This window comes from SAR86 cluster bacterium (assembly GCA_023703575.1).
Classification (GTDB): domain Bacteria; phylum Pseudomonadota; class Gammaproteobacteria; order Magnimaribacterales; family Magnimaribacteraceae; genus Magnimaribacter.
Window position 1 is genome coordinate 922,741 of record CP097969.1, and the last position, 57,671, is coordinate 980,411.

Below are 57,671 nucleotides of genomic sequence, written 5' to 3' on the forward strand. Positions count from 1 at the left end.
TTAATTCTTCTGCTCTTTTTTTTCTCGAGGTGAGTGTCATGAAAAATTCTGACTCGAGCGTTGGATCAAAACAATTTGAATTAATTTGATCGATAGTTACATCTAGATCTTTTCCAATTCGGATATTATTTAAAAGTTCACAAAACCTTTGATCTTCTTCCTGTCTAAAAGATTCCGTAAGTTCAAAATAACTTATTTTTTTCATGTCTTTATATGAATGCGCATCAAAGAAATAAATAGAATTATACTTCTCATAAATTATCCTCTCTTCACTCTCTTTAATTATGGGTGGTAGTTGAAATAGGTCACCGCAAGCCAGCACATGAATGCCACCAAACGGCTCTTCAGAGTTTCTATGTATCTGAAGAGATTGAGATATCGCATCAAGCATTGGTGCTCGAACCATAGAAACTTCATCAATTATCAATAATTCTAAATTCCTGAGTAGTTTCCCAAATCTAGGATCTTTAGATTTTGTAATCAAAGGAATAGTCTCAAAACCAATCCTAAAGGCGGAATTAATTGTTGTACCACCTATGTTTAAAGCAGCAATCCCAGTAGGAGCTACAACCATTTTTTTTAATGACAATTGATTTTTTACTCTTTCAAGAAGAGTTGTTTTTCCAGTTCCAGCGGCACCTGTTAAAAAAATAAATTGTTGTTCAGAGTCATCTGAAAGCAAATCTATTATTTCATCCTGAACTTTATCAAATGACATATTGACCCTATGAATCTAATTTATCCATACTGTCGATTGCCCTTTCCATTTGCCTTTCACGTGTTGAATATTCATTTACAGATTTCTGCAACGCATCGACTTTCTTCATAAGATCTTCGGTAGAACCGCTAAACTTTTCAAATTCTTTTTTCAGTTTTCCAAACTCATTCATGATTTCTCCAGCTCTCTCATTAAGGGCTAAGGTTCTAAAACCCATATGCACACTTATAAGATAAGCCGCAAGAGAATTAGGTCCCATTACAAGGACTCTGTAATCTCGAAAAATTATCTCCCTTATATTATCCAAAGAATCTATGGTTTGCATTAGACTCTCGCTGGGAATATACATAACACCAAGATCAACAGTAATACCCGATTGAACATACTTTTCTTTTATATCTGAAGCATCTTTAAGTACATGTCTTCGAATATCATCTCTGGTTTTTTTAACTTGTTTCTCATCACCTGAATCGCTAGCATTGAGAAAGTTATCAAATAGAGCTGAGGGGAATTTGGCGTCTATAGGGAGAACAAGGCCTTCAGGTAGCTTTATGATAAATTCAACGCGTTTTCCACTACCAGGAATGACCTCAGCATTACTCTCATACTGATTAGAATGGAAAATATCTTTGATGATTGATTCTAAAGACCATTCTCCAAATTTTCCCGCTAAGGTTCCACCAGATAAATAACGATTTAATTTACTAAGTGGTTCATTGAAAGACTGAATATCTTTAGAGAGTTCACCAATCGTGGTTCTCTGGGTTTCTATTGAGTGGTCTATTCCTTTGAGAAAGTCATCAGACTGATTAGTGTCATTACTATTTTTAAAAGTGTTAAAAAAGATTAAACCAATTACGATTATTAATAAAATGACAATTAAGATATCCATGCATATACAGCCTAAAAGTTACGATCTAAAAAATCAATTAGCTCAACAGTTCTTAATAGACCAGAATAAAAATTTTTTTGAATCTAATATCATAATTTTACATTCCCGGTTTCATAGCCAAGGTCTTGAAGGTTATCTTCATGGATAGATTTATTAATTCTATATTTTGAAATAAAGAACAAAGAAATAGGAGCGATAACAAAGAGTAAAGAAGTTGAAAAGATTGCAAGAGAGGTTACTGCTTCTCTCTTATCTTCAATAGAGGTCTCCTCTCCAAAGCCAGCCAATGATAGGAGTACTCCTGATAGTAAAATACCGACTCCTCCAAGAATTTTACCTGACAGACCATTAACAGAAATGATTAATCCCTCGGATCTAGCATGAGTATTTTTTTGATGATCCTCTACTACATCTGAAAACATAGAACTAAAAACAATACCATTTATTACCCGCACACCTGCCATGAAGGCTGAATGCGTGGCATATAGATAAAAAAGTAAACCAAGCAGTGGTAAGGCAAGTCCTGCTTCTGGAAGTATATTGGTTCCAAATTCAATATCGATTATTCTTAAGATGGTCAAGGAAGGTCCTATTGTTATCATGATACAAGTAAGCACAAGGACCGTTCTCTTCTTATCCTTATTTTTTAGGAGTTTGTTTGCGCTTAATGCAGCTATGAATGCCCCAGGAATAGTCAAAGCTAAAATTAAAGTAAACACGTCCGGTTTCCACAACCAAAAGAAATTAATCATATAAATACTAAAGACACTTGATAAAGATCCTACTATTCCGAATAAAGATGTACCGATAATTAAATTACGCCAAGAATCATTTTTCCAAAGGGAAATGAGTCCTTTTATAACCCCTATATTTCTTGTTTCGTCATTTAATGTAGTCTTTTCAAACTGAGATTCGATATTTCGTAATCTAAAAACGGAATATAGGCTTGTTACCAAAAAAAGAGTGATGACGATCAAAGATACGGCTTTATAACCATTCTCTTGATTCCAATTGTCTCCAAATATAGTAGCAATGGAGGAGTAAAATATGACAGTACCTAAAATGCCAAAGTTATTATCTCTGGCATGAAGTAAATTTCTTTGCTCATAGCCCTTTATCATTTCTATTCCTAAAGATGCTCTTGGAATAAAAAACATAGTACTGCTAATTCTAGTTATGATTATGAATAGTAAAAGTTGAGAAAACAAAGCAAATTGACTGCTTCCCAGCCGGACATTAAAGAGAAGGAATATACCTAGAGCAAAACCAAATAACCCAAATGCCATATAAGGGATTCTTCTACCAAAACGAGTAGCACTTCTATCAGATATTCCTCCAATCATGGGGTCTGTAAAAGCATCTACAAATAATGATAGAGCTATCCCTAAGCCACATAAAAAAGGATCTAAACCTAAAACTTGATTATAAAAATAAAGCAGAAACATTGATAAGAAGGCCTCTGAAGCTGCACCGCCTGCAGAACTCACAGCAAATGTATTAAGGTACTTCTTTTGAAGGTCTTGCAATTTATTAAGCGTATATGCCTTTTAGATAATTGATAAAAACTAAAAATAATGGAGCGAGATACGAGAATTGAACTCGTCTCTCAACCTTGGCAAGGTTGCGTAATACCACTATACCAATCTCGCTTGACGAATCTCTGTTTAACAGGAAGTGAAGTATACACGAAAGATTTTTTGATTTTCTAGGTTCTTTAAAAAGACATTAATCAGATTTATAAACTTCCTTTATTCCTAATCTCGCTTTGACCTCTTCCGCTTTTTCATTTGCATTCATAAACTCATGTATTAAGTGATCAAGGGTCTCTTCATTTTTCTTATAATCTTGACGGAAGGCAAGCCCTAAACCTCCAAATAAAAATGTCAAAAAGCCTAGGCCATAAGTAAATTCGTTTTGAGCATTATTCAATAAAACCAAGATAAAAAATAATAATAGGATAGTGAATAAAATAGGTATAACGATGATATTTTTTTTGCTATTGCTCTGGACTCTATTAACTTCATAAAATCTGTCATTCACAGATTTTAAATTTATTATGGATTCGATATCCTCTCTGACTTGATCGGAAGAGTACCCTCCCACATTGTTCATATGATCTAAAATAGATTTTATTATTTGATTATATTCAGTTGAGTCTAAAGATTGTGTTAAGGGATTAATGCCCTTTTTTTCAAGCTGTTTTATTAGAGAATTTCTCTGTTTTTTATCACTTTTATTCATGTCTTTCCCTGATTATATTTATCTCTTAAAAAATTTTTTTGAACTTTTCCCATGGCATTTCTTGGCAGTTCGTTGCTAAAGAAAATTTGTTTTGGGACCTTGTATCCTGCCATCTGTAGTTTCATATCACTAATGATATTTTCTTCTATCACTTTTGAGTTTTCATCCTTAACAATCACTGCAACGACACGCTCACCAAAATCAGCATCTTCTAGACCGATAACTGCAGACTCATAAACTCCTTCTATCTTATCAATAAATGATTCAATCTCTTTGGGATAAACATTCAATCCTCCGCTAATAATCATATCTTTATTTCTTCCAACAATAATTAAATACCCATCTTCATCAAAATAACCTTGATCTCCAGTATTGAAATAATTATCTAAACTAAAATCTTCCTTAGATTTTTGAGCAAGTTTCCAATAACCTTTAAATACATTTGGCCCTTTTACTTGAATATTTCCAATTTCGTCCGCTCCAACTGGTTCACCGTCATTATTAATTATTCTAACCTGCTGCCCTTCAAGAGGTAATCCAACAGTTCCAGATTTTCTTTTACCGCTTATAGGATTAGAGCTAATAATGTTTGTTTCAGTCATTCCATATCTTTCAAGAATTTTATGGCCAGTTATAGAGTAAAAGTCCATAAATGTTTCTTCTAAAAGTGGAGCAGAACCTGAAATAAAGATCCTCAAATTTTGGGTTACTTTTGAAGTAAGACCTTTATTATTAATTAATCTAGTGTAGTAAGTTGGAACACCCATCATTACCGTGCACTTAGGCAATTGATTTAAAACCTCATTCACTTCAAAGTTATCTAACCATAACATCTTAGAACCTGATAGAAATACACAACCAAGAGCAACAAACAAACCATGTACATGATAAATGGGAAGAGCATGAAGTAAGCAATCATTTGCTGTAAATTCCCAAGCTTCTTTCAGCGACATGGCATTTGTACCTATATTTCCGTGAGTCAACATAATGCCTTTAGGCCTTCCAGTTGTTCCAGAAGAATAAAGTAAAGCAGCTGTATCCTCTTCCGAACAATCTACAACTTCGTGAATGCCTGCTAATTTTATCGCTTGTATAGAATCTTTATGTTGAATTTGAATATTAAAAATGTGACTAGGTGGATGCTTTAGATTGAGAGAATCAATTTTTTCATAGACCTCTTTTTCGCAAATGAATAAAGTGGGATCAGCGTCCTCTAATAGGAAGGAAAGCTCATGATCTTTGTAGGCAGTGTTAAGGGGATGGAAGATTATGTTAGAACGCAAACATGCAAGATATATATATAGAACCTCAGGTGATTTATTAACTTGTACTGATACTCTATCGCCAGGTTTTAAACCTAAATTTGAAAATCCGTTTGCATATTGGGAAGACTGATCTTCTAACTCTTTATAAGAAATAATTGAACCGTCCTTGAGCTCGATACAAGGAGTGCTCAAATCTTTCGGAAAGCCTTCTCTATATCTTAAGTAGAGATTCTCCATGGCAATTTTTAACGAGCAGTCTGTCCATCATCAATTTTTATGCAAGTTCCCGTAACGCACTCAGATGATGGAGATACTAAGAACAATAATGTAGAGTCCATTTGCTCAGGAACACATATCCTTTTTCTGGGGAGACCCTTACTGACATCTCCTATTCTTTCCAACATTTTATCAGCCATCTCTGAATGAAATATACCTGGGGCTATGGCGTTAACATTTATATGATGTTTAGCCCACTCAACAGCTAAAGATTCGGTCATTCTGACAATAGCCGACTTTGTAGTTGAATAAAGAACGGCTGCAGAATTAGGACCGGTATTAAAAGCCGCCATAGAGGAGATATTTACCATCCTGCCTGGTTTTTCACTTTTTATAAGTCTTCTTGCAACTTCATTTGATAGGAGATAAGGGCCCACTAAATTTGTATCTATGACTCCATCAATCAAAGCTTCATCCTGTTTGATCGCCCATTGAGCATCAACCATACCGGCATTGTTTATAAGCGTATTAATCAAGCCAAGTTGATTCTCAACTATATCTATACAGTTACGGATACTGTCACGATCCATTACATCCAAAGGAACTACAGCGCATTCTCCACCTGCATTTCTTATTTCTCTCTCTAGTGCTTCTAATTTCTCAACTCTTCTTGCAGCTAGAGCTACCTTTGCTCCACAGCCCGCTAAAACTTTAGAAAAACGATATCCTAAGCCTGAGGAAGCTCCAGTGACTAAAGCAACTTGACCGCTAAGATCTACAGAAAAGTTTGGTGTTGAAAATTTACTCATATTTGTCCCCTTATTCTTTCTATATAGAAAATTTATGCGCACTAAATTATGCAAAATCTCTACTTTTAGGTACTATGTTGACTATTCCCGCCTTACTAAACAACGAAAATACCTAAATTATGAGTATACAAAATAAAATTGAGCAGGCAACTACAGTTATAAAACCTAGCAGAGAAGAAGCTGAAGAAGCCGTTAGAACCCTGATATGTTGGACTGGAGATGATCCTGACAGAGAGGGTCTCATTGAAACTCCCAAGAGAGTTGTAAAAGCATACGAAGAATTCTTTGAAGGCTACGATATGGATCCTGAAGAGGTATTGCAAAAAACTTTTGAGGAAGTTCAAGGTTATGATGATGCGGTTATTGTCAGAAATATAAGAGTTGAGTCACACTGTGAACACCACATCGTTCCCATCATTGGCGTAGCTCATGTTGGTTACATACCAAATAATCGTGTTGTTGGAATAAGTAAACTTGCGAGAGTTATTGAAATTTTTGGCAAACGCCTACAGACACAAGAAACAATGACAGCACAGATAGCGGATACAATCCAAAAAGTACTAGAACCGAAGGGTGTTGCAGTAGTTGTTGATGCAAGTCACCAATGCATGACCACTAGGGGTATTCATAAAACTGAATCTAGCACCATTACTAGCAGAATGCTTGGTGCTTTTAGGGATAATCCCGAAACTAGGTCTGAATTTATGAATCTAATTAACAGTCCCAAGGACTTTTAAGATTAAAAAAATATATATATTTTTTTAACCATTTTTTTGGATGATTTCGACATAAATTTGCATTAAGATTTAATCAAGGGGGATTTAATGGCTATTAATACAGAGAGTTTTGATTTTGATCCTGATTATCTCAGGAAGAAGTACAGAGAAGAGAGAGATAAGCGTCTTAGACAAGACGGTAATGAGCAGTATCAAGAAGTTTCTGGAGAATTTTCTTACTTCGTTGAAGATCCCTACATTGATGATGCAATAGAAAGAGAGGCCATCAAAGATGAAATTGAGGTCGTTGTTATTGGTGGTGGTTTTGGAGGAATGCTAGCAGGTGCGAGACTAAGAGAAGCTGGCATAGATGATTTCAAAATCATAGAGAAAGGTGGCGACTTTGGCGGAACTTGGTATTGGAACAGATATCCCGGCGCCTCTTGTGATATCGAGTCATACATCTACTTTCCATTACTAGAAGAAACAGGATTCGTTCCAAGGCAGAAATATACTAATGCACCTGAAACCCTAGAATATTGCAGAGTTATTTGTGAAAAGTTCAAACTTTATGAAAATGCGCTTTTACAAACCGAGGTGATTTCAACAAATTGGGATGAAGAATCATTAAGATGGATTATTAAGACTAACAAAGGTGATGAATTAAAAGCCAGGTTCGTGGTTCATTCAAATGGCCCTCTTAACAGGCCTAAACTCCCAGCCATTAAAGGTATAAATGACTATAAAGGACATACATTCCATACTAGTAGATGGGACTATCAATATACTGGAGGATCTTCGCATGGAGATCTAACAGAGCTTAAAGATAAAAAAGTAGCAATAATCGGAACTGGGGCTACTGCAGTTCAATGTGTACCTCATCTTGGTGCAGCAGCTGAAAAACTATATGTATTTCAAAGAACTCCGTCTTCTATTGATGTAAGAAATAATCAACCAACAGACCCCGAATGGATTTCCACACAAAAACCTGGATGGCATGATGAAAGGAGAAAAAACTTTGAAACTCTTCTCACTGGTGGAATGGTCAAAGAAGACTTAGTTTCTGATGGATGGACAGAGGCATTTAGACTTCTTTTTGGCAATCTTAGACAGCAAGCACCTTCCAAATTAAAGATGGTTGGATTTGCATTATCGGGTATTTTTTCTTCAAAAATGTATAAAGTCGGCTTCAAATCTTATATGACTGGAAAAGTTACAGAAGCTATGGACTTAAGAAATGCTATGCAAATGGCTGACTTTCAGAAAATGGAAAAGGTTAGAGCTAGAGCCGATGCAGTGGTGGAAGATAAAGAAACCGCCGAATCACTGAAACCCTACTACAATCAATTCTGTAAGCGTCCCTGCTTTCATGACGAATATCTCAACACTTTCAATAACCCCAATGTTGAATTGGTGGATACTGATGGAAAAGGTCTCGAAGAAATATCCGAAAACGGCATAATATTCGAAGGTAAAGAATATGAGGTTGATTGCATAATTTTTGCTACCGGATTTGAAGTTGGAACTGACTATAGTAGAAGAGCAGGTTATCAGATACATGGAATAGATGGAATGACTGTATCTAAGAAGTGGGAAAATGGTCTCGCTACTTTTCACGGTATGCACAGTAGAGGTTTTCCAAATTCTTTCTTTTTCGGACCAGCCCAATCAGGTTTCACAGCTACCTATACATATTCTCTCGATGAGCAAAGTATTCATTTAGCTCACATTCTGAAAATTGCAAAAGATAAAGGTGTAACCAGAATTGAAGCTTCTCAAGAAGCAGAGGAAAATTGGATTAATACCATAATCGAAAAAGCTAGACTGACAGCTGACTTTCAGGAGAACTGTACTCCTGGCTACTACAATAATGAAGGTAAAGTAAATCAAACCCCTCAAAATAATACCTACGGAGGCGGTCCCATAGAGTTCTTCGCTCTCATGGAAAAATGGAGATCTAAAGGAAATCTAGAAGGCCTAGAACTGAGCTAATTATTGTACAAACTAGAAATACTCCATCATCCATACAACCCAACTGATTTAGAGGAAATATTTGCTATCAATCAAGCTAATATCCCTGAAGTTGGTAATATTGATCATATCGACAGACTTAAACGTTTAATCGATTGGAGCTGTCATTTAATTGTTGTAAGAGACAAGGAAATAGCAGGATTTATCATCTTGATGAGAGAAAATCAAAGTTACGAATCTCTTAATTATGAATTTTTTAATTCTCAAGGATATCCTTTTCTGTACGTTGATAGAATTGCAATTAAGGAGGAACATCGACGTAAAGGATTGGGACACATGATTTACTCAAAAACTATTGAGATAGCCGAAGAGTTAAACTTACCGACATGTTGTGAAGTTAATACCCTGCCAAAAAATGAACCTTCCTTAGCTTTCCATGATTCGTTTGGCTTTGAAGATGTTGGTACTAAGGACTATGAAGACCATAGCGTAGTTTTCCTCAGGAAATCTCCTAGTTGAGGTCGTCCTTGAAAAAATTAATCAAGCCCACACCTGTAATTATTAGAAGGCACCCAACTAGCATTGTGTAAGTTATTGCCTCATCTAAAAAGAGATTGGCCCACAACATTCCAGATACAGGGACAATAAGCACAACTGTCGAAGCTTTAACCGGCCCTACTCTCTTTATCAAAATAACATAACCCATGTAAGCCAAGCCGGTACATAAAAAGCCCAAAAGAAAAACACTTAAAAGAACTTCATTTGAATGATTGAAATGTAATCCACTTTCTAAAAAAGTAAAAGGAAAAACCAGAAAAGTAGCTACCAATAAAGTCATAGAAGCTAAATAAGTTGCATCTATTTCTTTAGTTGTGAATATATAATTTGAACTGAATGCATAAAAGAAAGATGCCATGAGACATAGCGATAGTGCTATTAATGAAAATTCTAATGATTCATATCCAACAAATATAAATAAACCTACCATGCCTATAATTATCCCGAGTAATTGAGTGAGATTAGAACGCAATTTCAACCAAAGGCTAGCAATAATGAAAGCAAATAAAGGGGTTGTACCATTCAGAACAGACATAGTGCCAGCATTCAAATCAATAGCTGCTCTAGAAAAAAGATAAAAAGGAACAGATGCATTGATACAAGCTAGAAGGAGAATAGAAGGAAAATTTTCTCTTATCTTTCTAAGATGCTCTCTAGTGATAAAAAATGGACTTAGTATCAATGAGGCTATTAATAATCTTGAGAAAACTAAGGTTATGGGCCCTACTTCTGGCGCAGAAACCTTTATAAAAAGAAAGGATGACCCCCATGCTATGCCAATTGCAATAATTAATGCCCAGTCAATAACTGCACTTTTATTCATTTATATAATTAATTTATCTTACTAAAGGATCCTAGTAAGGCCGATCCCCAATGATAGTTACTCTTTCAACCTTTCTGACATTTGGCCAATAATCAGAATTTGCATAATGTTGACATGCTCGATTATCCCAAAAAGCTATTGAATTATCTTCCCAGGCAAATCGACATTGGTACTCAGGCACAGAAGCTCTGGAATATAAGAAATTTAACATCTGTTGAGATTCCTCAGGATCCCAATCTTTAATGTATTGTGTAAAGGCCGCATTGACGTAGATGACCTTCTTTTTTGTATCCGGATGAGTTCTTATTACTGGATGTTCTGGCATTGGATATTGCTTGTTAAATGCTTCTATCTCCTCATCAGATTTACCCTCTTTAATGAGCCTATCTCTAAAATTTGCAAAATCATGAATCGCTATAGCACCTTCAAGTTTTTCTTTAACTTCTTCACTAAGATTGTCATAAGCTGCATACATATCTGCAAACAATGTATCTCCTCCATGTTCTGGCTTTTCTATCATTCTTAATACTGAACCTAAAGACGGTTCCATTCTCCAAGTAACATCAGAGTGCCAGGTATTCTCTCTACCTCTGCTCTTTTCATTGTGCGTTATAACCAATACCTCTGGAAAATTTTCTTTTTTTGGAGCAAAAGGATGAATTTCTAATTCCCCAAAATTTTTAGAAAAGTTTATATGCTGTTCTGTTGAGATGTCCTGATCTCTAAAAAAAATAACCTTATAAACTAATAGTGCCTCGTAAATTAGGGCTTTTGTCTCTTCCTGCATAGGTTTGGATAAATCAATACCAAGGATCTCACCTCCTATTGTTGGACTCAACCTATTCACTAAAAATGGTAGGTTTTTTTGTTCAAATGCATCTGGATTAAAGTCAATCATAGTTATCTCCCTACATAATAATCAACAAGCTTTCTCAACTTGTCAATCTGAAGTTTATATTGGTCATCAGGATAAGGAAGTATATTCTGGTATGTCCTAACCTGACCTGTGCATGCTTTGAAAAATTCATCAATAAAACTTAAATCAAGACAGCTAGCCTACAGAGAAGCTATCTTGCTCAGTCTAGGATCTAATTGAAAGTTCAAGTGTAACTAAGAAACATTTCTTTCTTTGCCTTCCCAATAAGGAGCTCTCAAATCTTTTCTAAGAATTTTACCAGAGGGATTTCTCGGCAATTCAGAAATATGCTCTACCGTTTTAGGGCATTTGTAACCAGCTATTTGAGTTCTAACAAATGAAATTACTTCTGCCTCATCAAGAGGATCTCCTTCAGTTTGAACAATAAATGCTTTAGTTGCTTCACCCCATTTATCGTCAGGTATTCCAATAACAGCTGCATCTGCAATTTGCGGATGACTGAGTAGTGCGTTTTCAACTTCAGCTGGATAGATATTTTCTCCACCGGAAACAATCATATCTTTGACCCTATCGTGAATATATAAGAAACCTTCTTCATCAAAATAACCTACATCTCCAGAATAAAACCAACCATCTTTTATAGCTTCAGCAGTTGCTTCTGGTCTATTCCAATAACCTTTCATGTTTAAGTCAGATTTGATAATTACTTCCCCTACCTCACCGACTGGCACATCATTGTCATCAGAATCAACAACCCTCAAACCGACACCCTTTGCAGCCTTACCGCAAGATCTTAACTTTCCTCTGGAGATTTCATGATCTTCTGGATATAAAAAGGTTATTGCTCCATTGGTCTCAGTAAGTCCATATACTTGCCAGAAGTTACATTTCATTAATTCCATAGCTTTTAGAAGCGTATCATCAGTTATTGGGGACGCACCGTAAATTACAGTTTCTAGAGACGAAAAATCAGTATGGGCTGATTCAGGATGTTGAATTAAAAAGAGTATTACTGCCGGCACAAAGATAGTATGTTGTATCTTCTCTTGTTCAATAAGCTTGAGAATCAAACCTGGATCAACCTCAGGGATAATGATACTTTTAGCCCCAGTGACCATACCAGCTATACCCATATTAGTGCCGGCTACATGGAAAATAGGCATGCATACAAGGTTTACACCACCCTCTTCTATGTCTCTATACATAGCTTCTTCATTGACAATAAAACAAGCACTAAAATTATCATTTGTTAATTGAACTCCCTTAGGATGTCCAGTGGTGCCTGAGGTATAAAGCTGAATAACATCATCATTGCCATCACTCTCCAACATTGGATCTTTATCCTCAAATGAATCTCTCCAACTAGCGAAATCCTGCCACTCATCATGATTTCCCCCCACTGTAATAATCTTCTTGACCGTCTGAATTTCATCTTTTATTTCCTCAATTAATCCAAAAAACTCTGGCCCTACAAATAGAACTTCGCTTTGAGAATCATTCAGGATAAAGGCAACTTCAGGAGGAGCTAGTCTCCAATTAACTCCAACTGTAACGGTTCTTGATTTGAATGTTCCGTACATAAATTCAAAAAAAATGTCAGAGTTTTTACCTAAGTAAGCGACTCTTGAATCAGGTTTACAACCCTCTTTTATCAATCCTTGAGCAACTCTGTTAGAGAAACTATCTAATTCCTTAAAAGTTGTTTCTTTATCTTCAAATTTATGAGCTATTTGCTCGCCAGACCTTTCGACTCTCCATCGAAAAATTTCAACCATGGTTTTTTCATACGGTATTTCCACTTTTCTCTCCTATATCCAACCTAACGGTTTAAGCTTATCATTTACGAAACTCTCAGGAACCTCTTCTAAAGCTGTACCTAGAGTATCATTCCATCTATTCAAAAATCCAAATAAAGAAATCACAGAAACAATATCAACAATCTCCTTTTTAGAGTAGTACTTACTTAAGTTATCAAAATGCTCTTGATTAGAGTTATTCGGCACCTTCCCTGCTGCAAAGGCTAAATCGAGTACAGCTTTTTCTGAGTTGCTAAATTTCTCACTTTCTGAGTAGTTAAGAATATCAGCAATTTTCGTTTCTTCAATACCAGCCCTTCCCGCGCCATGTGAGGTGTGTGCTTGACAGTATTTACACCCAGCTGACAAGCTTGATGCTAAAGCAATTAATTGTTTTGTGCCTGCATCAAGACCATCAGATTGAAAAACCACACCTGCTAAAGCTGAAAAGGACTTAAGTAACTCTGGTCTTTCAGACATAATTAAATGAGCATTTGGTAGATATCCCATGAAAGATTCTACTATTTTGAAAAGCTCCTCAAATTCTTTCAGGTCCTCTCTGTATGTATCGCCTATAAATGTAGTAGGTATTTTTTCCATATTGCTTTTGCGATCTAAATTATTGCTTTAGTTTGAATTCTGGATTAACTCTAATTCCCTAAATTCATGTTCTATAGATAAGTCTATCAATTTCCTCCATAAAGGTTCTGCTATGGAAGAACTTAGTCCACAAGATTCTCCAAAATTAGTTACTTTGGATATTACATCTTCAATTCTTTCTTTATCAATTATCAAATTTTGATCATTTTTCACTAAAGCAGCCATTTCAATACACTTTTGTCTTCTAGCGAGGAGTAAAACCAGTTCTTTGTCGAGAAGATCTATTTCCTCTCTTATATCTTTCATAGTGATGGTCATAATTTTTTGTTTTTATTAATAATAGATTATATTACTTATTTGTTAGGCTAAAGAATATATGAATATTGAGTTAATTTATGAAAATAATTAAAGAATTAGAAGACTTGCAGCCCGAGATGGAGAATTGGAGAAGAGATATACATGCTCATCCAGAAATAGCGTTTGAAGAACACAGAACCGCAAAAATTGTTGCTGATAAATTAGAGAGTTTTGGTATAGAAGTTGAGACAGGAATAGCTGGTACAGGGGTTGTAGGAACTCTAAAAAAAGGCAAAGGTAATAGATCTATTGGTTTGAGAGCTGATCTGGATGCTCTTTTGATCCATGAAACTAATGATTTTGAACACAAGTCCAAAATACCCGGAAAGATGCATGCCTGCGGTCATGATGGACATACAACGATGCTTCTGGGCGCGGCTAAATATTTAGCAGAAAAAGGTAATTTTGACGGAACTATAAATTTTATTTTTCAACCAGCTGAAGAGAATGAAGGTGGTGGGAAAGTTATGGTAGAAGATGGGCTTTTTGAGAAGTATCCTGTAGAGGCTGTTTTTGGCATGCATAATATTCCAGGTATGCCAGTAGGTTCGTTTGCCGTAAAGTCTGGACCTTTCATGGCTTCCTTTGATATCTTTAACTTAAAAATTATAGGTAAAGGTGGTCATGCAGCAATGCCTCAAACAACAATCGATCCGATCATAATTGGTACTAAAATTGTTGATGCTTATCAATCTATTGTCAGTAGGTATATAGATCCTCAGGAACCAGTTGTTCTGAGTGTGACTCAATTCCATGGAGGAGATGCATATAATGTAATTCCAAATGAAATTGAGATTAAAGGAACTGTTAGATGTTTCTCAACTAAAGTTCAAGCTTCCATAGAGAAACAAATGGAAAATCTAACGTCATCAATTTGCTCTGCTTATGGCGCTACATACGAATTTGAATATCAGCATAGGTATCCTCCAACAATAAACAGCGCTGATGAAGTCGAAACTTCTTTAAAAGTGATGAATGAAATCTCTGATGAGAGCATGATCAATACATCTCCTTCTCCAAGTATGGGATCTGAAGATTTTGCCTTTATGCTTCAAGAGAAGCCAGGTAGCTATATTTGGATCGGAAATGGAGATAAAGAAGGATCTTGCATGCTTCATAATCCGGGTTATGACTTTAATGATGAAATTTTACCTATTGGAGCGACGTACTGGGTAAATATAGCAGAAGAGATTTTATCTCCTATAAATTAATTCTCGTTTTCTTTAGTTAAAGGGTTCTGACCATAGACATTCTTGGGCCCTCCTGCTTCGCACATAAAATAAATATATGCAAAGAGAGTGAAAATTGAAAAGAAAGCTAAAGCTTGAGGAAGAAAAATTGGTATTATTTGAAGAGCAAAATACCACCAACCGGACTTGCCGATATCATGAAATCTCCTGATTGATAAAGATATCTGTGGGATAGCTGTCCCCAGGATGGCATAACCAATTGAAGAGTTGAAAAAGACCTGAAAGATATTTCCTTCATTGAGTGAAGATAATTCACTCTCTAAATTTTCAGCAGTGAAATTTAATACAAGAAGACATAGCATTATAGAAAATAGAAAGAACCACCAAAATTCTGATCGGGAAGATCTTCCTTTAAAGTCAAAACACCTCAAGTAGCCTGAAATAACTGAATCGAAAAAACTCATTAGATTAAATATAAATAAGAAGGTTGGTAGCCCGTAGGAGAATCGAACTCCTGTTGCCTGGATGAAAACCAGATGTCCTAACCACTAGACGAACGGGCCGAAAGATCGCATTGTATGGAGGGTAAGCTTCAAGGTCAATTGTACTATTATTCTACCGTATAATCATTATTTGTTGAGCGAGTATAAACAATCCCGAATACTAATAATGCACTAACAATTATTCCTATCCAAAACTCTGGAGTAGAAAAAAGAAGATAAATGTCAGGTACATCTACAACTCTAATCTCTTCATATTTCTTAGGAAAACTTTCCGATCTGGACCAAAAACCGATTCTTTCAACGATGAATTCCAAAATATAATTAGTTTTAAAGATGATGCCTTCAAGAACTACAGTTGCTACGAGGGGTACTACTGCTCCTAAAACAGGTTTCCTAGAATAAGTTCCGGCTAACATTAGCCAAGTAAAGATGGGAAGGGTCCATAATGCTTGAGCCCAGAGGCTGAAAATTACTCTAAACCAATCAGTTATTATGTAGCTATTCCATAGGTAACCAAAGGATACAATATCATTTGAAACAAAATAAATAGAAGCACTCATCACAGCTACAAACTGTAATAGGATTATATTTGGAAGTATCATTAAAGGTACCACCAATATAACAAACAATATTTTTGAAACTACAGTTGTAAGGTCAGAGACTGGAAGAGATCTCCAAAATATTAAACTGCGGTCTTTACGCTCATCGGCAAAAGTTGAAAGATTATAAGCAAGAAGTCCGAAGCCGACGGTGATTAGTACTGGAAGTGCTAATACTGTCAATCCTGCCCTGATAACTCTTGCTTTTGCTTCTGGAGAAGCTTGTAACATTGCCTCTTGATAATCTTCATCATAAATCTCTGTCGAAAAGTTGAATTCAGCCGTTTGTATATCAGTAATTCCGAAATAGACTGAAACAATCACAAAACATAGAACAATTGTTACTATAAAAGGGGCATATATAAAAGCCACCTTATGTTCCTGAACCTCTCTTCTTAACATTGCGAAGAAAATAGTTGTCATGACTCAGTTCCCCTTTTCGTTTTATCCATTATTGCCATGAATAAATCAGCTATAAAAGGTGGTCTTACTTCACCTAATTCAGATAGTTTTTCTTCATCTATATCTTCAAATAGTAATACTTCTCTACCTAGTTCTATTCTTTGATGGATAGGCTTTAAGGATCTCCCTTTTTCTATTGTGTCAATATTGGGGCGTAACTCCAGGAACTTTTTATTAATTGATTCAATTGAATCATGCATAACAACCCGTCCTTGGTTCATAAATAACGCATCAGAGAGAACACCTTCAATCTCCTCTACCTGATGTGTGCTTATAAGTATTGTTCTATCTCCATCATAGTAGTCTTCGATGAGCTGTGAATAAAATTCTTTTCGATATACAAGATCTAGTCCAAGAGTGGGTTCGTCTAAAACCAATAATTTCGCATCAATTGCCATGACTATTGATAGATGAAGCTGTACTACTAAACCACGAGAAAGAATTTTTATTTTAGAACTTCTCTTTATGTCTGTTTTAGAAAGTATTGATAGGCATTTTTTTAAATCAAATTTTGGATGAACACCATCAACATATTGCAAAACCTGATCAACTGTCATCCATTTTGGAAGTACAGCAACATCTGTAATTGAGCATACCTCTTTGAGCAGTTGATGCCGATCCTTTCTAGGATCCATCCCTAGTACTTCTAGATTCCCCTCAGTCTGAATCAGTCCAAGTATAGATTGTAAGAATGTTGATTTACCAGCTCCATTAGGTCCAATAAGGCCTAATATTTGCCCAGATAAAACCTCGATATCAATACCATCAAGAGCATAGCTAGCATCATAGTTCTTTTTGATAGATTCAGCTTTAATAATAATTTCACTCATCTTAATTCTGGTTAATAAGTTTGCTAAGATCTATACCCAAGCTTGATGCTTTTTTTAATGTATTTGGCCATTCGTTTTCTAAAAACTTAGATTTCTCTAGTTTTAGCAATTCTTTTTTAGCATCTTCAGTAATAAACATACCCAGTCCTCTTCTTTTTTCGACAATGTGAAGATCAACAAGTTCTTGATAAGCTTTTGATACAGTAAGCGGATTCACCCCACCTTCAACTGCCATTTGCCGAACTGAAGGTATGGGATCACCTGACTTCAGAACACCATCGATTATTAATGAGACGACATGGTCTCTAACTTGTTGGTATATCGGTTGATCGTTTGTCCACTGCATGATGCAATTCTCGAAATAAGTGTATTACTTTACTAATACACATACAAGAGCATCACTTTAACTTCTTTTGAATTGTTGAAAATAATCCTCTAAAGATATTTGCTTCCATAACATCAATTCTGCTTCTTTTAAAGAATCTTCTGACTCTAAGTAAGAGTTTTCTTGGATTATCAATGTCATAAAATTCAACTTCTTGCATTAATTCGTCCATGTGTGCGATTAATCGTTCTGTCTGTTCATTGTTTGCAAGTTCAACATCCCAATTATCTTGGTTTTCCTGTTGCTCTAATAAACAAACTCTTATTTCATATGTCAGAATTTGAACTGCTTGTGAGAGATTTAAAGAAGAATACTCTGGATCAGAGGGAATATGTACATGTAGATTGCAAAGGCCCAGCTCTTCATTGGTTAGACCTCTATCCTCTCTTCCAAATACAATGGCTATTTGATGATGCAGAACACTTTTTGCAACCTCTTCCGCTGATTCTTTTGGATTTAAAACGGGCCATGGAACCTTCCTATCTCGAGCGCTTGTACCTATAACCAATTCACAATCAGCGATAGCATCTTTTAAGTCTTCAAAAACTTGTGCATTTTCTAAAACATCCTTAGCAGCTTTAGACCGAAAAGTTGCTGCATCACTTGGAAACTCTTTAGGGGTTACTAAAGCAAGATTGAGTAAACCCATATTTTTCATAGCTCTAGCAGATGCACCAATATTTCCCGGATGAGTTGTACCAACTAAAACAACTTTTATTGAGCTGAATAAATCCTTTGAATCATCTTTATTCTCTACCATTCACATATTCTATCAGGGGATCGAGTGCAATATGTTACGATGCGCATTTAATTATGGAACCAAAAGTAAATATTGCTTTAGAAGCTGCTCGTGCAGGCTGTAAGGAACTATTGAGTTATGCCTATAGACTTGATCAACTCGAAATTAAAGAGAAAGGGCCTTCAAATTTTGTGACTCAATTGGACAGAAAAGTTGAATCGATAATCATTGATTCACTAAAATCAATTTATCCTAAACACACTTATGTATCCGAAGAAGTTGGAAGAATTGAGGGTTCAGGAAAAGATATTGAATCCATGTGGGTTATTGACCCTCTGGATGGAACAACAAACTTTATTCATGGATTTCCTTATTATGCTATTTCAATTGCTTATGTAGAAAAAGGTAAAACTTTGCATGCTTTAATTATCGATGTTCCAAAACAAGATGAATTTACCGCTAGTTTTGGTAGAGGAGCCTATCTTAACAATCGAAGAATTCGAGTAAGTAAAGCAAAAGGTTTGTCTGGAACTCTCTTGAGCAATTCATCTCATGATACTGATAAGGGCAAAGTAAGACATGATAATATGTCGACCTTCAGATCACTTTACTCAAATGGATTAACAATAAGAAGAACTGGCTCCGCAGCTCTAGATATGGCAAATGTTGCGGCGGGGAGATTAGATGGATTTTGGGGCAGCGGACTAGGCATGTGGGATATAGCTGCAGGTGGACTTTTAGTAAGAGAAGCAGGAGGCTTGGTAAGTGATTATTTTGGCAATCCAGACTACCTAGCTGGCGATAATATAATTTGCTCAACAAATAAATGTTTCAAACCAATGCTTCAATCAATCAAACCCTATACTTCAATAGTTGAGTCCTAGGGCAAAGGATTATCATCGGCATTTTCAGGTTCTTCTACTCTTAGGTGTTCTTTATTTAACCCCATAATAACTAATGCATTTGCGGCTATATATATGGATGAATATGTACCGATCACAACACCAAAAATTAAAGCCAAAGCAAAGTTTTTAATAAGCTCCCCACCAAGAAAATACAGCGAAAATAATACCAACAGAGTTGTTAAGGAGGTGATTAAAGTTCTTCCTAATGTTTGATTTAATGATAGGTTTATTATATCTTCGGTACTTTCTAATTCAGCAGATCTTAAATTTTCTCTAATTCTGTCTGATACAACAATAGTATCATTCAGTGAATAGCCAATTACCGCCAATAAAGCAGCTAAAACAGTTAAATCAAACTCGATTTGAATAAGAGAAAATATACCAACTACAATAATGACATCATGCACAAGAGCCACTACAGCGGCACCAGCAAACATAGATTGAAACCGAAACGCTATATAAAGCATCATGAAGGCTAACGCTATAAGCATAGCAGTCCCGCCATCATCTCTAAGTTCACTTCCAATCTGTGGCCCTACATATTCAATTCTTCGCAAATCAATAGCTTGATCAGAGTTATTAGTGCTTAATAAGGAGACTATTTCAGAACCAAGGCTGTCACTTACTGTACCTGGTAGCTTTATAAGAACTTCTGTACTAGATCCAAAATTAGCGACTTGAGCTCCATTAAACCCGCCATCAACTAATGTCTCCCGTATATTGGTTATATTTGCTTCTTCAGGATAACTTAATTCAACTAAAGTTCCTCCCGTAAAATCCAAACCATAATTGAGTTCTTTTACCAGCAATGATCCTATAGATAAGACTAAGAAAATAGAGGAAAAAATGATCGCAATCTTTCTCCATGCTAAGAAGTCAATATTAAAAGTCATATTGATAGTCCCTCAAGATTCTTCTTTGAACCATAAATAAGGTTTACAAAGGCTCTTGTTCCCATGATTGCGGTAAACATAGAAGTGATGATTCCAATTGATAAAGTTATTGCAAATCCCTTAACAGGTCCTGTTCCATAGGATAATAAAATAACTGCAACAATAAGTGTGGTGACATTTGCATCCCATATAGTTAGGAAAGCTCTATTATAACCAGCATCAATTGCATCTAAGGGCGCCCTACCTCTGTTCAACTCTTCTCGTATTCTTGAAAAAATCAATACATTTGCATCTACTGCCATACCCACCGTTAGAACTATTCCAGCAATTCCAGGCAGAGTTAAGGTGGCTGAAAGAGTCGACATAATTGCGACCAACAAGACAATATTGAAAGTCAAAGCCAAGCTAGCGGCAACTCCAAATATCCTGTAATAAAAAAGTATAAAACTTAAAACAAGAAACAAGCCTAATTGCATAGAAAAAACACCAGCTTTTATATTATCTGCTCCTAAGCTTGGACCTACTGTTCTTTCTTCAACAAATGTCATTGGTGCAGCTAGAGCACCAGCCCTGAGCAAGAGAGCAAGTTCAGAAGACTCACTGGGACTATCTAGCCCGGTAATTCTAAAAGTTGTTCCTAATGCAGCTCTTATTGTAGCGAGGCTAATAATTTCCTTAACTTCATATGATTGTTGAACAGGTACTTGTTGTCCGCTCTCATCTTTTTCATAAATTGTTTTAGTTTTTTGTTCTACAAACAACACTCCAAGTCTTTTACCGATATTTCCTCTAGTTGCTCTATGCATCTTTGATCCACCCTCACCATCTAAAGTTATATTTACTTGCGGTAAGCCATTTTCATCGAAAGAAGCTTGAGCAGTCGCTACTTGATCTCCTCCTAAAATAATAGAATCTTGCAAGAAAGCAGGAGCACTTATTCCATTTCTGTAAGGATAGGAAGTTTTTCTTGATCTCGGTGTATCCATTTGAGCTTCCAAATGAAATTCAAGAGTTGCCGTCTTACCCAAAATATTTTTTGCTGCCGCTGTATCTTGTATGCCTGGTAATTGAACAACTATTCTTTTTTTACCTTGTCTTTGCACGATTGGCTCAGAGACCCCAAGTTCATTGACTCGATTTCTTAAAGTAGTAAGATTTTGATCTATTGCATCAGATTCAATCTGATCTATTTCAGCATCAGATAAGTAAAGTTGTATTATATTTTCACCATTTGAAGTTAAAGGAAAGTTAAATTGAGCATAGTTATCAATGATAAATTCCTCAGCTTTCTCTTTTGCTTGCAAGTTGTTGAATTTAAGAAATATTGAAGAGTCTTCTTCAACTGAAGCCTGATTATATCTAATGTTCTCTTCTCTAAATCTTATTCTTAAATCCTGCAGAGTTCCATCCTGCCTATTCCTTAAAGCAGTTTCGGTATCAACCTGCATCAAGAAGTGTACACCTCCTCTTAGATCTAAACCAAGTTTCATTGGGTTTGCACCAATGTCGACAAGCCATTTCGGAGTAGTCGGAGCTAAGTTTAAAGCTATGACCACATCATTTATAAGCTTACTAGAGAGTAATTCCTTAATTTTAAGTTGATTCTGATAGGTATCAGTCCTAACTAAAACATAATCATTATCTAGTTGAATTTTTGCATCAAAACCTTCATTTTTGATGATATCGGCAACTCTTTCAGATAAGAATTCGTCTGCTGTTTGAGAGCTGCTTGTATAAGATATTTGAACAGCAGGATCAGGTGCATACAGATTTGGTAATGAATAAATTATACCCAGCCCTAAAACAAACAGGATGAGCAAGTACCTCCAAAGGCCATATCGTTTCATATCTATATAGATTTGAGTGTTCCTTTAGGAAGAATCGCAGAAATAGAGTTTTTTTGTACTTTTATTTTTGTATTATCAGAAATTGAAAGTTCAATATATTGTTCAGAGATTTTTGTTACTTTTCCAAGAATACCTCCAGCCGTAACAATTTCCTCTCCGGTGTCCAAACTTGCAAGCATCTCTTGATGAGTTTTTCTTCTTTTATTTTCTGGGCGTATCATCAAAAAATAAATCAAGATAATAAATCCAAACAGTAAAAATAAAGTTGGATCAAAAAAAGTTGGTGATTGTTCCATGTTTCTCCTCTAGATATTTATATTGGGGTTGTCTGAATTATTCCAAGTTTCTTCAAATCTTTTAATAAAGGATTGCAATTTACCTTTTTCGATTGATACTCGCAAACTTCTCATCAAGTTAATGTAAAAAGTAAGGTTGTGTATAGTTTGCAGAGAAGAGCCTAGCATTTCATTGGTCTTGTCTAAATGATGTAAATAGCTTCTTGAAAAGTTTCGACAAGTATAGCAATCGCATTCCTTATCAATAGGCTCGACCGAATGTTTGTTGGCTGCATTTCTGATTTTAACTACTCCTTCTGAAGTATAAAGATAACCATTTCTAGCATGTCGCGTAGGAATTACACAATCAAACATATCTACACCACTTTCGACGGCTTTAATGATATCAAGGGGTGTGCCTACACCCATCAAATAGCGGGGTTTATCTGCTGGCATTTTAGGGGCAATTAGATTAGTTATTTGACGTAAATCTTCTTTAGGCTCTCCCACAGATAATCCTCCTATGGCATATCCCTCAAAATCCATTCTTTTTAGCCCTTCTAAAGACTGCTCTCTGAGATCACCATAAACACCACCTTGTATTATTCCAAACAAACTTGATTTATTGCTATCAAAGGAGTTTCTAGATCTTTCTGCCCATCTTAATGACAATTGCATGGATTTCTCTGCTACCGATCTCTCCGCTGGATAAGGTGTACATTCATCAAGGACCATGGCTATATCAACTCCATATGACTGCTGAAGTTCCATGCATTTTTCTGGATTTAGGAATAATTTATTTCCATTCAAAGCTGAGTTAAATTCCACCCCCTCTTCAGTAATCTTCCTCTTTTTTGCAAGACTAAAAACTTGGTAGCCTCCTGAGTCAGTTAAAATTGGTTTGTCCCATGACATAAAATTATGCAATCCTCCATTCAATTTAATAATATCAACACCGGGTCGCTCCATGAGATGATAGGTATTAGATAAAATTATCTCTGCATTTATTGAATGTAAGATTTCAGGGCTTATAGACTTTACAGCACCATAGGTGCCAACAGGCATAAAAGCAGGTGTCTGAAATGTTCCGTGTTCTGTAAACACTTCCCCTCTTCGGGCTTCTCCATCTTTTGCGATGAGTTTATACATATATCAAGAATTAGATTCCCTATTAAGTAACATCGCATCGCCATAGCTAAAAAACATATATTTTTGTTTTATTGCATGCTTATAAGCTTTTTTTAAATTATCTTTTCCAGCGAAAGCGCTTACTAATAAAAGCAACGTTGTTTTTGGTAAATGAAAATTTGTAATTAAGGTATCTACAACATTAAATTTAAAACCGGGATATATGAAAATGTCAGTTTCTCCTTCAAATGGTTTAATTTCGCCAAATTTTCCGTGAACAGCTTCGAGACATCTGAGACTAGTTGTACCTACACTTATAATTTTAGATTTAGATTGAATTGTATTATTGATCATTTCAGAGGTTTCAGTGGAAAGGTAAATCTTTTCTGAATGCATTTTATGTTTATGAATATCATTAACAGTGATTGGTTTAAAAGTACCCAGCCCAATATCTAGGGTAATAGAAGCAATATTGATCCCCTTGTCTTTGATTTCATTTATAAGAGAATCTTCAAAATGTAATCCTGCAGTAGGTGCTGCGGTTGATCTATTATTTTCTTCTTTTGCATAGATGGTCTGATATCTATCATAGTCCTCCTCATTTGGTTCTCTGTTTAAGTATGGGGGTAAAGGTAAAGATCCATATGCATCTATAATCTCCTCTGTAGGCCTAGAAAATTTTATCTTGCACAAATAATCTTTTTTTTGAATAACTTCAGCTATAACTTCAGAATCGGTGATTAAAAGTTTATCATTTTCTTTCAGTGGTCTATTAGACTTAGTCATAGCCAAAACATGAAAATTATCTAACTTTCTTTCTATGAGAATCTCAACCTTCCCACCAGATAACTTAAATGCTTCGAGTCTAGCATTAAATACTTTTGTATCATTGACCACCAAAAGGTCTCCTTTGTTTAAATAATCAAGAACATCTGGGAAGTTTCTATCAGTTAGCGATTCGTCAACAACTAAAAGCCTGCTAGAAGTTCTTTCTTTCGAGGGTTCTTTAGCTATTAGTTCTTGAGGAAGATAGAAATTGTAATCTGTTAAATTCAAGTCAATGTTAATGGTGCCGAAGGAGAGACTCGAACTCTCACACCCAAAGGGCGGGGGATTTTGAATCCCCTGCGTCTACCAATTCCGCCACTTCGGCAAATCTTAATCATAAAGTTGCAACAAATTTTACTATGAAAAGGTAAACTCATATCAGATAACTTTTTAATATTGAAAAATATGAACTTCTATACAAATAGTTTTATTTTTAAGCTATTGAGCTTTTTCGTAAGGAATTTAAGTTCTTCTTCTTTAAAAAAAGAAGAACTTAAAATAATTCATTCTAAAAAAAATATAGTCTATGCTCTTCCTACTGAATCATTAATTGATTTAGCCGCGTTAAATGAGATTTGTAAACAAAATAATGTGCCTCTCCCAGTAGAGAATATCCAAGATACAAAAGTAAAAAGGTTTATATGCTTACAGAGTCCTAAGTACTTAATCCCCGAACAAAAATTTAAAAGACAAAAAACTCATAACTTAGAAGAGCTTTTAAAGCTTGATCATGAGATATCAATAATTCCGGTATCCGTATCTTGGGGAAATAGACCTGATAAAAAACAGTCATTATTCAAAATCATCTTCTCACCATCTTGGAGGCCTGCCGGTACTTTGAAAAGGATTTTTAAGTTAATAGTTCATGGTAGAAATTTAAAATTACAACTTGAAAGAGCCTTTTACATTAAAGAAGAAATAGAGCAAAAGAATGGAATTAAAAAAAATGCATTAATCCTAAGCAGATATTTAAGGGCAGTATTTAGAAAATCAAAACAAGCGATGTTGGGTCCAGATATTTCTCACAGGAGAACTCTAGTCAAATCTCTTGTAAGAAACAGATATGTAAGAGAGGAAGTCAAGAAACTAGCAGATGGAAATAAATCAAGAAAAAAAAGGCTCACAAAAAAGGCATACAAGTACGCAAATGAAATTTGCTCTGATACAAATTATTCAATCTTAAGCCTATTAGACTCGGGTTTTACTTGGTTTTGGAATACAAGATATGAGGGATTACATACAAACAACCTAGAAAAAATTAAAGAGCTTTCTAAAGATAATTCTTTAATTTATCTTCCGTGTCACAGAAGTCATATTGACTATTGTGCATTAACATATCTGCTCTATGAAAATGGCTTAATGATTCCTCAAGTAGCTGCAGGAAATAATCTAAATGTACCAATTGTGGGTAGTATCCTAAGAGGAGCAGGTGCAGTCTTTATGAGGAGAACATTTATGAGTAATTCCCTGTATAGTACTGTTTTCTTTGAACATATTAGGGCTCTTATGACAAGAGGTAACTCTATAGAGTTCTTTCCTGAGGGAGGAAGAAGTAGAACTGGTCTAAGTCTTCCATCTAGGCCGGGATTGCTTTCTTTGATAATTAGAAGTTTTGCCTCTTTAAAAGACCAAAATGTAAAAATTGTTCCAGTTTATATAGGTTATGAAAAAATACTCGAAGGTCAAAGTTATTTATCCGAACTTACAGGTGGAAAAAAGAAAAAAGAAAGTTTGATGGATCCAATAAAGGTTTTTAAAGACTTCAGAAATTATCTAGGAAATTCATATATTAATTTTGCTGACCCTATTGATCTTGATACTTTCCTTAAAGCTAATGTGAATGATGAATACTCTATATCCACTCCTCGGGAAAAACCGGAATGGCTAACAGATGTGACAGTTAAATTAGGACAATCTGTTATTAGAGCTATCAATAATTCAGTTGCAGTGACTTCTACAAGTTTATTTTCCGTCGCCTTATTATCTTCCTCAACTCAAACTATGGACGAAGAAGACTTAGAGGAAAGAATAAATTTCTTTATTTCCCTTATCGAGAAGTCTTCCGACTATAAAGATGTGTGGATTACGCAGCGAGAAGTCAAGAACATACTCTCAAAGACAAAAAAATTGGGTTTTATTAAACCTATTAAGATTGCCTCTAAAAAAGTTTATAGGCCGACATCAGACCAAGTGGCAACATTATCATTTTATAAAAATAATATAGTCCATCTCTTTATTCTCTATTCTTTAATATGCGAATCTTTAAAATTTATAAAGAAAGCTCAAAAAGAAGAAATCATAAAACTCATCGAGATGATATATCCAATCTTCGCAAAAGATTTTCATTTGAAAAATGAAATAATTGATAAAGAATTAATTTCAAATGCTATCAAGATACTTCAAATCAAAGGAATTCTTGTAGAAGATAAAGCTGGAAATATCAAACCTCCATCAGAAAATAGTGTAGTTTTTCAGCATTACATTGCCTTATCCAATCTTTGTGAGCCAAGTTTGAAACGGTTCTACATAGTTATGAGTACAATATGGAAAAGTGAATCTATCTTAAAAGAAGATTTAAATATCAAATGTAAAAAATTGGCTGAAGATCTTGAAGAAATTGAGGGTTGGCCTTACCCAGAATTCTCGGATAAAGCAAAATTCGATAATTTCGTATATATGATGAAACAAACTAAATTTTTTAAAGAAGATTGTGAAGGTAAATTATCAGCCTCTAAAATTACTAAGAAGGCAAAAAACCTTTATGAACAATTCTTTGATAAGGATTTTTTGGAATTTATAGAAAGGCAATCTAACTAGTATAGTAAATATCGTATCTCACTACCTTACCTTTTACTGATCTATTTGGAATTATTCCCTCAAGATATTCCATGTTCTTATGTCTCTTAACAATTACTCTATGGTTTGCAATTTTTAAGCTTGTCTTAAGAAATTGTTTTTGAATTACTGCAGTGGATAGATCTCTAAGTGCTTGCATATGTTTTTTTGCTTTAGATTTTTGGACTCCCAAAAACATAGGATCGATATAGACTAGATCGAAAGTCTCATTTTTTGATTCTAAGAACTCAAGACCATCCATATTGAATACTTTAAATTTTTTTAAAAGATCATGCGCCCTGCTGCAAGAGGTATTTTTTATACCATCTACTAAAAGCTCAAATACCCAAGCCTCCTTTTCCACTAAAATCAGGGATTTACAATTTGTAATTTTAGATATTTCCAGAGCATCTTTTCCAAATCCCGCTGTGAGATCTAGGCAAGAGAAATTTTTTGGCAATCCTTTAGTTGAATTCTTGAGCAAGTTGTCATCATAATTTTTTGTCCAATCATCGAAGTCCGAAAAAATTGGCTTCGAATTATGCCGCAGTCCTTTTTTAAGAAATAATCTGTCTTTTGAGCAGGTAAAGAAATAATCTTCTGAAAAATCTTTTATCTTTTGTCGTGAAGGTCTTTTAAAAATTTCAATATTAAGCTTTTTCGATAACATTAAAGCTTTTGCTTTAGATTGAGGATCATCAAAGGTAAGATAAAATCTCACGAGAGTATCAAAGCAAATATTACAATACCCAAAACAATACGATAAAGAACGAAAGGCAAGAATCCAATTTTATTAATAAACCTTATAAAAAAATCTATAGTTGCATAAGCAACTACGAAAGAGACAATCAGGCCTAAAAGATTAATTTGAAAGTATCTAATTAAGAACTCGAGGTCTGTTGATAAAAGCTGATATAAAGCTATGGCACCAATCGTTGGTATAGCTATTAAGAAACTAAACTTAGAAGCTGTTTTATTATCTAGTCCTAACAAAAGTCCAGCTGATATGGTTATTCCAGATCTGGAGGTTCCAGGAATAAGGGCAAATGATTGAGCGAATCCAATTATTAAAGCATCCCTCAAAGTAATTTCTTCAATATGTGTCTTATGAGATTTACTGAATGTTGCCAGAAATAAAACAAATCCAAAAAAGATAGTAGTGCTAGCTATCATGGTGCTAGTTCGAAGATAACCATCTATCAAATCAACTAAAATGAAACCTAGCAAAAGAGTAGGAATACATGAAATAAAAAGTTGTCTCAATAATAGGTTATTTAATAAAGACTTATATTTAATAACTGAATTAATAATTTCAATTAAATCTGTGCGGAAATAAATGCATACAGCTATTAATGTTCCCAAATGTAAAGAGACATCGTAGAAAAGGTTCTGGTTTGAGCCCATAAACTCAGATAAGAGGATTAAGTGAGCTGAACTGGATATAGGCAAAAATTCAGTTAATCCCTGTATGACTGCAAGTGCTATGCCCTCCAAATAAGTCATTTTATTTTCTTCCAACTGCTTTCATCATTTAAATAGATAGGAATTATTTCATCTGGTTCTATCAAATCACCTTGATCCAATTTTTTTAGCGCAAACTTGAGTAAATATGTTGCTCTTGGATGAGCACCCGGGAGTTGATTTGTAATATCAAAATATGAGCAGCCCTCTCCAACGAAACAACTCTCCTCAGGAAATGCTTCTCGCTTGAAAGCTTCCTGTGGAATGAGACTGTAATTAGATTTCATATTTCCTTCCGAAAAAATAGATTTAGAGATATATACTTTGCCCATATTAGGTTCAGATATTGCAACTACAGGGTTTGAAGATGTCTCTTCATGAGCTTGTATGGATAATAGCTCGATACTTGGTAAGGTTATTCCTTTAAGTTTCTGAGAGAAGGCTATCCCTTGGGCTACAGCACAAGATAATCTCACTCCAGTGTAGGAGCCTGGTCCAATACCTACAGCCAGAGCACTCAAATCTTCATAAGAAAGTTCACTTTCTTCAAATAGGTTATTTATTACACTTAAAAGCTTTTCTGTGTGTTGCTTAGGTATATTTTCATGATAACTAAAGACTTCTTGACAATTTCCTATTGAAACCGAACATGTGTCAGTTGAAGTTTCTATTGCAAGGATATTATCCAATTAAATCTCTAAGTCTTTTAATATCTGTTGTGTTACGTTACTTGGAGTTGCAGTTCCTGAAACTTTTATATACTTAAGTTGACTAGAAGTAGATAAATTTGAGTAAAAGACTACTAAAGGAGATGTCTGATCAGCATATATTTTTAATCTATCTTTTACCGTTTCAGGTTTATCATCTTCTCTTAGAATCAGATCTTCACCAGTAATATCATCTTTACCTTCATTTTTAGGCGGATTGAAAATGATGTGATAATTTCTTCCCGAAGCAGGATGCATTCTTCTACCTGACATCCGATCAATTATATCTTGGTCAGGAACAGCTATCTCTACAACAGCATCAATATTTATATCTCTTTCAATAAGCGCCTCGGCTTGTGGAATAGTTCTTGGAAAACCATCAAACAAAAAACCTTCAGAACAATCATCTGACGAGATTCTCTCTTCAACCAAACCTACAATTACATCATCAGAAACTAAGATGCCTGCGTCCATAAGTGATTTAGCTTCTAAACCTAGTTTTGTTCCTGCTTCTACCGCTTCTCTAAGCATATTTCCTGTGGATATATGTGGAATTCCATAATTTCCACAAATCGACTCTGCTTGAGTCCCTTTGCCAGCTCCTGGAGGCCCTAAAAGTATTATTTTCATATTTATTCTCCTATGACAAATGCCGTGGATAAATTGCTAGTATCTGTAATTGATACATAAATATTCTGAATATCTAATTTATTACTAATTTTTTTTGTATTACCACTCAAGTTTACATAAGGCTTGCCTTTAGGATCTCTTAGTATTTGTATTTCTTTAAAAGAGACGCCACTGGCAAGACCAAGTCCAAGCGCCTTAGAAAGAGCCTCCTTACATGCGAAGTTGTTTGACAGATATCTTGCTTTCTGAAGTTGATTTGATTTAATTTCAATTTCCTTTTTTTCCTCTGGGCCAAGGATTTTATCTTGGAATCTGTATCCATATTTACTTAGAATTCTAAAGATCCTATCTTGCTCTATGGAGTCTATACCTATGCCTTTAATCATTTTAGTTCTTGGTTAAATATTTTCTAATGTTTAGAGTCTTACTTCCCAGATGAAAGTCTAATGCCATTCTCATTATAATCTTTGAGGAATCTCTTGTTTCCTTTTTTTCAAAATTACCTTTTTTAAAATTGATAATATCAAGTCCAGAAAATGACTTTTGAGAAGCTATATTAGCCTTATCAATAGCAAATCCTTTATCAGGATAGAATCTATAAAAAAATCCTTCTTCTATTTTCTTGTTTGTCTCTGCATCTCTACTCAAATCTATGCCGTAACCCATTTCTTGAAGTAGATTGAGTTCGAAATTCCTCAGATTTTGTTCGAAATCAACTTGATCAGATTGATTTGAAAGTTTCTTTAATAAAATTTCATAATCATCAAATATAACCACATGAGGATCTTCTTTTTCAGTTGCTTTAATAATTAACTCATTTACATAGATAATAGAATTGAATGCGACTCCGTTATTTAATTCAAAGTGATCAATTATTTCTACTGAGGATAAAGTTTTTAATTCGCTCTTTCCGGATAGGCTAACTGACAACTTAGAAGCAGGAGTCAAAACACTTCGTAAACGGCTCTTGGGTCTTTTTGCCCCCTTAGCAATGGCGTTTAACCTTCCGTAAGATCTTGTAAAAAAATCAACTAGGATGCTTGTTTCTTGATATGGCCTTGTATGCAAGACAAATGCAGGCTCTAGAGAAACTTTATTTATCAAGATCATATCCCATGGAGGGTAGCAATGATTCGTTATCAGACCAGCCACTTTTTACTTTAACCCAAGTCTTTAACATAACCTTAGTATCCAATACTTTTTCCAATTCTTTTCTAGAAGCTGTTCCAATTGCTTTAAGTTGTGAACCAGATTTACCTATCAACATTCCTTTTTGACTTTGTTTTTCTACAAAGATAGTAGAGTCAATATGAGTGATTTTTTCTAATTCAGAGAACCTCTCAATTGAAACACTTATTCTATAGGGGAGTTCATCTCCTAACCGGTTTATGCATTTTTCTCTTATTATTTCACTTGCTAAAAACTTTTCGGATATATCCGTAACCTGATCCACAGGAAACATATGAACTCCTTCTGGTAAATTTTTGCATATAGAGGTCAATAAATTTTCAATCCCCAAACCCTTCAATGCGGATATAGGAATGATATGACCAAAAATATCATCTTGACTACGTGCTTCAATAAAGGGTAAGAGAAGATTTTTATCTTTAATTTTATCAACCTTATTAATGACTAAGATAATAATAGTTTCTCCAGAAATAGACTGAACTCTACTGACATCATCATCTCCCCATTTCAGGCTATCAACTACGTATAGAACAATGTCTACACCTCTCATAGCATTAGCAGCTACTTTGTTCATATACCTATTGAGTGCTCTCTTTTGGCCAGAGTGAAAACCAGGTGTGTCTACGAATATGATTTGATTCTTTTTCTCTGTCTTGATTCCTAAAAATCTATGTCTTGTGGTTTGGGGTTTTCTTGAAGTGATTGCAATCTTTTGGCCAAGAATCTTATTCAAAAGGGTAGATTTTCCAGCATTGGTTTTGCCAACTATGGAAACATAACCTGACTTGCTATTAGGAATCATTATCTTCCAACATCTTAAGCATAATTGCAGCTGCCTCTAGCTCAGCTCCTTTCCTTGTCTTAGCAGTACCATTTGATCTAAGTTTGGCTTCATCTACATAACATGTAGCTTCAAATCTGATTTTGTAACTTGATGTAGTGTTCTCTTTGGACGAATATCTTGGAAGTGATTTGTATTTTTTTTGTATAAGCTCCTGCAGACAGGATTTAGGGTCTTTCAGTTCGTCAATTCTGTTGAGTTCTTTAAAATTATGACTAAACAAATTATCTAGTACTTGCTTTGTCTCATTAAAGTTTGAGTCGAGAAAAACTGCTCCTATTAAAGCCTCAAGAGTGTTGCCTAAAATTGAGTTTCCTTCCAGTTTTTCTCCTTTTCCTAACTTAATTCCTTCTCCAATTTCTAGATTAAGTGCAACTAAATTTAAATTATCTCTGCTTACAATGCTTGCCTTAAATCGAGTTAATTTGCCTTCATTCAGATCTTCATAAGAAGCATAAAGCTTTTCGGAAACATAAAGATTCAGTATTGCATCTCCAAGAAATTCTAACCGTTCATTATTTTCTAAAGAGAAACTTTTGTGAGTAAGGGCTAATTCGATTAACCTTTTATTTCTAAAGACGTAGCCGAGATTAGAAGAAATATTATCCATCATCGAATCTGCTGATTACGTGATAGACTTGGAAGAGAAGAGAACGAGGCCCAATGCATCCAGATGAAATCTGCTCTTCCTACCAAATAATCTTCTGAAAAATAACCCCATGCTCTGCTATCTAAGCTATTGTCTCTATTATCTCCAATAGCCAAATAGCTCCCTTCAGGCACTGTCCATTTATGCTGGGCATAGTCACTTAATCCTAAAGTTCGAATGATATGTACCCCTTCGTCAATAGTCTCTTCAATGAGGTTTTCTTCCGAGCTTGAAGTTAAGAGTTTCTGATCTACTTTATTTCCATTAATTAAAATTTCGTAGCCCTTAATTTCAACCATATCTCCTGGAATTCCTATCACTCTCTTGACAAATTTAACACCCTGAGAGGTACATCTATTTTTCTGGAGATTAGTAAATTTATTTAAGAATAACTGGCTTTCTGCTGTTGACAGTTTTGATAAATCAGGACGAGCATCTGTTGGAGTCGTATCACATAAAGTATGTGGAGGTATAAAAACTGCAACATCATTTCTTTTGGGAGGACTCAAATCGGTTAAAAGAACATTGGTGCCAGGGAATTTTAGTCCATATGCATGTTTATTTACTAATACAAAGTCTCCAACTTGCAATCCTGGAACCATAGATCTGCTAGGTATTTGATAGGGCTCATAAGCAAATGACCTGATACAAGTTATAGCTAATAGTATTAAAAAATAAGATCTTCCCTCTACTTGTAATTCTTTTAATGATATTACTTTTCCAAACAACCAAGAAACTGCTGCAAATAAAGTTGCAAAGGATAAAACTAAACCAAAATCTAGATTTAATTTAAATACTTGGTAAAGAATCACTAAAGCGACCAAAAACATCATGCCGCTAATCAAGTCTTTGGATTTCTTCTTATCTTTCTTAGCGAAAGACACCCATAAAAAGAATAAAACTAATTCAGTCAAAATAAGAAGTGATAGAGCTGCATTCATAATATCAATCTTGTACTTTCAGAACAGATAGAAAAGCATCCTGAGGAACTTCAACCCTCCCTATATTTTTCATTCTCTTTTTTCCTTCTTTTTGTTTTTTTTGCAACTTCATCTTTCTTGTCACATCACCACCGTAAAGTTTTGCAGTTACATCTTTCCGATAGGCTTTGACAGTCTGCCTAGATACAATTTTTGCTCCTATTGCTGCCTGGATTGCAACATCGAACTGTTGTCTTGGAATCACTTCTTTCAAAGCCTCTGTAAATTGTTTACCCTTAAGATTAGCTACAGTCCTGTGAGCCATATATGCGAGGGCATCTACTTTATCGCCATTAAGCAATATATCTAACTTTATAACATCAGACTCCTCATATCTATCAAGACTGTAATCTAGGGAAGCATAACCTCTACTTACAGACTTTAATCTATCAAAAAAATCAACAACAATTTCGCTTAAAGGTAGATCATAAACTAGCTCCACTTGACCGCCTACATACCTCATATTAATTTGTTTTCCACGCCTATCATTACAAAGCTTCATAACAGAGCCAATGTAAGTATCGGGAACAAGGATATTTGCTCTAGCAATAGGTTCTAATATTGTTTTGATTTTTGAGGTCTCTGGTAATGCACTCGGATTTTCAACACGTCTTACTTGCTGATCTGTAGTAACTACTTCATAAGCGACAGTTGGTGCTGTAGCTATGAGGTCCATTCCGTACTCCCGATTGAGTCTCTCCGAGATAATCTCCATATGTAGAGTCCCCAAAAATCCGCATCTAAAGCCAGCACCCAAAGCTTCAGAGTGTTCTGGTTCGTATTGAAGTGATGCATCGTTTAAACATAACTTTTCTAAAGCCTCTCTAAAAGCTTCAAAATCGTCAGAGTCTTGCGGGAACAAAGCTGCATAAACTTGAGGATTAACTTCCTGAAAGCCTTCTAAATTAGCCGTTCCTGAATTGGCCTTTATAATTGTATCGCCAACTGGAGCACCTCTTATCTCTTTAATGCTTGCGCATATAAATCCTACTTGACCAGAGTTTAACTCTTGCAGATCAGTTATCTTGGGAGTAAAAACTCCAATTTTGTCTACTGTGTGTGTTTCCTTTCTAGAAAAAATCTCGATTTTCTCACCCTTTTCTATTTTTCCTTTAACAACCCTCACTAGAGAAACAACTCCTAGATAGTTATCAAACCAAGAATCGATAATTGAGGCCTGTAACGGCTCTTCGATTAATACCTCTGGTGCGGGAACTAATTTGACGACTTGCTCTAGGACATCTCTAATACCAGTACCGTTCTTAGCACTTATTGCTGGTGCATCAGATGCATCAACACCAATAATTTCCTCTAATTCCTTTTTAATTTTCTCGGGATCTGACTGCGCCAGATCAATTTTATTTAATACAGGAATAATTGTTAAGCCTTCCTCTACCGCGTTATAACATGTGGAAAGAGTTTGAGCTTCAACTCCTTGTGAGGCATCAACTAGAAGTATTGCACCTTCGCAGGCTGATAATGATCTTGAAACTTCGTAGGCAAAATCAACATGTCCAGGGGTATCAATGAGGTTGAACTGGTAAATCTCACCATCTTCAGCAGTGTATTGAAGATTTACAGTTTGGGATTTTATTGTGATGCCTCTTTCCTGTTCTAATTCAAGGGTATCAAGCACTTGAGAGGTCATTTCTCTTTGAGACAAACCACCACATAACTCTATTATTCTATCTGCTAAGGTAGATTTCCCATGATCGATATGGGCGATTATTGAGAAATTTCTAATATTCATCGGTAATAGCTTAACTATAATTTAGCTAAAGCTACTATTTTGACAAATTTAAACTGAGAATTCTCTTATTTCCGTTTCTTGAAACACCAATTGTTGTACTTCGATCTATGTCAAGATCAGACAGGACATCTTTGAATTCGTTAACATTCTTGATTTTTATCCTGGCTAGGGAATAAATAATATCCCCTTTTCTTATACCTGAAATGTAAGCTACACCCTCTGGATCAACATTTGTCACCAGAACACCTTCGATAAATGATCTTTGGCCTTCATTAACTTGATTTTCTACAACCAACCCAAGAGTATTTTGTTCAGTCTCATTAAATGCTATCGATGGATCTTTAGGAAGCTCACCCACAGTGACCTTAATAGTTTTCTTCTTACCATCTCTTAAGACCATGGCATTTACTTCCGTATCGGGTCTTATTGCACCGACAGTTAAGGGTAAATCTGAAGAATAAAATATTTCCTCTCCATCAAAGAATAGAATTACATCCTCTTCTTTTAAGCCTGATTTTTCAGCAGGACTATCTTCAATTATTTGCGAAACCAAGGCTCCTTTTGGCACTTTCATATCTAAAGCCTCTGCAAGCTCGCTGGTGATCTCTTGAATGCTTACTCCGAGCCAACCTCTTGCCACATAACCTTTCTCTTTTAATTGGTCAGCCACATCCATTGCGTAGTCGATTGGTATTGCGAAAGATACCCCCATGTAGCCTCCTGACCTAGTATAGATTTGTGAGTTTATTCCAACCACTTCTCCTTCTAAGTTAAATAATGGACCTCCCGAATTTCCTGGATTAATTGCAACATCTGTTTGGATAAAAGGAACGTATGTAGAGTCTGACCCATTGGGTATGCTTCTTCCTTTTGCACTAACAATGCCTGAAGTCACAGAAAACCTTAATTGAAAAGGCGAACCTATTGCAACCACCCATTCACCTACTTTGAGTTCTTTTGATTTGCCAATCTCTAAAATCGGAAGATTTTCAGCATCTATTTTAAGAAGTGCTACATCTGATCGTTCATCAGCTCCTATAACCTCTGCCTTATATTCTCTTCTATCTCCAAGACTAACCGTAATTACATCTGCATCTTCAACGACATGATTGTTAGTAAGTAAGTATCCATCTTCCGATATTATGAATCCCGATCCAGTAGATACTACCGGTCTTGCATTTTCTCTAGGCATAGAAGGTCTAGGCTGTTGACCAAAAAACCTTTCAAAAAACTCGTCATATCTGGGATCTCCAAATCCACGTCCATAAGTATTTCTCTCTTTGACCGTCCTCGAGCTTGTTATGTTGACCACGGCAGGGGATGCTTTCTCTGCCAAATTTGAAAAATTCGGTAATTCTTTTGATTCTAGTACTACAAAAAAAGATACGAGAATAGATACCAAAAATAATCTGTATTTTGTCATATTTAATTAATTTATTTTCTCAGCAAAAAAATTTGCATTCTGTAGAATTTGATTCTTCTTTTCTGTAGAAATGTTCCCACTTACAGAAACTACATAAATTCCATTCTTAGATTTGATATAAGAGATTCTAGTAGCTTCACCTGCGCCTATTTTATTGACTTCTTTAATTGGATACAAACTTACTTTGAAGGTTTTATCTGAATTAGGAACCCTGTAATTTGCCAAAGCTCCTTTTTGATTTGACTTGTAGTCTTGCAAAATACCCAACCCAGAAACAGAATTATTCAGAACTTCTATTGCTTGAGGGCTTTCAATTGCATCCACTATTCTTTGTGAAGCTGTGTCAGAGAAGGATTCAACAGAGGGTGGGGTTAAGGAATAGATAATCACTGCACAAAATCCGAAGATTGACGCGGCTATATAGCTTGCATGAGGGTATTTATGTTTTTTAATCTGTTCTGGGAATTTAGGTTGAAGCTTGTCCAACTCAAAAGAAACCTTATCGGAAATATCGATATCTAAGAATTCTGATTCTTCATTCTTTAGAGCTTCTTTGCCTTGATGAATATTTTTCCAGAATTCTCTATATTCAGGATTAGATGATATTTCAGATAATATTCTTCTTGTTTCGAAATCAGACAGTTCACCATCTGCTAATGCAGAAATTTTTTCTTTCATAATTTTATTTTCAATCATGAGTTTATCTCCGCATGTGTGGGCTGATGACCATTTCTATATTCTTTAATTGCATCATCGATAACCTCTCTACCTCTAAAGATTCTAGACCTAACCGTCCCCACAGGGCAATTCACTACTTCAGCAATTTGCTCATAACTTAAGCCATCAAATTCTCTTAAGGTTAGCGCCGTTTTAGTGTCCTCACCCAGCCGATTAAGGCTTTCAATAATTATTTTATGCAGCTGATTAGCATAAAAAAAATCTTCTGGTGTGTCTTTATCTATTGGTTCTATGACATGATTTTCTTCTTTAGAGATATCAGTTTGCAAAAGTTCATCTTTTCTCTTTTTAGAGACTAAATAGTTTTTTGACGTGTTAACGGTAATCCTATAAATCCAAGTATAAAATGTACTATCTTCCCTAAAAGAACCAATGGATTTGAAAGATTTGATGAATGAATCTTGAACGAGATCTTCAGCAATTTGCAGATCTTTAACGAACTTAAAGGCAGTAGATATTAATCTAGATTGATATTTCAAAACCAACAAATCAAAGGCCTGATAATCCCCGGCCTTAACCCTTTTAACTAAGCCTAAATCTAGATCTTTGTTTGAAATTTTCATAATAATATCCCTATAGACTATATCTTAACGTTAAAGTTCTCGCCTATTGCAATTTCTTTGATAATTCTAATCCCCCTACAAAGCCTATTTCTTCTATTAGAACTATCGCTAAAGGTACTGTTCTCATAAAATCTCTCATAGTTTCACTGTCTTCAAAAGTATTTCTAAATTCTTGGTAATCTTCTTCTAACAAAAGAGAATTTACGATTGATCCTGATAACAAAACTCCCCCAAGAGAACCCCACACAAGGGCCATATATCTCAGATAAGAAGACAACAAATAATTCAATACATCGATAGTTTGAAGGCTATATTTATCTCCTCTTGCTAATAAAATCTCTTCACTACTGAGCTGCTGGTTTGTTTTGCCTGATAAGGTTTCATAAAAATAAGTTATTCCCTTGCCAGATAAGAAGTCTTCATACGTTGGAGCTCGATAATTCTCTTTAGTAAATCTATCTATTATCGCTCTCAAATCAGGCCTTAAGTGTTTATCAGAGATATTTATGTGACCTGCTTCAGTCGCTATAACAGTCTCTCCCAAAATTCCAGCTAAGCCCAAGCCTGTTCCTGGAGCAACAAGGATCTTTGGTCCTTCTGTCAATTTTTTTTCTCCTATATAGGATAAATCTCCAGCTTTTAAATTAAAGAGCGCATAAGCCTGCAGTTCAAGATCATTAACGACAATCAGCCCACCTGAAAAGAGCTTGTTTTCGAGATTTTTTATACTGAATTCAAGACTAGTATTAACGAATGAAACTTTATCCCCCAAAATAGGGGCAGCAGCACCAATGACCGCCTTATTTATATCCTTTAAACCTTTACCTTCAAGATATGCAAGACAAAGCTCTTCCACGGAATCGAATTGATTGATCTGGTAATTAGCTTTATTGCTGTATTTAAGACCATCCTTGGTCACACAAAACCTAGCATTTGTTGCTCCCAAATCTGCGATAAGTATCAAGATGAGGTACCTAGATTAAGATCATGAAAAGTTAATATTTTTTTTACGATAGGTTGAAGACTTGTGTCCTCAAATGACTTCTTATTCACCAAAATATCAAATATTTCAATATCCTCATATTCTAATAGTCTTTGGAAATTAGTTATTTCATCTTCTTCAAGGTAATCAAAATTATTTTCGACAAAAGGTATGAATATCGCATCAAGCTCCCAGAGTCCCCTTCTACATTGCCACAAAATTTTTTTCTTTAATTCATTCAAAATAATTCCCTTATAATAGTTATATGAAAGGAAAAGAGCTAATAAAACTTGAATATTTGAGCATACTTCAAATAAATGGCAAAGGTTCATTTGAGCTTCTTCAGGGACAAATAACATCCGATATGGAAAAAGTCTCTGTGGATAATTGTGTTATGGGATCTATTTGCGATATTAAAGGTAGAGTTGTGAGCTCTTTTATTACATCCAAAAATGTAAAAGAGAATGATTCTTTCTTTCTGGTAGGTGAGACGAAAGCATTAGAAACTACTAAAACTATCCTTGAAAAATATCAACCTTTTTATGATTGTTCTCTGGCGCTTAGAAAAGATATCAAATTTTATGCAATTGAAGAGAGTTGCTTAAAAAGCGATTTTCCAGAATCAAAGTTAGATTTTACATCACAAAATTATGATTCTTTTTTTAGATTGCACTATCTAGAGAAAAAATACCATCTGATAGGTTTCATAGAATCAGAAGAATTCAAAGGTTACAATATTTCAAAGGATAAATTAGCCTGGGAGTTGGATGAAATAATTAATCAAAACTTCGAAATAACGTCTAAAGTGATAAATAAATTCACTCCTCATGAGCTGGGATATCACCTTACTAGCAGAATTGATTTTGAGAAAGGTTGTTATACCGGTCAAGAAATTGTTGCACGAATGCATTACAGAGCAAAAAAATTGCCTGAGATACTAGTTAAATCGACAAATAAAGAAGTTGAGAACTTTATGAAAGTTTATGACAAAGATAATAAGGTAGTAGGGTTAATTTTATCATGCACAAAAGCTGAAAATAACTATCAATGCCTACTATCTATGAATAAAAACTATTCTGGTCAAGATCTAGATTTTTAGGCATTTTAATTTTCTTCTGTCCATAGAATCGGTAACTTCCCATTATTTTCTAAGTAAGCGTTTGCTTGAGAAAAATGCCTACAACCGAAAAATCCTTTATGAGCAGATAGCGGTGAAGGATGAGGGGCTTTGAGAACTTTATGGATTTTAGAATCTATATTTAACCCCTTTTTTTGAGCATAATTGCCCCAGAGCAAAAATACTAAATTTTCCTTACGATTTAATACTTTGATGATTTCATCTGTAAAAATTTCCCACCCCTGCCCTGCATGAGAGCCAGGACTTCCTTTTCCAACAGTTAAAACAGAGTTTAGTAGCAGCACACCTTGATGACCCCAAAAAGATAAATCACCATGTTTAGGTGGTTCTAGACTTAAATCTGATTTGATTTCTTTAAAGATATTAACTAGCGACGGTGGCAATGTCATTCCCCTCTCTACGGAGAATGCAAGCCCATTTGCCTGCCCGATTCCATGATATGGATCTTGTCCTAATATAACTAATTTAACTGAATCAACAGGTGTTATTTCTAAGCAATTGAAAATTTTTTTCATGGGCGGATAAATAACTTCATTATTAGACTGTTTCTCTTTCAAAAAATTTCTTAAATTCTCCATATATTCTTCACTAAACTCTGATTGAAGAGCTTCAAACCATGAAGTATGCATAGCTGGTCTTTTCTTTAAGGTCATTAATTTACATTATGATGATTAATTAAATTTTTTTAAATGGTTCTATAAATTTAAACTTTTTTTATCCACAATTTCTGTGGATAACTCTTAGGATAACTTTATCTTAGTTTTCTTAAGTGAAATGAAAAGGAGATTTCAGCAGATTGTGCAAAATTCAAACAAAATTCATGAAAACTACAAAAAAATGAATAAAATCAATATCTTAATAATTTTTTTTAAAAGTTTCTAGACTTTTCTGAAAGTTAATAGTTCAAGTAAGAGCAGAAAATATAAAATGATCAAAAACTGTGCGTAATTTTTAATTAGTGCATACAGGATCGCGAATTATTTTTGGAGATATGTATATTATTATTTAAAACAATGACTTAGATATTTAAAGTATAAGTCTAACATCAATTACATTTTCTATACTTTTTAGTGAGGAAATGGATTTTTCATCCACTGCATTCTCTATGTCTATCAAGTTGTATGCAATATCGCCACGACTAACGTTGGTCATCTCGGCTATATTTAAATTTAACTTCCCCAGAGCGGTAGCAATTTGTCCAATCATGGCAGGTACATTTTTATTAATTATGCTAATTCGGTGTTCAGTAGTTCGTTTAAGTTGGACATTAGGAAAATTTACAGAATTTTTAATATTTCCAGTTTCAAGAAAGTCTGTCATTTGGTTTACCGCCATGACTGCACAATTTTCTTCGGCTTGAGCAGTGCTCGCTCCGATATGAGGAAGCAGGATCACATCTTTTTTTTCATTAGCTCTTTTAATTAATTCTGGGGTAGGGAAATCTGTAATAAAATTTCTTAAATTTCCCTTGTCTAGAAATTCCGATACATCCACAGTATTCACAACCTCATGCCTAGCAAAATTGAGCAAGGACAATTCACTAGCTTCTTTGAATAAATCCTTATTAATGATCCCTTTTGTAGTCGAAAGAGCAGGAATATGAATTGAAATGTAATCACTGATTCTAAATAATTCTTCTAATGAACCTACTGGTTGAATTTGACTTGGAAGTTTCCAGGCCGCCTCAACTGAAATAGCTGGGTCATAACCAACAACTTTCATTTCAAGAGAAACACCCATTCGAGCTACTTTAGAACCAATTGCTCCCAGTCCTACTACCCCTAAAGTAGAACCGGCTAATTCGTTTCCTTTAAATTGTTTCTTATTATTCTCTAAAAAAGGCTCGAGTTCAGCCATATCATCCATTTCGGTAAGTTTATTCACAAAGTCTATGCTTGCGTAGACATTTCTGGATGACAACATTAGACCAGCTAGCACTAACTCCTTAACGGCATTTGCATTAGCACCAGGGGTGTTAAAAACAACTATCCCCTCTTCAGTACATTTTTCAACAGGAATATTATTCACTCCTGCTCCAGCTCTTGATATTGCCTTTAAATTAGCAGTTAGATCATCACAAGACATTTTTGTGCTCCTGACAAGCACTCCATCGGGAGCTTCAGAATTCTCTTCAAGAAAGCAGGAAGTACCCTCTAACTGTTCCAAACCTATTTTGGCAATGTTGCTTAATGGTTTCACTGAATATTTTTGCATAATAGTTAGCTTTATTTTTAAGGCCGCGAAGCTTACCATTAATTGCTTAAATGATCGATTATCTATATAGTCGCGCTCCTTTTTAATAATATGAATAAACATTTTCTAGACCTTAATAATTTTTCTAAAGACGATATTGATAGAATCTTAAGCAATTCTCTCGAAATGAAGTCCAAAGGGAAAAACTTAAAAATTTTAGAGGGTAAATTCCTAAGTCTTATATTTGAAAAATCTTCTACTAGAACTAGAGTTTCGTTTGAAGTTGCAATGGCACAACTTGGTGGCAGAGCATCCTTTCTTTCGGTGAATGATTTGCAAATGGGACGAGGTGAACCTATTGAGGACACATCGAAAGTTTTAAGTTCTATGGTAGACGGCATCGTTCTCAGAACACTGGAACATGAAACTCAAATAAAGTTTGCTGAAAATTCATCAATTCCAATAATTAACGGTTTGAGTGACAGATCTCATCCATGTCAATTATTGGCGGATTTACTAACTTTTTGTGAAGAAAAAGGATCAATAGAAGGGAAAAAAGTTGCGTGGTGTGGAGATTTCAATAATGTATGCTTTAGTTATGCTCAGGCCGCAGAGTTATTAAATTTTGAACTTAGTATTGCCTGCCCTAAAGAATTTTGTCCTGAAGACATGAAGAACTATAAAAATGTATCTTTTACTCAATCTATATCTAAGGCCGTAGAAGCCAGTGACTTGGTCTCTACTGATGTTTGGGTGTCTATGGGAGATGAAAGAGAGGCAGATGAAAGAGAAAAATTATTTTCTGACTACCAAGTTAATGAAGAGATACTTGACCATGCCAATTCGGATGTTGTTTTTTTGCATTGCCTTCCTGCTATAAGAGGTCAAGAAATTTCTCATAAGTTACTAGAAGATCCTAGGAGTCTTGTCTGGAGGCAAGCAGAAAATAGACTTCATGCTCAAAAGGGTCTTTTGGTCGAGCTTTTAAATTGATTACTTAACTAAGATAAGATCTTTTTAACTGCTGCCTTCCACTCTTGATATCTGCCCTCTTCTGCATTGGGTAAAAAGACTTTATCTATAACCTTAGTTTCTTCTAAGGAACTTAAATCTTCGAATAGTTCTGCTTTTAGTCCTGCTAGAAAGGCTGCACCTAAAGAAGTTGTTTCAATAATTACTGGGCGAGATACTTCAACTTGAAGAGTATTTGCAAGTTGTTGACAAAACCAATTATTGTTTACCATTCCTCCGTCAATCATTAATTTTTTAAAAGTTGCATTGTCTTTTTTCATAGCCTCAACTAAATCTTTAGACTGAAAAGATATTGATTCAAGTGTAGCTTTAGTAATATCTTCTTTACTAGTATCTCTTGTTATTCCAAATATGGCTCCTCTTGCTTCGGCATCCCAATAAGGAGCGCCTAATCCAGTCAGCGCCGGAATTACAAGTAGCCTAGAATCTGAAGAGGCTTTTTTTGACATCGCCTCAGTTTCGAAGGAGTCTTCAAAAAAATTCAATCCATCTCTCAACCACTGTATTGCTGAACCGGCAACAAATATGCTGCCCTCTAAAGCATATGTTATTTTGCCATCAATTCGATAACCTACAGTTGAAAGCAATTTGTTCTTAGAGTATAAAATCTTATCTCCTGAATTTACCATCATAAAACAACCAGTTCCATAAGTGCTTTTAACATCCCCCGGATCGAAACAACATTGACCAATTAATGCAGCTTGTTGATCTCCAGCTACCCCGCCTATGCTTACTTCACCACCTAGTACTTCAGTAATTCCGTAATCTGATACGTTGTCACAGACTTCGGGAAGAATTTGCCTTGGAATCTCAAAGACATCCAATAAGTCATCATCCCATTTCTGTTCCGCTATATTGAACAACATAGTTCTTGAGGCATTAGTGATATCTGTCTTATGGCATCTACCTTCCGTCAATTTCCAAATTAAAAAAGTGTCTATTGTTCCAAATAGCAAGTCTCCATTTAATGCGAGTTCCCTTGAACCTTCGACATTATTTAAGAGCCAATGAATTTTTGTTGCTGAGAAATAAGGGTCGATAGTGAGTCCTGTTTTTTTATGAATAATATCCTCGTAGGAGACTAATTCATTGCAGAATTCTGATGTTCTTCTATCTTGCCAAACGATAGCATTATGAATTGGATTACCTGTTTTTTTATTCCATATTAGTGTAGTTTCTCTTTGGTTAGTTATACCTATGGAAGCTATTTCGGAACTCGTTATTCCGCTTTCCTTAACTAATTTCTGCAATGTAGATAAAACAGATTGCCAAATGTCTTCAGGATTGTGTTCAACCCACCCATCATTTGGAAAAAATTGATTGAATTCTTGTTGGACAGAACAAATAAAATTACCCTTCTTGTCATACAAAACAGATCTTGTACTTGTGGTTCCTTGGTCAATAGAAATAATTTTTTCTTTCATGAAGCCTACCTTAACGCAATATATAAATAATAACTTACTAAATAGTTATCCACAGCAAATTAACAGAAAATTTATGTGTTTATAGTATTGTGTTTTTTGTTAAAACACAGTATCTTGTGTCTATATTCAAAAGTAGACACAATATATAGGGATATTAGAATAAGAAGAAGAAAACAGAAATAGAAGGAAAAAGATGGAATCATCTACACAAATTCAAGAGAAAGACAAAAAAAACAAGCAAACAGGGCAAAAAGAAGCAAAACCAGCCATTGCACCAGGGCAAATGCGAGTCATCAAAAGAAATGGTTCAGTAGTTTCCTACGATGCAGAAAAGATAGCCATCGCCATCACGAAAGCTTTTTTGGCTGTTGAGGGAGGAGCTGCAGCAGCCTCGACAAGGATACATAACGAAGTCAATGAACTGGCTAATGCTGTTACTAAAACTTTCAATCGGAGAATGCCTTCGGGAGGCACTCTGCACATAGAAGAAATTCAAGATCAAGTGGAATTGGAATTAATGAGATCGGGAGAACAGAAGGTAGCCAGATCCTATGTCCTGTATAGAGAAGAAAGAAAGCAGCTCAGACAAAAGGAAGCTCCGCAAAAGGAAGAAAAAGAGGGTATAAATATTACTCTTGAAAATGGAGATGAAGATACTCTTGATATAAAGCATCTTGAGACCATGGTTACAGAAGCTTGTGAAGGATTAGAAGGAACTAATGCTCAAAATATAATAGATGAAGCAAACAAAAACCTATATGACGGTGTGACAGAAGAAGATGCAAGAACTTCTTTAGTGATGACTTCACGAACCCTAGTAGAACAAGAACCAAACTATACATACGTAACGGCAAGAATATTACTCGATAATATTAGGACCGAGGCGCTCTCCTATCTGGGGATGCAGAAGCAAGCAACGCAAAAAGATATGGAGAACCTCTATCCACAAGCCTTAAGAAACTTCATAGCAAAAGGAGTAGAAAACGAAATACTCAATCCAGAATTGCTTGAAATGGATATAGAGAAACTAGGAGAGGCCATCAATGCGACGCGAGATACTAACTTCACTTATTTAGGCCTTCAAACACTTTATGATAGATATTTCATTCATGATACTGAAGTAAGGTATGAATTACCTCAGGTATTTTTTATGAGGGTGTCTATGGGTCTAGCCCTCAGGGAAGAAAAAAGAGAAGAGAGAGCTATAGAATTTTATAATCTTCTATCTAGTTTTGATTATATGAGCTCTACCCCTACTCTATTTAATTCAGGTACTAAGCACTCTCAACTATCTTCTTGTTATTTAACAACAGTTCCAGACGATCTCCATGGTATTTATGGAGCAATCCAAGATAACGCAATGCTTTCAAAGTGGGCAGGAGGACTAGGAAATGACTGGACACCAGTTAGAGGACTAGGATCACAAATAAAAGGAACAAATGGAAAATCTCAAGGAGTAGTTCCATTCCTAAAAGTTGTAAATGACACAGCAGTTGCCGTCAACCAAGGAGGCAAGAGGAAAGGAGCTGTTTGTTCTTACTTAGAAACCTGGCATGTAGACATAGAGGAGTTTGTTGAGCTAAGAAAAAATACAGGGGATGATAGAAGAAGAACTCATGATATGAATACGGCTAATTGGGTTCCCGATTTATTCCTTAAAAGAGTATCTGAAGACAAAAAATGGACATTATTCACACCAAGCGATACTCCTGATCTTCATGATCTATATGGTATGGACTTTGAAAAAAGATATGAAGAATATGAAGCACAGACACAAACAGGAGAAATTCAGTTCTTCAAAGAAGTAGATGCAAAAGAACTTTGGAAGAAAATGCTTTCCATGGTGTTTGAAACGGGACATCCCTGGATAACTTTCAAGGATGTTTGTAACTTGAGATCTCCTCAACAGCATACTGGGGTTGTTCACTCTTCTAATCTCTGCACCGAAATAACTCTTAACACGAGTCAAGACGAAATAGCTGTTTGCAATTTAGGGTCAGTCAATCTTACTCATCACATAAAAGACGGAAAAATGGATGAGGAGAAGCTAGAAAAAACAATTAATACAGCTATAAGAATGTTAGATAACGTCATAGATATCAACTTTTATGCTGTAAAGGCAGCAGAAACTTCCAATATGAAACATAGACCTATCGGTCTTGGGATAATGGGCTTCCATGACGCTCTTTATATGTTGCAAACACCTTATGCTTCACAAGAGGCAGTTGATTTTGCGGACAGATCTATGGAAATGGTAAGTTACTACGCCATAAAAGCTTCGAGTGATCTGGCAAAAGAAAGAGGCGCATATCAGTCTTATGAAGGTTCTCTATGGAGCCAAGGCATCCTACCTATAGATTCAATAAAGCTTCTTAAAGAAAGTAGAGGCGATGACTATCTAGACATGGACGAAAGCTCAACGATGGACTGGGATAGTCTAAGAAAAACTGTAAAAAAACAAGGAATAAGAAATTCTAATGTTATGGCCATAGCCCCAACAGCAACAATTGCTAATATTACCGGGGTTTCACAATCAATAGAGCCCACCTATCAAAACTTATATGTTAAATCCAATCTATCTGGGGAATTTACGGTTACCAATATTCCTATGGTTAACAACCTAAAGGAATTGGGTCTTTGGGATTCAGTAATGATAAATGATCTCAAGTATTATGATGGTAGTGTAAAAGGAATATCGAGGATCCCCGACAGCGTAAAAGAACTCTATGCTACAGCATTTGATATTGAACCCAGATGGTTAATTGATGCTGCAAGTAGGAGACAAAAATGGATAGATCAAAGTCAGTCTTTGAATCTATATATTGATGAACCGAGTGGTAAGAAATTAGATATCATGTATCGAATGGCCTGGTTAAGAGGTCTAAAAACAACCTATTATTTGCGTTCTAGGTCAGCAACAACAACTGAAAAATCAACTATATCAACAGGAGAGCTAAACGCGGTTTCGGCAACTGCTCAGCCTGAAGTACAACTACAAACTAATACGACTGCACCATCAGCATGTTCAGTGCTTGATCCTGACTGCGATGCATGTCAATAAAAATAAGGAGAAAAGAATGTTAAATTGGGACGATTACAAAGAACCTGAAGAAACCAAAAAATCTCAACCTATGCTTAAAGAAGAACCATCTTTAGAGCAGGCTAATCCTGAAGTAATTCATGAATCTATGGAAGAACATATTCCAGCAGAGCCAGGTACTAGAGCGAAGCAAGCAAAAGAATCTCTTGAATTATTAGATACAAAAGAAGGAGAAGAAGAGTTAGAAGGTCTTGCAGGAAGAGTTCAAGTGGACGACAAGGCTATGATAAATTGCAGGGCTGATTTAAATCAATTGGTGCCTTTTAAGTATGATTGGGCTTGGCAAAAATATCTTGATGGCAGTGCCAACCACTGGATGCCGCAAGAAGTAAACATGACTGCTGATATAGCTCTTTGGAAATCCAATGAAGGGTTAACAGAAGATGAAAGAACTATAGTTATGAGAAACCTTGGGTTCTTTTCTACGGCAGATTCCCTAGTTGCTAATAACTTAGTGCTCGCGATATATCGTCTAATAACAAATCCTGAGTGTAGACAATATATATTGAGACAAAGCTTTGAAGAGGCCATACATACACACGCATACCAATATTGTATTGAGTCTCTAGGGATGGATGAAGGAGAGATATTCAATATGTATAGAGAAATACCAAGCGTTGCAAAAAAAGCTTCTTGGGGCCTTAAATACACAAAAGAAATATCTACTCCAGGTTTTGTAACAGGAACAGAGGAAACCGATAAGTTATTATTAAAAAATCTAATTGCTTTCTATTGCGTCTTAGAGGGAATATTCTTTTATTGTGGATTCACGCAAATACTATCAATGGGTAGAAGAAATAAAATGACTGGAACTGCTGAGCAATTTCAATATATCTTAAGAGATGAATCTATGCATTTGAACTTTGGTATCGATATGATTAACCAAATAAAATTAGAGAATCCTCATTTATGGGATGAGCAGATGCGAAAAGAAGCAGCACAAATGATATTAGAAGGCGCAGAATTAGAGATACAGTATGCAAGGGATACTATGCCAAGAGGTATTCTTGGTATGAATGCAGGCATGATGGAAGAGTATCTTCAGTTCATAGCTAATAGAAGGCTTGTACAAATAGGTTTAGAAGAAGAGTTCGAAGGTGCAACTAATCCTTTTCCTTGGATGTCGGAAATCATGGACCTAAGAAAAGAGAAGAACTTCTTTGAAACAAGAGTCATCGAGTATCAAACAGGTGGCGCTCTAAGCTGGGACTAAAGACAAAGATAATTGCTCATAGAGGTGCATCAGAAGATGCACCCGAAAACTCCATATCAGCTTTTAGAGAGGCCTTTAAGCAGAAAGCTGATGGAATAGAACTAGATGTAAGGCTAACTGCAGATAAGCGCATTGTTTGTTTCCATGACAAATCGGCTTTGCGCACAACCGGCTTTGATAAAAATATAGATGAAGTGACTTTTACAGAACTACGGTCTTTAGATTGTTCTTATGGTTTTGGAAAGAATTGGAAAACCGAAAAAATACCTGAGATAAAAGAGGTTTTTTCGATCCTTCCTCATGATAAAGATATGTTTATAGAAGTAAAAACTAAGGAGATTATTGTCCCCTACTTACTTCAAGAAATAGAGAGCCAGGAAGTAGCTTTAGATCAAATAACTATCATAAGTTTTTATCCTGAAGTTATACGACGCATTAAAGAACATAATATAGATATAAAATGTAACTTATTAATAGCTTTCGATTATGAAAATATTAAGATGAGTAAGATAGGGGAAATTATTCAATCAATAGGAGCAGATGGTCTTGGAGCTCAAAATCATAAAAGATTTAATAAAGAACTTATCAAAATGCTGAGGAACTTTAATAAATCCGTTCATGTCTGGACAGTTAACTCAAAAGATGATGCGGAGTATTACTTTAAAGAAGGTGTAGACTCTATTACTACGAATAGACCTTATTTTTTGAGAAATCACTTAAAAAAGATGAAATAATAAAAATGGATAATATATGAAAGATCATGACTTAAACTTTTTGGAGCTTGTGCAATCGTCTCTGAAGAATGTTGAAGAATGCGATATTTATCAGGTTAATGCAATGTTAGAACAAAATAAAGAATTCTATTTAATAGATGTAAGAGAGGATAGAGAGTGGGTACAAGGATTCATTACAGGTGCAACACATCTCGGTAAAGGGATCATTGAAAGAGACATCAGTAGCGTTGTAACAGATAAAAATGAGCTAATAGTTTTGTATTGCCAAGGAGGATTTAGATCAGCCTTAGCTGGAGAAAATATTAAGAAAATGGGATACAAAAATGTTAAGTCAATGTCAGGTGGCTTTAGCGAATGGGTAAATAATAACTTTGCTGTTGATAAGCCTCAGTAAAAGATAAAATATAAGTTGCGCGCAATATGGAATCTTCTAAAACGGTAGGTATAACAGAGGTAGTCTTAAGAGATGGTATACAGTCTTTATTGGCAACAAGAGTGCCTTTAAGAGATCTAGTTTCAATTCTTCCAACTTTAGATAAGGTGGGTTATTGGTCGCTTGAAACCTGGGGGGGAGCTACTTATGATTCCTGTATCAGATACCTTAATGAAGATCCATGGGAAAGATTAAGAACCTTTAACTCTCTATTAAAGAACACACCACAGCAAATGCTAATTCGTGGCCAAAATCTTGTTGGTTACAAACATTACTCGAACAGAGTAGTATCGAATTTTCTAGAAAAATCGGCAGAAAATGGGATAGAGATTTTCAGAACTTTTGATGCGTTAAATGATTTCGAAAATATTGATTTCACAATCAGAGAAGTAAAGAGAATAGGTAAGCATGCACAAGGAACAATGGCTTATACAACAAGTCCTGTTCATAATTTGAATACTTGGATAGATCTAGCAAAAAAAATAGAAGATGCCGGAGCAGATTCTCTGGCAATTAAAGATATGGCGGGTCTACTTAGACCCTTTGATGCTTATGTGCTAGTAAAGAATTTAAAAAGTACCTTATCCATTCCAATCCATATGCAAACACATGCCACTACAGGTATGTCCACTGCCACAAACATGAAGGCCATCGAAGCAGGAATAGATAATATCGATACTTCTATATCCTCCTTAAGCATGACTTATGGTCATACTGCAACAGAAACTATGTTAGCAATTTTTGAAAATCAACAGCAGCAAATAAATCTGGATTTAAGTGCCTTAGAAGAAGTATCTATATTTTTTAAAGAAATAAGAGATAAATATTCTGAATTTGAGGGAAATCTTAAGGGAGTTGACTCTTCAATGTTGGTAAAACAAGTTCCTGGAGGAATGTTGTCTAACCTAGAATCTCAATTAAGAGCTAACAAACAAGAAGATAAGATAGATCTGGTCAAAGATGAAATACCTAAGGTCAGGAAAGATTTTGGATATCCCCCTCTTGTAACGCCAGCATCGCAGATTGTGGGGGCTCAAGCTCTCCTCAATATAATGAGCAGCAGAAGATATGAGAATTTATCAAATGAGTCCCTAAACCTAATTCTTGGTAAATATGGAAAACTGCCCGGAGAGATAGAACCTGACCTCTTGAGAAGAGCTGAATCAATAGGTGTTGATGGTGATAGTTATGATGAAAATGAACTAGACATTATGGCAAATGAATTGAGAGATTTATGCAGTAATAACGGATTACCTGATTTAAGTGAGAAGATCGAAATGCTGTTAACTTATATTATGTTTCCAAATATCGCGTTTCCTTTTTTCAAAGAGTTAGATATTTGACTAGAGATAGTTTGAAGCAGCTTCTGAGATCGGATCTCCCTCAATTCTTGAATGATACATAATCCTTCCCTCATTTAAATCCCACATACTTGCCTGGTGCATCAAGCACCTATTGTCCCAGATTACAGCATCTCCTACTTGCCATGAGTGATGATAAACCCAGTTTTCATTGCTACAGGCAAACTCTTCTAGTTCTTTGGCTAGATCCTGTGCCTCTTGATCTGACATACCCGTAATCTTATTTATGTGTCTACCTATTGTTAAACATTTTTGACCTGTCTCTGAATGAGTTTTTACTAATGGTCTGAGTGGCTTAGGATGAATATCGAAACCATAACTATTGAATTCACTCACTTTAGGATCTTTATGTCCAAATCTTTCTTTTTGACTCCATTCATATGAATGATAAGCTGATAAATCTTGAATTTTTTCCTTCATCGCGACACTGAGTCCTTCATAGGCTGCTCTCATATCAGCCCAACCTGTTTCTCCTCCTTTTTTTGGTACTTTATGAGCTGTAAAAACGGCTCCTTTTGCCTGAATAGGCATATAGGTACTATCGTGATGCCATTCCATATTGCCCTTTAATGACTTAACAATATCATCATCATTCGCATCTCTTATCGAGCCGTCATTTCGAACATTACTTATTGGAGAAAGTTCAAACTCTAATGCACCAAAATTTTTTGCAAATTCTATCTGCTGCGAATTGGTTAAATTTTGCTGTGGAAAAATTAAAAGGGCATACTGAAGCCATAATTTATAAATCTCTTGAACTTGATCTTTATTGAGATCGGGCAAAGATAATTCCGAGACTTTTGCGCCAAAAGATCTATCTAGTGGTTCGACTTTCATTCATGTATCACTTTATTTATGTAATTCTTAATCTAAAATAGGTCACAGTAATTATTCTACTAACATATTCAGCTTTCGGAAAACAAAATAATTGATTTTATGAAACTACTACTCTGGAATTAAATATATGAAACTTTCAAATTCTTACATAGGATTACCAGAGGAATTTTATCAAGTGGTGAATCCAACTCCAGTAAAAAATCCAAAGACACTTATTTACAATGAGGATCTGGCAGATTCACTTGGTATAAAATTAGGAAATGAAGAGGTATTAAATTTCTTTTCTGGTAATGAATTGCCAGAAGGTTCAGTTCCAATAGCATTGAATTATGCAGGGCATCAGTTTGGAAACTTTGTTCAGCAACTGGGGGATGGTCGTGCTGTCTTGCTTGGTGAAATCAATAATAAAGATGGAACGTATGATTTACAGTTAAAAGGCTCTGGAAAAACTATGTTTTCAAGGCAAGGAGATGGTAGATCAGCTCTAGGACCAGTCATAAGAGAATATATTCTCAGCGAAGCAATGTACTATCTAGGAGTTCCTACTTCGAGAGCTCTTGCGGCAATAGCAACAGGAGAACATGTTGCAAGAGAAACTTTTGAACCCGGAGCTGTATTTACACGAATTGCTAAAAGTCACTTAAGAGTGGGAACCTTTGAATATTTTGCTTCCAGACAACAATTAAATGATGTCAAGATGCTGGCTGATTTTGCTATACAAAGACATTATCCAGAAATAAGAGAAACGGAGAAACATTATCTTGAACTTCTAAAAAGGGTAGCTTCTAATCAATCTAAACTCGTATCAAAATGGATGAGTGTTGGGTTTATACATGGAGTAATGAATACTGATAATTTTAGCATTTCTGGAGAGACTATTGATTATGGGCCATGTGCTTTTTTAGATGAGTACCACCCTGGAAAAGTGTTTAGTTCAATAGATCAAAATGGAAGATATGCGTTCGGTAATCAACCAAGCATTGCGTCATGGAACCTTGCCTCTCTCGCAGGTTGTCTTATTGCATTCATTGATAAAGATTCAGATAAAGCTAATGAACTTGCCACAGAGGTCTTAGATAATTTTTCGAAAGAAACTAACCAAAGAATTCTTGATCTGATGTGCGAAAAGATTGGATTAAATGGAAGAAAAAAAGAGAATCAAACTTTACTCAGGAATTTTCTTAAAATAATGATGGACAATGAAGCAGACTATACTATTACCTTCAGAAACTTATCAAAAGTCCTCTTTGAAGACTCTGATGCATTTTTTAATCAATTTGCTGAGAAAAAAGAAATTAATGCCTGGTTGAATCATTGGGAGCAAGCATTAAAAAAAGAGCATAAAGATCTCTCCAATTTAACAGAGAATCTCGATCGAATTAATCCTGTATATATTCCAAGAAATCATCAGGTCCAATTCGCTATCGATCTAGCTTACGAAAATGACTTTTCAAAAATGTTAGAGATGATAGAAGTATTTAAAAATCCATTTAAAGAAGTATCAGAATATGTATCTTACTCTCAAGCCCCTCTTGAAAAGGAAAAAATAAGGAGAACCTTTTGTGGGACATAAAATATTTCTCTTGTTTATACAAATAAAAAAAAGAGGGCCAAAATGGCCCTCTTTCTAATTTATAAGAAACTAAATTAAGCTGTTTGCTTATCGTCTACAGCTGCCTTCCAAATCACAAGACCAAATAAGATTTTGTTGATGAAATCAGCAAGGTTATAAATTAAATTTAATGTATCTGCATCCACTGCACCCATTAGGTATCCAAAAACATAACCTAAAGGATAGATAGCCCAACCAACTACTATGATCAATAGCATTGAATTGTATGCTGTTTGGACAGAGGCACTGGTGGTAGCAACTACAGTTTTACCTGCTCCCATGTATAGTACATATATCATGTACAACCATGCTGCCATTCCAATGATAAATGCTGGCAATGCTGCCATAACACCTGCTTCACCCATGTAACCAAAAATTAACATGACTAGTGAACCAAGTAAAAGTTGCCAGAATAAAGATCCAGCAACAACTGTGACTGCTGCAAGTATCAAGTAGAACTCGACCATCTGCAGTGGTACTGTTAATAACCAGTCTATATATCTAAATACTGTAGGTGTTTCTCCAGTATCAACCCAAACACCTCTCATGTATAGGTAGTGCCAAAAAGCTATACCGCAGATTAAACCTGCAACTGTTAATGAAGTTTTCCATTTGCCTTCTACATTGCTTCTTTCCGCAAAGAAAAAAACCGTAGCAGCCGCCATAGCAGCTGTAACTAGCCAAAAGGAAACGCCAACAAAATCGTCAGAATCTAAATCACCACCTGAAGCGGCAAATAGAGGAGCTGCGATCATGCTTGATAGAATCAATAAAGATTTCATATTTCTCTCCCGTTATTTATGTATCTCGAGTACAAAAGCTATTTAATCTTAATTAAACGACGTTTAAAGTTCAATTAAGCAAATAGACATTAAAAATATACTATCTACAGACATTAATTACAACGAGAAAAATGCAGAAAACGTCCCCAAAGTCAATAAATTAGATTTTATTAATATTTAGATTGGTTTTAAGGCTGAATAGATTAGAGATCTTAACTCTCTTCTAACTTGATAGGTTGAAGATGGAAGTAATTGAGTCAAGAATATTACGAACATATCTTCTTTGGGATTTATAAAAAAAACTGTGCTAGCCGCACCGCCCCAGCCAAATTCTCCTATGTCGCTTAAAGATTGAGATTTTGCAGGATCAAGCATCACAGAAAACCCAAGTCCGAAACCCACTCCTGCATATGGTGTTTCACTAAAGGCCGATTCACTCATTTCGGTCAAATCTTGATTATTTGGTAAATGATTTGCAGTCATCAACTCTAAGGTTTTTCTTCCTATCAACCGCTTCCCCTTAAATTCCCCTTGATGCAATAACATGTGACAGAAATTATGATAGTCACTCATGGTAGAAAATAATCCCCCTCCTCCAGAAGCCATTTTTGTATTTAGGAATGGTATTTCTAATAACCTTGGATGGCCTTTAGGATTATGTTCGTACAAGGAGGCTAATCTATCAATTTTATCTTCTGGACAAGAGAAACTAGTATCAGACATTTCCAAAGGCTTAAAAATATACTCCATAAAATAATCTTCAAGATTCATTCCAGAAAAAACTTCTACAAGATGCCCCAAAACATCAGTAGAAACAGAATAATTCCATTTATCGCCTGGCGAAAACTCAAGAGGGATTGTAGAGAGTGTATCAACAAATTCCTGTAAAGTTTCTGATTGCTGTACTTTTGTTTTTCTATAAGCAGCATCTACATTAGTTCTATACATAAAATCGTAAGTTAACCCCGACATATGACTGAGAAGGTCTCTTATAGTCATGTGTCTTTTAGGTTTTGAAGTCAAAAAATTTGGATAGATTCCAGATTCATAAACTCTAAGGTTCTTCCATGAAGGAATATACCAATAAACCGGATCATCTAATCTAAATTTACTCTTCTCAAGTAATTGCATGATTGCGATACTCGTTATTGCCTTGCTCATTGAATAAATTCTAAAAATTGTGTCCTCTTGCATAGGTTTTTTATTTTCCCTGTCCATCATTCCAAGAGAATCTAAATAGGCCACTTCGCCCTTTCTTGAAACTAGCGTCATGGTTCCAACATACTTGCCTTCCTTTACATAGGTTTCGTCTAAGTATTCTCTTATGTTTTTTAAAACTGTGGCATCTAAACCTACTGTTTCAGGCTTAACAACTTTCATAAATCCTCCGAGTTGATTGGATTTCAACTGAATTAGTTAATTAATATTCACTATTTAATTTGAAGTGTACAAAAAAAATATTAATATGGTTAATAAATTTATTGGGGAATAGTATTTATGTACGATTTAGTTATTAGAAATGGAAAAATTGTAGATGGAAGCGGTGAGGCTTCTTTTATGGGCGATATAGCGATCAAAGGAGATCGCATAGTAAAGATTGGTCTTGTTGAAGATAAAGGAAATAAAGAAATAGACGCCGAAGGCAACCTTGTGACTCCTGGTTGGGTAGATATTCATACACATTATGATGGTCAAGTTTGCTGGGACGAATATTTGACACCCTCTTGCTGGCATGGGGTTACAACTGTGGTAATGGGAAATTGTGGAGTGGGATTCGCTCCAGTTAAACCTGGTACCGAAGAATTTCTAGTTCAACTCATGGAAGGTGTAGAAGATATTCCAGGAGTTGCATTGAATGAAGGAGTCAGTTGGGATTGGGAAAGCTTTCCTGAATATCTTGATTCTATTGGTAAAAAGAATTACGCAATGGACATTGGAGCTATGATTGGACATGGCCCAATTAGATCGTATGTTATGGGAATGGACAGATGCCAAGGGAAAGAAGAAGCATCCGATGAAGAAATAAATGAAATGGCAAAGATCACAAAAGAAGCAATTGAAGCTGGAGCCCTTGGATTTAGTACTTCTAGAACATATCTTCATAGAGATAAATTTGGAGAGTATGTTCCTGGAACAGAGGCCACTGCAAAAGAAATGAGAAAAATTGCCAATACCATAGCTGATCTTGGTCAAGGCACCTTAGAAATCGTTTCAGACTGGATGGATCAAGACATAGAATTAGATTGGGTTAAAGAATTTGTAGAAAAGTCTGATAGAACACTTACTTACGCTCAAACAGGCGGTAACCCAGTAGAGACTTGGAAATATTGCGAAGAAAATTTTTCTAAGGGTGTAAAAATAAGACCCCAATTTCCAGGCAGACCCACTGGAATGCTCTTTAGTTTAGAGTCTACCGTTCATCCTTTCATTGCACATCCAAGTTATGGTGAGATAGCAGATAAAACTTTAGAGGAAAAGGTTGCTATTATGAAAGATGAATCTTTTAGACAAAAGATTCTTTCTGAAGAGCCCGCAGTTGATAAAAATCATATGATCTACACTCTAATGATGTCATTTGATAAACAATTTCCTATGAATGAGATACCTGATTATGAACCTTCATATGAAGAAAGTATTGCTGG

Annotated in this window: 57 protein-coding genes and 3 tRNA genes (2 of these 60 only partly in view); 15 read left to right on the forward strand and 45 right to left on the reverse strand. The window is 35.3% G+C overall.

The window, feature by feature from the left end; translation table 11 throughout:
• The 7 genes from M9C83_04615 to M9C83_04645 all read right to left on the reverse strand — a co-directional run.
• On the reverse strand, positions 1-718 hold the 5' portion of the coding sequence (locus M9C83_04615; GenBank protein URQ65943.1) for an AAA family ATPase. The gene continues 566 nt to the left of window position 1, outside the view; only the first 718 of its 1,284 coding nucleotides appear in the window; it begins with the start codon at positions 716-718; its stop codon lies off the left edge, out of view.
• Positions 719-725: 7 nt separating this feature from the next.
• Positions 726-1,610, reverse strand: a complete 885-nt coding sequence (locus tag M9C83_04620; GenBank protein ID URQ65944.1) for a DNA recombination protein RmuC — start codon at positions 1,608-1,610, stop codon at positions 726-728.
• Positions 1,611-1,699: 89 nt separating this feature from the next.
• Positions 1,700-3,136, reverse strand: coding sequence for an MFS transporter (locus M9C83_04625; protein URQ65945.1), 1,437 nt, complete (start codon positions 3,134-3,136; stop codon positions 1,700-1,702).
• 49 nt (positions 3,137-3,185) lie between these two features.
• Positions 3,186-3,259 (reverse strand) — tRNA-Gly (locus M9C83_04630).
• 76 nt (positions 3,260-3,335) lie between these two features.
• Positions 3,336-3,851, reverse strand: coding sequence for a hypothetical protein (locus M9C83_04635; protein ID URQ65946.1), 516 nt, complete (start codon positions 3,849-3,851; stop codon positions 3,336-3,338).
• Complete coding sequence (locus M9C83_04640) at positions 3,848-5,353, reverse strand: AMP-binding protein (protein ID URQ65947.1); 1,506 nt, start codon at positions 5,351-5,353, stop codon at positions 3,848-3,850. The genes M9C83_04635 and M9C83_04640 overlap by 4 nt, the downstream gene beginning before the upstream one ends.
• Positions 5,354-5,361: 8 nt before the next feature.
• Positions 5,362-6,141: an SDR family NAD(P)-dependent oxidoreductase gene (locus M9C83_04645; protein ID URQ65948.1), complete on the reverse strand. Its 780-nt coding sequence runs from the start codon at positions 6,139-6,141 to the stop codon at positions 5,362-5,364.
• A gap of 119 nt (positions 6,142-6,260) precedes the next feature.
• On the opposite strand from M9C83_04645, the gene folE reads away from it, so the two are divergent.
• From folE to M9C83_04660, 3 genes are all read left to right on the forward strand, one after another.
• Positions 6,261-6,878 (forward strand): GTP cyclohydrolase I FolE, encoded by a 618-nt coding sequence (gene folE / locus M9C83_04650; GenBank protein URQ65949.1) that lies wholly within the window; start codon positions 6,261-6,263, stop codon positions 6,876-6,878.
• Between the two features lie 87 nt (positions 6,879-6,965).
• Positions 6,966-8,849 carry an NAD(P)/FAD-dependent oxidoreductase gene (locus M9C83_04655; GenBank protein URQ65950.1) on the forward strand — a complete coding sequence of 628 codons (1,884 nt, stop codon included), beginning with the start codon at positions 6,966-6,968 and terminating at the stop codon, positions 8,847-8,849.
• A gap of 3 nt (positions 8,850-8,852) precedes the next feature.
• Positions 8,853-9,347, forward strand: coding sequence for a GNAT family N-acetyltransferase (locus tag M9C83_04660; GenBank protein URQ65951.1), 495 nt, complete (start codon positions 8,853-8,855; stop codon positions 9,345-9,347).
• Here the strand turns inward: M9C83_04660 and M9C83_04665 are convergent.
• The 5 genes from M9C83_04665 to M9C83_04685 form a co-directional block, all read right to left on the reverse strand.
• Positions 9,340-10,209, reverse strand: a complete 870-nt coding sequence (locus tag M9C83_04665; GenBank protein URQ65952.1) for a DMT family transporter — start codon at positions 10,207-10,209, stop codon at positions 9,340-9,342. The two genes, M9C83_04660 and M9C83_04665, sit on opposite strands and share 8 nt — an antisense overlap.
• A gap of 31 nt (positions 10,210-10,240) precedes the next feature.
• The gene (locus M9C83_04670) at positions 10,241-11,107 is read right to left on the reverse strand and encodes a TauD/TfdA family dioxygenase (protein ID URQ65953.1); all 867 of its coding nucleotides are present in this window, start codon (positions 11,105-11,107) and stop codon (positions 10,241-10,243) included.
• 212 nt (positions 11,108-11,319) lie between these two features.
• Positions 11,320-12,885 carry a long-chain-fatty-acid--CoA ligase gene (locus M9C83_04675; protein URQ65954.1) on the reverse strand — a complete coding sequence of 522 codons (1,566 nt, stop codon included), beginning with the start codon at positions 12,883-12,885 and terminating at the stop codon, positions 11,320-11,322.
• 9 nt (positions 12,886-12,894) lie between these two features.
• Positions 12,895-13,482, reverse strand: coding sequence for a carboxymuconolactone decarboxylase family protein (locus tag M9C83_04680; protein ID URQ65955.1), 588 nt, complete (start codon positions 13,480-13,482; stop codon positions 12,895-12,897).
• Between the two features lie 27 nt (positions 13,483-13,509).
• Entirely contained in the window at positions 13,510-13,788 is a 279-nt protein-coding gene (locus M9C83_04685) for a chorismate mutase (protein ID URQ65956.1), read from the reverse strand.
• 89 nt (positions 13,789-13,877) lie between these two features.
• On the opposite strand from M9C83_04685, the gene M9C83_04690 reads away from it, so the two are divergent.
• Positions 13,878-15,050, forward strand: a complete 1,173-nt coding sequence (locus M9C83_04690) for a M20 family metallopeptidase (protein URQ65957.1) — start codon at positions 13,878-13,880, stop codon at positions 15,048-15,050.
• Here M9C83_04690 and M9C83_04695 read toward each other — a convergent pair.
• The 6 genes from M9C83_04695 to M9C83_04720 form a co-directional block, all read right to left on the reverse strand.
• Positions 15,047-15,493 carry a DUF805 domain-containing protein gene (locus M9C83_04695; GenBank protein ID URQ65958.1) on the reverse strand — a complete coding sequence of 149 codons (447 nt, stop codon included), beginning with the start codon at positions 15,491-15,493 and terminating at the stop codon, positions 15,047-15,049. The two genes, M9C83_04690 and M9C83_04695, sit on opposite strands and share 4 nt — an antisense overlap.
• Positions 15,494-15,517: 24 nt before the next feature.
• Positions 15,518-15,592, reverse strand: a tRNA-Glu gene (locus M9C83_04700).
• Positions 15,593-15,639: 47 nt separating this feature from the next.
• Positions 15,640-16,554: a hypothetical protein gene (locus M9C83_04705; GenBank protein URQ65959.1), complete on the reverse strand. Its 915-nt coding sequence runs from the start codon at positions 16,552-16,554 to the stop codon at positions 15,640-15,642.
• Positions 16,551-17,423: an ABC transporter ATP-binding protein gene (locus tag M9C83_04710; protein ID URQ65960.1), complete on the reverse strand. Its 873-nt coding sequence runs from the start codon at positions 17,421-17,423 to the stop codon at positions 16,551-16,553. Before M9C83_04710 ends, M9C83_04705 begins: the two co-directional genes overlap by 4 nt.
• Position 17,424: 1 nt before the next feature.
• The gene (locus M9C83_04715) at positions 17,425-17,769 is read right to left on the reverse strand and encodes a GntR family transcriptional regulator (GenBank protein URQ65961.1); all 345 of its coding nucleotides are present in this window, start codon (positions 17,767-17,769) and stop codon (positions 17,425-17,427) included.
• 52 nt (positions 17,770-17,821) lie between these two features.
• Positions 17,822-18,568 (reverse strand): RNA methyltransferase, encoded by a 747-nt coding sequence (locus M9C83_04720; protein URQ65962.1) that lies wholly within the window; start codon positions 18,566-18,568, stop codon positions 17,822-17,824.
• 53 nt (positions 18,569-18,621) lie between these two features.
• On the opposite strand from M9C83_04720, the gene M9C83_04725 reads away from it, so the two are divergent.
• On the forward strand, positions 18,622-19,431 hold the full coding sequence (locus tag M9C83_04725) for an inositol monophosphatase (GenBank protein ID URQ65963.1): 810 nt from the start codon (positions 18,622-18,624) through the stop codon (positions 19,429-19,431).
• Here the strand turns inward: M9C83_04725 and secF are convergent.
• From secF to M9C83_04755, 6 genes are all read right to left on the reverse strand, one after another.
• Entirely contained in the window at positions 19,428-20,345 is a 918-nt protein-coding gene (gene secF, locus M9C83_04730) for a protein translocase subunit SecF (GenBank protein URQ65964.1), read from the reverse strand. The two genes, M9C83_04725 and secF, sit on opposite strands and share 4 nt — an antisense overlap.
• A complete protein-coding gene (secD, locus tag M9C83_04735) occupies positions 20,342-22,192 on the reverse strand; it encodes a protein translocase subunit SecD (protein URQ65965.1) in 1,851 nt (616 codons plus the stop codon). Before secD ends, secF begins: the two co-directional genes overlap by 4 nt.
• A 2-nt stretch (positions 22,193-22,194) precedes the next feature.
• Positions 22,195-22,488, reverse strand: a complete 294-nt coding sequence (yajC, locus tag M9C83_04740) for a preprotein translocase subunit YajC (GenBank protein URQ65966.1) — start codon at positions 22,486-22,488, stop codon at positions 22,195-22,197.
• A gap of 9 nt (positions 22,489-22,497) precedes the next feature.
• Positions 22,498-23,616, reverse strand: coding sequence for a tRNA guanosine(34) transglycosylase Tgt (tgt, locus tag M9C83_04745; protein ID URQ65967.1), 1,119 nt, complete (start codon positions 23,614-23,616; stop codon positions 22,498-22,500).
• A gap of 3 nt (positions 23,617-23,619) precedes the next feature.
• Positions 23,620-24,651, reverse strand: a complete 1,032-nt coding sequence (gene queA / locus M9C83_04750; protein URQ65968.1) for a tRNA preQ1(34) S-adenosylmethionine ribosyltransferase-isomerase QueA — start codon at positions 24,649-24,651, stop codon at positions 23,620-23,622.
• Positions 24,652-24,662: 11 nt separating this feature from the next.
• Positions 24,663-24,748 (reverse strand) — tRNA-Leu (locus M9C83_04755).
• Positions 24,749-24,828: 80 nt separating this feature from the next.
• On the opposite strand from M9C83_04755, the gene plsB reads away from it, so the two are divergent.
• Positions 24,829-27,240, forward strand: coding sequence for a glycerol-3-phosphate 1-O-acyltransferase PlsB (gene plsB, locus M9C83_04760; GenBank protein URQ65969.1), 2,412 nt, complete (start codon positions 24,829-24,831; stop codon positions 27,238-27,240).
• Here plsB and M9C83_04765 read toward each other — a convergent pair.
• Genes M9C83_04765 through M9C83_04835 form a run of 15 tightly spaced genes read right to left on the reverse strand, consistent with a single transcriptional unit; the run spans position 27,233 to position 39,412 of the window.
• On the reverse strand, positions 27,233-27,979 hold the full coding sequence (locus M9C83_04765) for a class I SAM-dependent methyltransferase (GenBank protein ID URQ65970.1): 747 nt from the start codon (positions 27,977-27,979) through the stop codon (positions 27,233-27,235). The genes plsB and M9C83_04765 overlap by 8 nt on opposite strands.
• The gene (gene uppP / locus M9C83_04770; GenBank protein URQ65971.1) at positions 27,976-28,776 is read right to left on the reverse strand and encodes an undecaprenyl-diphosphatase UppP; all 801 of its coding nucleotides are present in this window, start codon (positions 28,774-28,776) and stop codon (positions 27,976-27,978) included. Before uppP ends, M9C83_04765 begins: the two co-directional genes overlap by 4 nt.
• Positions 28,758-29,408, reverse strand: coding sequence for a tRNA (adenosine(37)-N6)-threonylcarbamoyltransferase complex dimerization subunit type 1 TsaB (tsaB, locus tag M9C83_04775; GenBank protein ID URQ65972.1), 651 nt, complete (start codon positions 29,406-29,408; stop codon positions 28,758-28,760). The genes uppP and tsaB overlap by 19 nt, the downstream gene beginning before the upstream one ends.
• Positions 29,409-30,056, reverse strand: coding sequence for an adenylate kinase (gene adk / locus M9C83_04780; protein URQ65973.1), 648 nt, complete (start codon positions 30,054-30,056; stop codon positions 29,409-29,411).
• Positions 30,057-30,058: 2 nt separating this feature from the next.
• On the reverse strand, positions 30,059-30,442 hold the full coding sequence (acpS, locus tag M9C83_04785) for a holo-ACP synthase (protein URQ65974.1): 384 nt from the start codon (positions 30,440-30,442) through the stop codon (positions 30,059-30,061).
• Position 30,443: 1 nt separating this feature from the next.
• The gene (gene recO / locus M9C83_04790) at positions 30,444-31,160 is read right to left on the reverse strand and encodes a DNA repair protein RecO (GenBank protein ID URQ65975.1); all 717 of its coding nucleotides are present in this window, start codon (positions 31,158-31,160) and stop codon (positions 30,444-30,446) included.
• A complete protein-coding gene (gene era / locus M9C83_04795; protein URQ65976.1) occupies positions 31,150-32,046 on the reverse strand; it encodes a GTPase Era in 897 nt (298 codons plus the stop codon). Before era ends, recO begins: the two co-directional genes overlap by 11 nt.
• A complete protein-coding gene (rnc, locus tag M9C83_04800; protein ID URQ65977.1) occupies positions 32,036-32,698 on the reverse strand; it encodes a ribonuclease III in 663 nt (220 codons plus the stop codon). Before rnc ends, era begins: the two co-directional genes overlap by 11 nt.
• Positions 32,695-33,675: a signal peptidase I gene (lepB, locus tag M9C83_04805; GenBank protein ID URQ65978.1), complete on the reverse strand. Its 981-nt coding sequence runs from the start codon at positions 33,673-33,675 to the stop codon at positions 32,695-32,697. Before lepB ends, rnc begins: the two co-directional genes overlap by 4 nt.
• 4 nt (positions 33,676-33,679) lie before the next feature.
• Positions 33,680-35,464 carry a translation elongation factor 4 gene (gene lepA / locus M9C83_04810; GenBank protein URQ65979.1) on the reverse strand — a complete coding sequence of 595 codons (1,785 nt, stop codon included), beginning with the start codon at positions 35,462-35,464 and terminating at the stop codon, positions 33,680-33,682.
• A gap of 34 nt (positions 35,465-35,498) precedes the next feature.
• Complete coding sequence (locus M9C83_04815; GenBank protein ID URQ65980.1) at positions 35,499-36,887, reverse strand: DegQ family serine endoprotease; 1,389 nt, start codon at positions 36,885-36,887, stop codon at positions 35,499-35,501.
• A 6-nt stretch (positions 36,888-36,893) separates the two neighbouring features.
• On the reverse strand, positions 36,894-37,583 hold the full coding sequence (locus tag M9C83_04820) for a sigma-E factor negative regulatory protein (GenBank protein URQ65981.1): 690 nt from the start codon (positions 37,581-37,583) through the stop codon (positions 36,894-36,896).
• Positions 37,580-38,188: a sigma-70 family RNA polymerase sigma factor gene (locus tag M9C83_04825; GenBank protein ID URQ65982.1), complete on the reverse strand. Its 609-nt coding sequence runs from the start codon at positions 38,186-38,188 to the stop codon at positions 37,580-37,582. The genes M9C83_04820 and M9C83_04825 overlap by 4 nt, the downstream gene beginning before the upstream one ends.
• A 43-nt stretch (positions 38,189-38,231) precedes the next feature.
• Positions 38,232-39,152: a glucokinase gene (locus tag M9C83_04830; GenBank protein URQ65983.1), complete on the reverse strand. Its 921-nt coding sequence runs from the start codon at positions 39,150-39,152 to the stop codon at positions 38,232-38,234.
• Complete coding sequence (locus tag M9C83_04835; protein URQ65984.1) at positions 39,149-39,412, reverse strand: succinate dehydrogenase assembly factor 2; 264 nt, start codon at positions 39,410-39,412, stop codon at positions 39,149-39,151. The genes M9C83_04830 and M9C83_04835 overlap by 4 nt, the downstream gene beginning before the upstream one ends.
• Positions 39,413-39,435: 23 nt before the next feature.
• Here M9C83_04835 and M9C83_04840 point away from each other — a divergent pair, with 23 nt between their 5' ends.
• Complete coding sequence (locus tag M9C83_04840) at positions 39,436-40,269, forward strand: hypothetical protein (protein ID URQ65985.1); 834 nt, start codon at positions 39,436-39,438, stop codon at positions 40,267-40,269.
• A 5-nt stretch (positions 40,270-40,274) separates the two neighbouring features.
• Here the strand turns inward: M9C83_04840 and ung are convergent, their stop codons facing one another.
• Positions 40,275-40,961 carry a uracil-DNA glycosylase gene (ung, locus tag M9C83_04845; protein ID URQ65986.1) on the reverse strand — a complete coding sequence of 229 codons (687 nt, stop codon included), beginning with the start codon at positions 40,959-40,961 and terminating at the stop codon, positions 40,275-40,277.
• A 373-nt stretch (positions 40,962-41,334) separates the two neighbouring features.
• On the reverse strand, positions 41,335-42,522 hold the full coding sequence (locus M9C83_04850; protein ID URQ65987.1) for a phosphoglycerate dehydrogenase: 1,188 nt from the start codon (positions 42,520-42,522) through the stop codon (positions 41,335-41,337).
• 90 nt (positions 42,523-42,612) lie between these two features.
• On the opposite strand from M9C83_04850, the gene argF reads away from it, so the two are divergent.
• A complete protein-coding gene (gene argF, locus M9C83_04855; protein URQ65988.1) occupies positions 42,613-43,494 on the forward strand; it encodes an ornithine carbamoyltransferase in 882 nt (293 codons plus the stop codon).
• Between the two features lie 8 nt (positions 43,495-43,502).
• Here argF and glpK read toward each other — a convergent pair whose 3' ends face one another.
• Complete coding sequence (gene glpK / locus M9C83_04860) at positions 43,503-44,957, reverse strand: glycerol kinase GlpK (GenBank protein URQ65989.1); 1,455 nt, start codon at positions 44,955-44,957, stop codon at positions 43,503-43,505.
• 193 nt (positions 44,958-45,150) lie between these two features.
• On the opposite strand from glpK, the gene M9C83_04865 reads away from it, so the two are divergent.
• The 5 genes from M9C83_04865 to M9C83_04885 are packed head-to-tail and all read left to right on the forward strand — an operon-like array spanning position 45,151 to position 51,780.
• Complete coding sequence (locus M9C83_04865) at positions 45,151-48,018, forward strand: ribonucleoside-diphosphate reductase subunit alpha (GenBank protein ID URQ65990.1); 2,868 nt, start codon at positions 45,151-45,153, stop codon at positions 48,016-48,018.
• Positions 48,019-48,034: 16 nt separating this feature from the next.
• Positions 48,035-49,270, forward strand: coding sequence for a ribonucleotide-diphosphate reductase subunit beta (locus M9C83_04870; protein ID URQ65991.1), 1,236 nt, complete (start codon positions 48,035-48,037; stop codon positions 49,268-49,270).
• 53 nt (positions 49,271-49,323) lie between these two features.
• On the forward strand, positions 49,324-50,004 hold the full coding sequence (locus M9C83_04875) for a hypothetical protein (GenBank protein ID URQ67396.1): 681 nt from the start codon (positions 49,324-49,326) through the stop codon (positions 50,002-50,004).
• A gap of 16 nt (positions 50,005-50,020) precedes the next feature.
• On the forward strand, positions 50,021-50,398 hold the full coding sequence (locus tag M9C83_04880) for a rhodanese-like domain-containing protein (protein URQ65992.1): 378 nt from the start codon (positions 50,021-50,023) through the stop codon (positions 50,396-50,398).
• Between the two features lie 26 nt (positions 50,399-50,424).
• The gene (locus M9C83_04885; GenBank protein ID URQ65993.1) at positions 50,425-51,780 is read left to right on the forward strand and encodes a pyruvate carboxylase subunit B; all 1,356 of its coding nucleotides are present in this window, start codon (positions 50,425-50,427) and stop codon (positions 51,778-51,780) included.
• Here the strand turns inward: M9C83_04885 and M9C83_04890 are convergent, their stop codons facing one another.
• A complete protein-coding gene (locus tag M9C83_04890; GenBank protein URQ65994.1) occupies positions 51,781-52,635 on the reverse strand; it encodes a TauD/TfdA family dioxygenase in 855 nt (284 codons plus the stop codon).
• Between the two features lie 127 nt (positions 52,636-52,762).
• On the opposite strand from M9C83_04890, the gene M9C83_04895 reads away from it, so the two are divergent.
• On the forward strand, positions 52,763-54,208 hold the full coding sequence (locus tag M9C83_04895; protein URQ65995.1) for a YdiU family protein: 1,446 nt from the start codon (positions 52,763-52,765) through the stop codon (positions 54,206-54,208).
• 74 nt (positions 54,209-54,282) lie between these two features.
• Here the strand turns inward: M9C83_04895 and M9C83_04900 are convergent, their stop codons facing one another.
• Both M9C83_04900 and M9C83_04905 read right to left on the reverse strand, forming a co-directional pair.
• On the reverse strand, positions 54,283-55,029 hold the full coding sequence (locus M9C83_04900; protein ID URQ65996.1) for a bacteriorhodopsin-like: 747 nt from the start codon (positions 55,027-55,029) through the stop codon (positions 54,283-54,285).
• Between the two features lie 177 nt (positions 55,030-55,206).
• Complete coding sequence (locus tag M9C83_04905; GenBank protein URQ65997.1) at positions 55,207-56,409, reverse strand: beta-lactamase family protein; 1,203 nt, start codon at positions 56,407-56,409, stop codon at positions 55,207-55,209.
• 117 nt (positions 56,410-56,526) lie between these two features.
• Here M9C83_04905 and M9C83_04910 point away from each other — a divergent pair, with 117 nt between their 5' ends.
• Positions 56,527-57,671, forward strand: partial view of an amidohydrolase family protein gene (locus M9C83_04910; GenBank protein ID URQ65998.1) — the 5' portion only. 571 nt of this gene lie beyond the right edge of the window; 1,145 of the gene's 1,716 nt are visible here — the first part of the coding sequence; the start codon lies at positions 56,527-56,529; the stop codon falls past the right edge of the window.

Bases quoted from the DNA above. Each gene is read 5' to 3' on its own strand.
- M9C83_04620 (URQ65944.1), bottom strand. From the start codon at position 1,610: ATGGATATCTTAATTGTCATTTTATTAATAATCGTAATTGGTTTAATC.
- M9C83_04635 (URQ65946.1), bottom strand. From the start codon at position 3,851: ATGAATAAAAGTGATAAAAAACAGAGAAATTCTCTAATAAAACAGCTT.
- M9C83_04640 (URQ65947.1), bottom strand. From the start codon at position 5,353: ATGGAGAATCTCTACTTAAGATATAGAGAAGGCTTTCCGAAAGATTTG.
- M9C83_04645 (URQ65948.1), bottom strand. From the start codon at position 6,141: ATGAGTAAATTTTCAACACCAAACTTTTCTGTAGATCTTAGCGGTCAA.
- folE (URQ65949.1), top strand. From the start codon at position 6,261: ATGAGTATACAAAATAAAATTGAGCAGGCAACTACAGTTATAAAACCT.
- M9C83_04655 (URQ65950.1), top strand. From the start codon at position 6,966: ATGGCTATTAATACAGAGAGTTTTGATTTTGATCCTGATTATCTCAGG.
- M9C83_04665 (URQ65952.1), bottom strand. From the start codon at position 10,209: ATGAATAAAAGTGCAGTTATTGACTGGGCATTAATTATTGCAATTGGC.
- M9C83_04670 (URQ65953.1), bottom strand. From the start codon at position 11,107: ATGATTGACTTTAATCCAGATGCATTTGAACAAAAAAACCTACCATTT.
- M9C83_04680 (URQ65955.1), bottom strand. From the start codon at position 13,482: ATGGAAAAAATACCTACTACATTTATAGGCGATACATACAGAGAGGAC.
- M9C83_04685 (URQ65956.1), bottom strand. From the start codon at position 13,788: ATGAAAGATATAAGAGAGGAAATAGATCTTCTCGACAAAGAACTGGTT.
- M9C83_04690 (URQ65957.1), top strand. From the start codon at position 13,878: ATGAAAATAATTAAAGAATTAGAAGACTTGCAGCCCGAGATGGAGAAT.
- M9C83_04695 (URQ65958.1), bottom strand. From the start codon at position 15,493: ATGAGTTTTTTCGATTCAGTTATTTCAGGCTACTTGAGGTGTTTTGAC.
- M9C83_04705 (URQ65959.1), bottom strand. From the start codon at position 16,554: ATGACAACTATTTTCTTCGCAATGTTAAGAAGAGAGGTTCAGGAACAT.
- M9C83_04710 (URQ65960.1), bottom strand. From the start codon at position 17,423: ATGAGTGAAATTATTATTAAAGCTGAATCTATCAAAAAGAACTATGAT.
- M9C83_04715 (URQ65961.1), bottom strand. From the start codon at position 17,769: ATGCAGTGGACAAACGATCAACCGATATACCAACAAGTTAGAGACCAT.
- M9C83_04720 (URQ65962.1), bottom strand. From the start codon at position 18,568: ATGGTAGAGAATAAAGATGATTCAAAGGATTTATTCAGCTCAATAAAA.
- M9C83_04725 (URQ65963.1), top strand. From the start codon at position 18,622: ATGGAACCAAAAGTAAATATTGCTTTAGAAGCTGCTCGTGCAGGCTGT.
- secF (URQ65964.1), bottom strand. From the start codon at position 20,345: ATGACTTTTAATATTGACTTCTTAGCATGGAGAAAGATTGCGATCATT.
- secD (URQ65965.1), bottom strand. From the start codon at position 22,192: ATGAAACGATATGGCCTTTGGAGGTACTTGCTCATCCTGTTTGTTTTA.
- yajC (URQ65966.1), bottom strand. From the start codon at position 22,488: ATGGAACAATCACCAACTTTTTTTGATCCAACTTTATTTTTACTGTTT.
- tgt (URQ65967.1), bottom strand. From the start codon at position 23,616: ATGTATAAACTCATCGCAAAAGATGGAGAAGCCCGAAGAGGGGAAGTG.
- plsB (URQ65969.1), top strand. From the start codon at position 24,829: ATGAACTTCTATACAAATAGTTTTATTTTTAAGCTATTGAGCTTTTTC.
- adk (URQ65973.1), bottom strand. From the start codon at position 30,056: ATGAAAATAATACTTTTAGGGCCTCCAGGAGCTGGCAAAGGGACTCAA.
- acpS (URQ65974.1), bottom strand. From the start codon at position 30,442: ATGATTAAAGGCATAGGTATAGACTCCATAGAGCAAGATAGGATCTTT.
- era (URQ65976.1), bottom strand. From the start codon at position 32,046: ATGATTCCTAATAGCAAGTCAGGTTATGTTTCCATAGTTGGCAAAACC.
- rnc (URQ65977.1), bottom strand. From the start codon at position 32,698: ATGATGGATAATATTTCTTCTAATCTCGGCTACGTCTTTAGAAATAAA.
- lepB (URQ65978.1), bottom strand. From the start codon at position 33,675: ATGAATGCAGCTCTATCACTTCTTATTTTGACTGAATTAGTTTTATTC.
- lepA (URQ65979.1), bottom strand. From the start codon at position 35,464: ATGAATATTAGAAATTTCTCAATAATCGCCCATATCGATCATGGGAAA.
- M9C83_04815 (URQ65980.1), bottom strand. From the start codon at position 36,887: ATGACAAAATACAGATTATTTTTGGTATCTATTCTCGTATCTTTTTTT.
- M9C83_04820 (URQ65981.1), bottom strand. From the start codon at position 37,583: ATGATTGAAAATAAAATTATGAAAGAAAAAATTTCTGCATTAGCAGAT.
- M9C83_04825 (URQ65982.1), bottom strand. From the start codon at position 38,188: ATGAAAATTTCAAACAAAGATCTAGATTTAGGCTTAGTTAAAAGGGTT.
- M9C83_04840 (URQ65985.1), top strand. From the start codon at position 39,436: ATGAAAGGAAAAGAGCTAATAAAACTTGAATATTTGAGCATACTTCAA.
- ung (URQ65986.1), bottom strand. From the start codon at position 40,961: ATGACCTTAAAGAAAAGACCAGCTATGCATACTTCATGGTTTGAAGCT.
- M9C83_04850 (URQ65987.1), bottom strand. From the start codon at position 42,522: ATGCAAAAATATTCAGTGAAACCATTAAGCAACATTGCCAAAATAGGT.
- argF (URQ65988.1), top strand. From the start codon at position 42,613: ATGAATAAACATTTTCTAGACCTTAATAATTTTTCTAAAGACGATATT.
- glpK (URQ65989.1), bottom strand. From the start codon at position 44,957: ATGAAAGAAAAAATTATTTCTATTGACCAAGGAACCACAAGTACAAGA.
- M9C83_04865 (URQ65990.1), top strand. From the start codon at position 45,151: ATGGAATCATCTACACAAATTCAAGAGAAAGACAAAAAAAACAAGCAA.
- M9C83_04870 (URQ65991.1), top strand. From the start codon at position 48,035: ATGTTAAATTGGGACGATTACAAAGAACCTGAAGAAACCAAAAAATCT.
- M9C83_04880 (URQ65992.1), top strand. From the start codon at position 50,021: ATGAAAGATCATGACTTAAACTTTTTGGAGCTTGTGCAATCGTCTCTG.
- M9C83_04885 (URQ65993.1), top strand. From the start codon at position 50,425: ATGGAATCTTCTAAAACGGTAGGTATAACAGAGGTAGTCTTAAGAGAT.
- M9C83_04890 (URQ65994.1), bottom strand. From the start codon at position 52,635: ATGAAAGTCGAACCACTAGATAGATCTTTTGGCGCAAAAGTCTCGGAA.
- M9C83_04895 (URQ65995.1), top strand. From the start codon at position 52,763: ATGAAACTTTCAAATTCTTACATAGGATTACCAGAGGAATTTTATCAA.
- M9C83_04900 (URQ65996.1), bottom strand. From the start codon at position 55,029: ATGAAATCTTTATTGATTCTATCAAGCATGATCGCAGCTCCTCTATTT.
- M9C83_04905 (URQ65997.1), bottom strand. From the start codon at position 56,409: ATGAAAGTTGTTAAGCCTGAAACAGTAGGTTTAGATGCCACAGTTTTA.